The sequence below is a fragment of the Glycomyces mayteni genome, assembly GCF_042428885.1.
Classification (GTDB): Bacteria; Actinomycetota; Actinomycetes; order Mycobacteriales; family Micromonosporaceae; genus Glycomyces; species Glycomyces mayteni.
Genome location: NZ_JBHMBP010000004.1, coordinates 332635 through 389848 on the forward strand (window position 1 = coordinate 332635; position 57214 = coordinate 389848).

General features: G+C 71.9%; 50 protein-coding genes and 1 pseudogene (2 of these 51 running past the window's edge). 10 read left to right on the plus strand and 41 right to left on the minus strand.

Annotated features, from left to right (window positions below):
* From ACFFXY_RS16825 to ACFFXY_RS16845, 5 genes are all read right to left on the minus strand, one after another.
* Positions 1-88: the beginning of an ATP-binding cassette domain-containing protein gene (locus ACFFXY_RS16825; protein WP_382352928.1), read on the minus strand. Its footprint begins 845 nt before the window's first position; the window shows 88 of its 933 coding nt (coding positions 1-88); it begins with the start codon at positions 86-88; its stop codon lies beyond the left edge, outside the window.
* A complete protein-coding gene (locus ACFFXY_RS16830) occupies positions 85-450 on the minus strand; it encodes a GntR family transcriptional regulator (protein WP_382352931.1) in 366 nt (121 codons plus the stop codon). Before ACFFXY_RS16830 ends, ACFFXY_RS16825 begins: the two co-directional genes overlap by 4 nt.
* Positions 451-552: 102 nt before the next feature.
* Positions 553-1194, minus strand: a complete 642-nt coding sequence (locus ACFFXY_RS16835; RefSeq protein ID WP_382352933.1) for a response regulator — start codon at positions 1192-1194, stop codon at positions 553-555.
* Positions 1191-2495 (minus strand): sensor histidine kinase, encoded by a 1305-nt coding sequence (locus ACFFXY_RS16840; RefSeq protein WP_382352936.1) that lies wholly within the window; start codon positions 2493-2495, stop codon positions 1191-1193. The genes ACFFXY_RS16835 and ACFFXY_RS16840 overlap by 4 nt, the downstream gene beginning before the upstream one ends.
* Before the next feature lie 93 nt (positions 2496-2588).
* The gene (locus ACFFXY_RS16845) at positions 2589-3068 is read right to left on the minus strand and encodes a VOC family protein (protein ID WP_382352939.1); all 480 of its coding nucleotides are present in this window, start codon (positions 3066-3068) and stop codon (positions 2589-2591) included.
* 108 nt (positions 3069-3176) lie between these two features.
* On the opposite strand from ACFFXY_RS16845, the gene ACFFXY_RS16850 reads away from it, so the two are divergent.
* Entirely contained in the window at positions 3177-3542 is a 366-nt protein-coding gene (locus tag ACFFXY_RS16850; protein ID WP_382352942.1) for an iron chaperone, read from the plus strand.
* A gap of 4 nt (positions 3543-3546) precedes the next feature.
* Here the strand turns inward: ACFFXY_RS16850 and ACFFXY_RS16855 are convergent, their stop codons facing one another.
* Positions 3547-5202 carry a hypothetical protein gene (locus tag ACFFXY_RS16855; protein WP_382352945.1) on the minus strand — a complete coding sequence of 552 codons (1656 nt, stop codon included), beginning with the start codon at positions 5200-5202 and terminating at the stop codon, positions 3547-3549.
* Between the two features lie 136 nt (positions 5203-5338).
* Between ACFFXY_RS16855 and ACFFXY_RS16860 the strand changes: the two genes are divergently transcribed.
* Complete coding sequence (locus ACFFXY_RS16860; RefSeq protein ID WP_382352948.1) at positions 5339-7846, plus strand: ATP-binding protein; 2508 nt, start codon at positions 5339-5341, stop codon at positions 7844-7846.
* Here ACFFXY_RS16860 and ACFFXY_RS16865 read toward each other — a convergent pair.
* A complete protein-coding gene (locus ACFFXY_RS16865; RefSeq protein WP_382352951.1) occupies positions 7843-9054 on the minus strand; it encodes an MFS transporter in 1212 nt (403 codons plus the stop codon). The two genes, ACFFXY_RS16860 and ACFFXY_RS16865, sit on opposite strands and share 4 nt — an antisense overlap.
* A gap of 60 nt (positions 9055-9114) precedes the next feature.
* On the opposite strand from ACFFXY_RS16865, the gene ACFFXY_RS16870 reads away from it, so the two are divergent.
* Complete coding sequence (locus ACFFXY_RS16870; protein WP_382352954.1) at positions 9115-9483, plus strand: MerR family transcriptional regulator; 369 nt, start codon at positions 9115-9117, stop codon at positions 9481-9483.
* Positions 9480-9722: a hypothetical protein gene (locus ACFFXY_RS16875; RefSeq protein WP_382352957.1), complete on the plus strand. Its 243-nt coding sequence runs from the start codon at positions 9480-9482 to the stop codon at positions 9720-9722. The genes ACFFXY_RS16870 and ACFFXY_RS16875 overlap by 4 nt, the downstream gene beginning before the upstream one ends.
* A 3-nt stretch (positions 9723-9725) precedes the next feature.
* Here ACFFXY_RS16875 and ACFFXY_RS16880 read toward each other — a convergent pair whose 3' ends face one another.
* The 13 genes from ACFFXY_RS16880 to pyrR all read right to left on the minus strand — a co-directional run bounded on the left by ACFFXY_RS16880 (position 9726) and on the right by pyrR (position 24918).
* A complete protein-coding gene (locus ACFFXY_RS16880) occupies positions 9726-11615 on the minus strand; it encodes a primosomal protein N' family DNA-binding protein (protein ID WP_382355468.1) in 1890 nt (629 codons plus the stop codon).
* Positions 11616-11712: 97 nt separating this feature from the next.
* Positions 11713-12906 carry a methionine adenosyltransferase gene (gene metK, locus ACFFXY_RS16885; protein ID WP_382352960.1) on the minus strand — a complete coding sequence of 398 codons (1194 nt, stop codon included), beginning with the start codon at positions 12904-12906 and terminating at the stop codon, positions 11713-11715.
* 116 nt (positions 12907-13022) lie between these two features.
* Positions 13023-14195, minus strand: coding sequence for a bifunctional phosphopantothenoylcysteine decarboxylase/phosphopantothenate--cysteine ligase CoaBC (coaBC, locus tag ACFFXY_RS16890; protein WP_382352963.1), 1173 nt, complete (start codon positions 14193-14195; stop codon positions 13023-13025).
* A 57-nt stretch (positions 14196-14252) separates the two neighbouring features.
* Positions 14253-14525: a DNA-directed RNA polymerase subunit omega gene (gene rpoZ, locus ACFFXY_RS16895; RefSeq protein ID WP_106364636.1), complete on the minus strand. Its 273-nt coding sequence runs from the start codon at positions 14523-14525 to the stop codon at positions 14253-14255.
* A 29-nt stretch (positions 14526-14554) separates the two neighbouring features.
* Positions 14555-15157, minus strand: coding sequence for a guanylate kinase (gmk, locus tag ACFFXY_RS16900; RefSeq protein ID WP_382352966.1), 603 nt, complete (start codon positions 15155-15157; stop codon positions 14555-14557).
* 20 nt (positions 15158-15177) lie between these two features.
* The gene (mihF, locus tag ACFFXY_RS16905) at positions 15178-15501 is read right to left on the minus strand and encodes an integration host factor, actinobacterial type (RefSeq protein WP_030156658.1); all 324 of its coding nucleotides are present in this window, start codon (positions 15499-15501) and stop codon (positions 15178-15180) included.
* A gap of 149 nt (positions 15502-15650) precedes the next feature.
* Positions 15651-16565, minus strand: coding sequence for an orotidine-5'-phosphate decarboxylase (gene pyrF, locus ACFFXY_RS16910; RefSeq protein WP_382352968.1), 915 nt, complete (start codon positions 16563-16565; stop codon positions 15651-15653).
* Positions 16566-16576: 11 nt separating this feature from the next.
* The gene (locus ACFFXY_RS16915) at positions 16577-17653 is read right to left on the minus strand and encodes a quinone-dependent dihydroorotate dehydrogenase (protein WP_382352970.1); all 1077 of its coding nucleotides are present in this window, start codon (positions 17651-17653) and stop codon (positions 16577-16579) included.
* A 76-nt stretch (positions 17654-17729) separates the two neighbouring features.
* Positions 17730-21053 (minus strand): carbamoyl-phosphate synthase large subunit, encoded by a 3324-nt coding sequence (carB, locus tag ACFFXY_RS16920; protein WP_382352972.1) that lies wholly within the window; start codon positions 21051-21053, stop codon positions 17730-17732.
* The gene (gene carA, locus ACFFXY_RS16925) at positions 21046-22182 is read right to left on the minus strand and encodes a glutamine-hydrolyzing carbamoyl-phosphate synthase small subunit (RefSeq protein WP_382352975.1); all 1137 of its coding nucleotides are present in this window, start codon (positions 22180-22182) and stop codon (positions 21046-21048) included. The genes carB and carA overlap by 8 nt, the downstream gene beginning before the upstream one ends.
* The gene (locus ACFFXY_RS16930; RefSeq protein WP_382352977.1) at positions 22179-23477 is read right to left on the minus strand and encodes a dihydroorotase; all 1299 of its coding nucleotides are present in this window, start codon (positions 23475-23477) and stop codon (positions 22179-22181) included. Before ACFFXY_RS16930 ends, carA begins: the two co-directional genes overlap by 4 nt.
* Positions 23474-24394 carry an aspartate carbamoyltransferase catalytic subunit gene (locus ACFFXY_RS16935; RefSeq protein WP_382352979.1) on the minus strand — a complete coding sequence of 307 codons (921 nt, stop codon included), beginning with the start codon at positions 24392-24394 and terminating at the stop codon, positions 23474-23476. Before ACFFXY_RS16935 ends, ACFFXY_RS16930 begins: the two co-directional genes overlap by 4 nt.
* A complete protein-coding gene (pyrR, locus tag ACFFXY_RS16940) occupies positions 24391-24918 on the minus strand; it encodes a bifunctional pyr operon transcriptional regulator/uracil phosphoribosyltransferase PyrR (protein WP_245888991.1) in 528 nt (175 codons plus the stop codon). Before pyrR ends, ACFFXY_RS16935 begins: the two co-directional genes overlap by 4 nt.
* Positions 24919-25259: 341 nt before the next feature.
* On the opposite strand from pyrR, the gene ACFFXY_RS16945 reads away from it, so the two are divergent.
* On the plus strand, positions 25260-25760 hold the full coding sequence (locus tag ACFFXY_RS16945) for a transcriptional regulator (protein ID WP_091034397.1): 501 nt from the start codon (positions 25260-25262) through the stop codon (positions 25758-25760).
* Between the two features lie 69 nt (positions 25761-25829).
* Here the strand turns inward: ACFFXY_RS16945 and nusB are convergent, their stop codons facing one another.
* The 5 genes from nusB to aroC all read right to left on the minus strand — a co-directional run bounded on the left by nusB (position 25830) and on the right by aroC (position 30106).
* On the minus strand, positions 25830-26273 hold the full coding sequence (nusB, locus tag ACFFXY_RS16950) for a transcription antitermination factor NusB (RefSeq protein ID WP_359951451.1): 444 nt from the start codon (positions 26271-26273) through the stop codon (positions 25830-25832).
* A 2-nt stretch (positions 26274-26275) separates the two neighbouring features.
* On the minus strand, positions 26276-26833 hold the full coding sequence (efp, locus tag ACFFXY_RS16955; RefSeq protein ID WP_359951453.1) for an elongation factor P: 558 nt from the start codon (positions 26831-26833) through the stop codon (positions 26276-26278).
* Between the two features lie 107 nt (positions 26834-26940).
* The gene (aroQ, locus tag ACFFXY_RS16960) at positions 26941-27372 is read right to left on the minus strand and encodes a type II 3-dehydroquinate dehydratase (RefSeq protein ID WP_382352982.1); all 432 of its coding nucleotides are present in this window, start codon (positions 27370-27372) and stop codon (positions 26941-26943) included.
* Positions 27369-28931, minus strand: coding sequence for a 3-dehydroquinate synthase (gene aroB / locus ACFFXY_RS16965; protein ID WP_382352985.1), 1563 nt, complete (start codon positions 28929-28931; stop codon positions 27369-27371). Before aroB ends, aroQ begins: the two co-directional genes overlap by 4 nt.
* Positions 28928-30106 (minus strand): chorismate synthase, encoded by a 1179-nt coding sequence (aroC, locus tag ACFFXY_RS16970; protein WP_382352988.1) that lies wholly within the window; start codon positions 30104-30106, stop codon positions 28928-28930. Before aroC ends, aroB begins: the two co-directional genes overlap by 4 nt.
* A 222-nt stretch (positions 30107-30328) precedes the next feature.
* Between aroC and ACFFXY_RS16975 the strand changes: the two genes are divergently transcribed.
* On the plus strand, positions 30329-31606 hold the full coding sequence (locus tag ACFFXY_RS16975) for an ABC transporter substrate-binding protein (RefSeq protein ID WP_382352991.1): 1278 nt from the start codon (positions 30329-30331) through the stop codon (positions 31604-31606).
* 65 nt (positions 31607-31671) lie between these two features.
* Here the strand turns inward: ACFFXY_RS16975 and ACFFXY_RS16980 are convergent, their stop codons facing one another.
* Genes ACFFXY_RS16980 through iolC form a run of 7 tightly spaced genes read right to left on the minus strand, consistent with a single transcriptional unit; the run spans position 31672 to position 39650 of the window.
* Entirely contained in the window at positions 31672-32670 is a 999-nt protein-coding gene (locus ACFFXY_RS16980) for a Gfo/Idh/MocA family protein (RefSeq protein WP_382352994.1), read from the minus strand.
* Positions 32671-32698: 28 nt separating this feature from the next.
* Complete coding sequence (locus tag ACFFXY_RS16985) at positions 32699-33622, minus strand: TIM barrel protein (RefSeq protein ID WP_382352997.1); 924 nt, start codon at positions 33620-33622, stop codon at positions 32699-32701.
* A 41-nt stretch (positions 33623-33663) separates the two neighbouring features.
* Positions 33664-35160: a CoA-acylating methylmalonate-semialdehyde dehydrogenase gene (locus tag ACFFXY_RS16990; protein WP_382353000.1), complete on the minus strand. Its 1497-nt coding sequence runs from the start codon at positions 35158-35160 to the stop codon at positions 33664-33666.
* Between the two features lie 9 nt (positions 35161-35169).
* On the minus strand, positions 35170-37041 hold the full coding sequence (gene iolD, locus ACFFXY_RS16995) for a 3D-(3,5/4)-trihydroxycyclohexane-1,2-dione acylhydrolase (decyclizing) (protein ID WP_382353003.1): 1872 nt from the start codon (positions 37039-37041) through the stop codon (positions 35170-35172).
* A complete protein-coding gene (gene iolB, locus ACFFXY_RS17000; protein ID WP_382353005.1) occupies positions 37038-37862 on the minus strand; it encodes a 5-deoxy-glucuronate isomerase in 825 nt (274 codons plus the stop codon). The genes iolD and iolB overlap by 4 nt, the downstream gene beginning before the upstream one ends.
* Positions 37859-38731, minus strand: a complete 873-nt coding sequence (locus ACFFXY_RS17005) for a Cgl0159 family (beta/alpha)8-fold protein (protein ID WP_382353008.1) — start codon at positions 38729-38731, stop codon at positions 37859-37861. The genes iolB and ACFFXY_RS17005 overlap by 4 nt, the downstream gene beginning before the upstream one ends.
* Positions 38721-39650, minus strand: a complete 930-nt coding sequence (iolC, locus tag ACFFXY_RS17010) for a 5-dehydro-2-deoxygluconokinase (RefSeq protein WP_382355472.1) — start codon at positions 39648-39650, stop codon at positions 38721-38723. The genes ACFFXY_RS17005 and iolC overlap by 11 nt, the downstream gene beginning before the upstream one ends.
* A gap of 236 nt (positions 39651-39886) precedes the next feature.
* Between iolC and ACFFXY_RS17015 the strand changes: the two genes are divergently transcribed.
* Positions 39887-40939 carry a LacI family DNA-binding transcriptional regulator gene (locus ACFFXY_RS17015; RefSeq protein ID WP_382353011.1) on the plus strand — a complete coding sequence of 351 codons (1053 nt, stop codon included), beginning with the start codon at positions 39887-39889 and terminating at the stop codon, positions 40937-40939.
* Positions 40940-41020: 81 nt separating this feature from the next.
* Positions 41021-43615 carry a glycoside hydrolase family 9 protein gene (locus ACFFXY_RS17020; protein ID WP_382353014.1) on the plus strand — a complete coding sequence of 865 codons (2595 nt, stop codon included), beginning with the start codon at positions 41021-41023 and terminating at the stop codon, positions 43613-43615.
* Between the two features lie 154 nt (positions 43616-43769).
* On the opposite strand, the gene ACFFXY_RS17025 is transcribed toward ACFFXY_RS17020, so the two are convergent.
* The 4 genes and pseudogenes from ACFFXY_RS17025 to gsmA all read right to left on the minus strand — a co-directional run bounded on the left by ACFFXY_RS17025 (position 43770) and on the right by gsmA (position 49249).
* A complete protein-coding gene (locus ACFFXY_RS17025) occupies positions 43770-44162 on the minus strand; it encodes a hypothetical protein (protein ID WP_382353017.1) in 393 nt (130 codons plus the stop codon).
* 219 nt (positions 44163-44381) lie between these two features.
* Complete coding sequence (locus ACFFXY_RS17030) at positions 44382-44927, minus strand: prepilin peptidase (protein WP_382353020.1); 546 nt, start codon at positions 44925-44927, stop codon at positions 44382-44384.
* Between the two features lie 183 nt (positions 44928-45110).
* Positions 45111-47995, minus strand: a pseudogene (gene uvrA, locus ACFFXY_RS17035) (excinuclease ABC subunit UvrA).
* Between the two features lie 192 nt (positions 47996-48187).
* Positions 48188-49249: a sporangiospore maturation cell wall hydrolase GsmA gene (gene gsmA, locus ACFFXY_RS17040; RefSeq protein ID WP_382353023.1), complete on the minus strand. Its 1062-nt coding sequence runs from the start codon at positions 49247-49249 to the stop codon at positions 48188-48190.
* A gap of 177 nt (positions 49250-49426) precedes the next feature.
* Between gsmA and typA the strand changes: the two genes are divergently transcribed.
* Complete coding sequence (typA, locus tag ACFFXY_RS17045; RefSeq protein WP_360056195.1) at positions 49427-51295, plus strand: translational GTPase TypA; 1869 nt, start codon at positions 49427-49429, stop codon at positions 51293-51295.
* 61 nt (positions 51296-51356) lie between these two features.
* Here the strand turns inward: typA and ACFFXY_RS17050 are convergent, their stop codons facing one another.
* From ACFFXY_RS17050 to mraZ, 5 genes are all read right to left on the minus strand, one after another.
* Entirely contained in the window at positions 51357-52271 is a 915-nt protein-coding gene (locus ACFFXY_RS17050) for a proteasome assembly chaperone family protein (RefSeq protein WP_382353027.1), read from the minus strand.
* Between the two features lie 100 nt (positions 52272-52371).
* A complete protein-coding gene (locus tag ACFFXY_RS17055; protein ID WP_382353030.1) occupies positions 52372-54579 on the minus strand; it encodes a peptidoglycan D,D-transpeptidase FtsI family protein in 2208 nt (735 codons plus the stop codon).
* Positions 54580-54587: 8 nt separating this feature from the next.
* On the minus strand, positions 54588-55178 hold the full coding sequence (gene ftsL / locus ACFFXY_RS17060) for a cell division protein FtsL (protein WP_382353033.1): 591 nt from the start codon (positions 55176-55178) through the stop codon (positions 54588-54590).
* A complete protein-coding gene (rsmH, locus tag ACFFXY_RS17065) occupies positions 55175-56119 on the minus strand; it encodes a 16S rRNA (cytosine(1402)-N(4))-methyltransferase RsmH (RefSeq protein WP_382355474.1) in 945 nt (314 codons plus the stop codon). Before rsmH ends, ftsL begins: the two co-directional genes overlap by 4 nt.
* Before the next feature lie 43 nt (positions 56120-56162).
* Positions 56163-56594 carry a division/cell wall cluster transcriptional repressor MraZ gene (gene mraZ / locus ACFFXY_RS17070; RefSeq protein WP_106364785.1) on the minus strand — a complete coding sequence of 144 codons (432 nt, stop codon included), beginning with the start codon at positions 56592-56594 and terminating at the stop codon, positions 56163-56165.
* Positions 56595-57062: 468 nt separating this feature from the next.
* Between mraZ and ACFFXY_RS17075 the strand changes: the two genes are divergently transcribed.
* A protein-coding gene (locus ACFFXY_RS17075; RefSeq protein ID WP_359951497.1) for a Mur ligase family protein crosses the window boundary here: on the plus strand, positions 57063-57214 show its 5' portion. Its footprint extends 1093 nt past the window's final position; the window shows 152 of its 1245 coding nt (coding positions 1-152); the start codon lies at positions 57063-57065; its stop codon lies beyond the right edge, outside the window.

The following is a 57214-nucleotide window of genomic DNA, read 5'->3' on the forward strand; positions in this document are numbered from 1 at the left end:
CGGCTTCGAGGTCGAGGTCGATGCCGGTGAGGGCGGCTTCGGAACCGTACTTGAGGGCGACGTCGCGGAGGGTGACGGACAGGCTCATTTCAGGGCGCCTTCCTGGGTGCGGAGGTAGTCGATGATGTCGGTCAGGGGGATGCCGGCCTGGCGGGCCTCGCGGACCAGGGGGGCCAGGACGCGCTCGAAGAAGCGCTCGCGGAAGTCGGCGGACAGCTTGTCGCGGGCGTCCTCGGCGACGAACATGCCGACGCCGCGCTGCTTGTAGAGGACGCCCTCGTCGACCAGCTCCCGGAACGCCTTCTGCGCCGTGGCCGGGTTGATCTGGTAGAACGCGGCGTACTGGTTGGTCGACATGACCTTGCCTCCGGGTTCGAGCGATCCGTTCATGATCTCGGCCTTGATCTGGTCGGCGATCTGCCGGTAGATCGGTGAGCCGTCATCGAACATCTCGCCTCCTTAGGGTTCGTTGGTTCTTAGGTTCATTACTTGACTAATGAACCATAGCACGAATGAACCCGGGGCGCGCGGCCCCGGGTTCGCGGGAGTCCTCTAGACGAGGCCGCCTTCGTAGGCGGCGATGACGGCCTGGGTGCGGTCGCGCACCCCGAGCTTGGTGTAGACGCTGCTCAGGTGGGTCTTGACGGTCTCGCGGCCGAGGAACAGCTCGGCGGCGATCTCGGCGTTGGACAGGCCGCGGGCGGCGAGGGTGAGCACTTCGCGCTCGCGTTCGCTGAGGTCGCCGATGCCCTTGGGGGCCTTGCGGTCGGGGACGGCGGCGGCGAGGCGGCGGACCGCCTCGGGGAACAGGAGCGCGTCGGTGCGGGCGACCAGGCGCACGGCCGCGAGGAGGTCTTCGAGGCGGGTGCGCTTGAGCAGGAACCCGTCGGCGCCCGCGCGCAGGGCCTGCCACACGTAGTCGTCGTTGTCGAAGGTGGTGACGACGAGGATCTTCGGCGGGTCCGCGAGCTCGGCGGTGATCCGGGCGGTGGCCTCGATGCCGTCCACTTTCGGCATCCGCACGTCCATGAGCATGACGTCGGCCCTGCCGGAGCGGGCGATGGCGAGCGCGTCGATCCCGTCGGCGCCTTGGGCGACGACGTCGAGGTCGGGTTCGGCGCCGATGACGGCGGCGAACCCGGAGCGGATGAGGGCCTCGTCGTCGACGAGCGCGATGCGCAGCGGCGCGGTCATGCGGTCCCCTCCGGGGCGGTGTCGTCGTTCGGAGCCGTGTCGTTCAGGGCGGTGTCGTTCAAGGTCGTGTCGTTCGGGGTGCGGTCGGGCAGTGCGGCGCGGACGGTCCAGGTCCCGGCGTCCCATCCGGCCTCGGCGGTGCCGCCGAGGACGGCGGCGCGCTCGGCCATGCCGATGAGGCCGCGCCCGCCGGGGCGGGGCCGGGGCCGCCGCGCGGCGGGGCTCGCGACGGCGACGGCCACGCCCGAGGCGGCGACGTCGAGGTCCACGGCGGCGCGGGGCTCGTCGGCGTGGCGCAGGACGTTCGTGAGGGCCTCCTGGACGATCCGGTACGTCTCGCGGGAGGTCAAGCGGCCCACCGCATCCGGGTCGCCCGTGATCCGCAGCTCGGTGCGCACGCCGCACTCGGCGGCGAGCGCGTCGAGGTCGGCGAGGTCCTTCTGGGGGCCGCGGGTCTCCTCGCGGTCCTCGCGGAGCGCCCCGATGACGGCGTCGAGCTCGGCGAGGGCTTCGCGCGCGGTCTCGCCGACCGCGGCCATGGCGGTCGCGGCGAACGCGGGGTCGGCGGTGATGAGCCGGGAGGCGGCCTCGGACTGGACCACGACCACCGACAGGGCGTGCCCGACCGAGTCGTGGAGTTCGCGGGCGATCCGGTTGCGGGCGGCGAGGCGCGCGGTCTCGGCGCGGGAGGCGGCGAGCCGGTCGGCCGCGCCCTGTCCGAGCAGGTGCGGCGCGAGGGCCCGCACGCCCGCGGCGACCGCGGCCACGAGGAGGATCAGGGCGATGAGGAACAGCGGGCCGGTGAGCAGGCCCCAGTCGGTCAGCAGGCCCCCGTACGGGCCGGAGGTGCCGAGGCCGAAAAGGCGGCGGACGCCGTTGATCACGAGGTAGGCGGCGAACGGGACGAGCGCGAGCGTCATGCCCGACAGGAGGCCCCCGACGACCGCGTGGAGGGTGAACCAGCAGCCGGTGCGCCAGCGCGTGTTCCAGGAGTCGTCGTCGGCGGGCGAGGCGAACTCGGCGCCGAGGAGGCGTCGGGCGGCGGTGCGCTCCACTTCGCGGTCGGGCAGGAGAAGCGAGACGGCGGCGACGAGGGGCACGACCGCGGCGAACACGTACGGGTCGAGGACGCCCCCGAACCCGGCGTCGGGGTGGAGCCAGTTGTAGCCGAGGGCGCCGACCACCATGAACGGCATCATGAGGGCGCCGCCGAGGATGAGCCAGACCCACCCGCGGTAGGTGGCCCCGGACCGGAGCGGGGCGAGGAGGCGCATGGGGCCATTGTGCCAGCGGACGTTCACGGTTCCAGCGTGCATCGCTTCCCCGCCCGCCGCCTCCCTCGCGGGTGCGGGCCCGGTCCCCCGCGCGGGGGACCGGGTCGCCCGCCGTTCCGGCTACTTGCCCTCGTAGGCGTCCTTGAGGCCCTGGAGGTCGATCTTCTTCATGCCGTACATGGCCTTGACGGCGCGCTCGGCGCCGGCCTTGTCGGGCCCGCCGACGTACTTCTCGGCCTCGGTGGACCACACCTGCCAGTTGACGCCCCACTTGTCGGCGACCCAGCCGCACTCGATCTCCTTGCCGCCGTTGGACAGGAACGCGTCCCAGAGGCGGTCGATCTCGGCCTGGTCGTCGCAGTTGACCAGCAGGGACATGGCGTGGTCGTGCTTGGCGGAGGCGTCGCCGTTGATGCCGGTGAACTGCTGCCCGGCGAGCTCCCAGTTGACGACCATGGCGGTCCCGGCCTTGCCGTGGGCGTCCTCGACGAACGGGATGCTCCCAGTGATCTTGGCGTCCTCGAACAGGGAGGTGTAGAACTCGGCGGCCTCCTGGGCGGCGCCGTCGGTGTACCAGATGTTGGTGACGATCTTCTGCATTGCTCGCGTCCTCCGAACGGGTCCTGGGCTGTACGCCTACAGCCGATTGCATCAGTTGAGACGAGCCGGCGGGGCCGGATTCATCGTTCCGGCGGCTACATTGGGCCCATGGTGAGCAGCAGCGCCGCGACCGTGGACGAGTACCTCGCGGCCCTCCCCGACGACCGCCGCCCCGTCATGACCGCGATCCGGGACGTCTGCCGCGCCGAGCTCCCCGGTTTCACCGAGGCCATGGCCCACGGCATGCCCTGCTACCTGCGCGAGGGCGAAGCGGAGATCGCCATCGCCTCCCAGAAGCGCCACATCGCCTTCTACCTCATGCGCACCGACGTCAAGGACGCCTTCGCCTCCCGCCTCGCCGCCCACGACATGGGCAAAGGCTGCCTGCGCTTCCCCACCCCCGCGAAGGTCGACCTCGACCTCGTCCGCGACTTGGCGAGAGCCACGGCCAAGGCCCCGGGCCCGGTCTGCTGAGGGTTCAGCCGCCGAGGGCGGTCGCGTAGTCGTCCGCGCCGGGGTCGTTGTGGCCGGGCCGCTTCTGGCCCTCCATCACGGAGCTGCCCTCGTACGGGTCCCAGCCCGAGCGGTCGGTGGCCTCGGCCCAGGCCTTCGCCTTCTCCGGCGCCTCGCCCTCCTCCCACTCGATGCTCGCGAAGACCGCGGCCTGCTCCTCGTCGGTCTTCGCGTACAGCCTGGCCGCCTCCTTGATCTGGGTCCCGGTCTCGTAGAGGCGGCCGCACGCGGTGCTCAGGAACCCCCGGAACTCTTCGCGCAGCCCCTTGAGCTTCGCGTCGCCCCCGGCCTCGGCGCCGTCCTTGTCGGAGAGGGAGGGCTCGGCGCCGTCGAGTCCGTCCAGGAGCCGGACCAGCCCCTCGTACGTCTTCGCGGCCTCGAAGCAGGTGCCGGCGATCTTCATGATCTCGTCGACGTCCGCATGGGCGCCCTTCCCGGCGTTGCCCTTCGCGTTGTTCTGCGTGATGTCGTAGAACTCCAGGTTGAAACTGTGGATGCCGTAGACGACGTCGCGGACCGCGGCCGCGCCGGAGCTGAAGTCGGACTCGGCGCTCGCGACCTCGGTGTTGTGGTCGTCGATGTCGTCCCACACCGCTTTCATGGCCTCTTCCACGGTCGTCGCGTACGAGACGCTCTTGACCTTCGGGAGGAAGATCTCCCCCGCGATGCCCGCCAGGCTGACGACCGTGCCGACCGCCGTGGCGGGCGGGAACGCCGCCACGCCGGTCCCGATGGCCCCGAACACCTTCCACACCACGTCGAGGTCCGTCTCGGTCGTCTTCGTCTCGCCGAGCGCCTTGGTCGCCTCGGTGAGGATCTTCAGGTCCCCGCTGCGCCCCTGGTACACGACGGTGCCTCGGGCGGCGTACAGGTTCGACAGGCTCCCCGCGATCCCGGCCTGGTTCTTGAACGTGGGCTCCACGGAGTCGAAGAACCCGTCCTTGAGGGCCTTCGCCGCCGCGCCGGTCCAGGCGGCGTACCAGCCCGCGTCGTCATTGTTGTTCTCGGCGAGTTTCCCGAGGTCGGAGAGCAGGTCGGCATTGCTGGCCGGCTTGAACGGGAGCGTCTGGTCCGAGCCCTTCGCGGCCTCCAGGCCGAGCTGCCCGCCCAGGTTGAGCAGCGCCGCCTGGGCTTGCTCGATCTCGCCGAGGTCGTGGACGCCGAACTCCGGCAGGGCGGCGCGCACGACGGCGGCCTCCTGGTGGGACCAGGCCTCGATCTGCGCCATGATCTGCGGCATCCCGCACTCGATGCGGTCGGGGATCGCCCGCTGGACGCCCTTGGCGTCGATGTAGCTCGGCCGCTCCATCGAGACCGGGCCGAGGTCCATGCTGCCCTCGCACTTCGGCACCGGCCCGTTCTGGCCGCTCTCCGCCCAGTGCACGACCCTGCACCGGTAATGGCGGTAGTCGACGTGGAGCCGGGCCAGCGCCTCCCAGTACGGCCACATCGGCTCGGCCCCGCCGCTGCGGCGCCACCCCTGGGGGAACCGGCCCTTGCCCTCGGCGACCACCTCCGCGGCGCGCTCGCGCCAGCGTTTGAGGAGGGCCTTGCGGAAGTCCGCGACGGCCCGGTCGAGCACGGTGCCGAAATCGGGTTCTCTGATGGGGTCCGCGGCCACGGCGCACCGCCTTTCACTGCACAAGGCATCTGCGTCGAGTGCACCACCGGACCCGGTGCGCCGCAAGGGTCCCGGGTGTCCCGGTCCGTCCGGGACGGGGGCGGACAGGGGGGCGGGGCGCCGGTAGGATCGTGACGTGCGTCAATCCCTCGACGGCCTCGACCCCTCCTCGGCCGGTTCGGCGCCGCAGCTCGTGGCGCTGCTGCGCGAGCTGCGGGCGGCTTCCGGGCTGAGCATCCGGGAGGTGAGCCGGCGCGCCCGCGACCGCGGCGACTGGCTCCCCACGAGCACGCTCGCGGCGGTCCTCAACCGCGACGCCGTCCCCCGCGCCGAGGTCGTGGCCGCGCTCGTGCGCGCCTGCGGCGGCGACGAGGCGGCCGTGGAGACCTGGCTGGCGCAGTGCGCGCGCATCAGCGCCGCCGACGTCGCCGACACCGGGCAGGTCCCCCGCCAGCTCCCGGGCCCGCCGCACGCGTTCACCGGCCGCGAGCGGGAGCTGCACCTCGTCGACGAGCACCTCCAGTCCCCGCGAGCGGTCGTCCTCGCGGGCCCGGCCGGGATCGGGAAGACCGCCCTGGCGCTGCACTGGGCGCACCGGTCGCTCGACGCGTTCCCCGACGGGCAGCTGTACGTGGACCTGCGCGGGTTCTCCGGGACCGACCCGCTCGCGCCCGGCCCGGTCCTGCACCGGTTCCTGACCGCGCTCGGCACCGGCCCCGAGGAGATCCCCGCCGACGGGGACGAGCGGGCCGCGATGTTCCGCTCGCTGCTGGGGCACCGGCGGGTCCTCGTCGTCCTCGACAACGCCCGCAGCCCCGAGCAGCTGCGCGACCTCCTCCCCGGCGCGGGCGGGTCCGCGGCGCTCATCACCGCCCGCACGGACCTGTTCGGGCTCACCGCGACGCACGGCGTCCCGCACCTGCGCCTGGCGCCGCTGACCCGCGAGGAGTCCATGGACCTCCTCGACGCGATGATCGGCCGCGACCGCGTCGCCACCGACCCCGAGGCCGCGCGGGGCCTCGCCGCCGCCTGCGGGGACCTGCCGCTGGCGCTGCGCCTGGCCGCGTGCCAGACCCTCGCCCACCCCGAGCAGACCATCGGCGAACTGCGCGACCGGATCGCCGCCGCGCCCCTGGCGAACCTCGACCTCCCCGGCGACGAGGCCGCGGGCCTGCGCGCCTGCCTCGACCTCACCCGGGCCCGCCTCGACGCCGCCGACCGGGACGTCCTGGACGCGATCGGCCTGCACCCCGCGACCGAGTTCGAGGCCGCCGGGATCGCGGCCCTCACCGGGACCCCCGTCGGCGACGCCGACGCAGCCCTGCACCGCCTCGCCGGGGTCCACCTGGCCGCGGCCGCCGGGGACGGCCGCTGGGGCGTCCACGACCTCGTCCGCGCCTACGCCCGCGAGCACGCCGAGCGCCGCCCCCGCGACGAGCGCGAGGCCGCCCTGGACCGCCTCTACGACTGGCACCTCGCCGCGGTCGCCGGGACCTGGGAGGCGGTCTTCGGCCTCGAACCCGAGGTCGTCCCCGCGACCGACGTGCCCGTGCCCGCCTTCGACGGCCCCGAAGCCGCCCTCGCCTGGCTCGACCCGCGCCACAGCGCCCTCAGCGAGATGATCCGCCACGCCGCCGCCGCGCGCCGCGACTGGCACGCCGCCCGCCTCGCCCACGCCCTCTGGCGCTACCAGTACATCCGCGGCGTCCGCGGCGAGGCCGAGGCGTGCCTGCGCGTCGCCCTCGACGCCGACCGCCGCACCGGCGACCGCGCCCACCAGGTCAAGCTCCTGCGCCAGCTCGGCAACACCCTCAAAGCCCTCGGCCGCCTCGACGAGGCCGAGGACGCGCACGGCCGGTCGCTGCGCCTCGCCACCGACCTCGACGACACCGAGGCCGCCGCGATCACCCTCGTCGCCATGGCGCAGCTGCACATCCAGCAGTGGCGCCTCGACGAGGCCCGCACCTGCGCCACCGCGGCCGCCCGGGTCTTCCGCGACCTCGGGGACGCCGACCGGGAGGTCAACGCCCTCGACGACGTCGCCCACGTCGACATGCTCGTGGGCAACGACGACGAGGCCCGCGCCGGGTTCGACCGCGCCGTCAAGACCTTCACCGACCGCGGCTGGACCCAGAACCTCGCCTCCGCGCTCGCGGGCCTCGCGCGCCTGCGCCTGCGCGAGGGCGACGCCGACGGCGCGGCGGCCCTCCTCGCCGACGCCCTCGACGCGTACCGCCAGAGCGGCGACCCCCTCGGGGAGGTCTACGTGCAGTCCCTCCAGGCCCTCGCGCACGCCCGGCTCGGCGACCGCGAGGCCGCGGCCCGCCTCGCGGGCGCCGCCGCCGAGGCGGCCGTCGCCACCTCCAGTCCCGAACTGGCCCTGGAGGTCCTCAACAACGCCGGGTTCGCGTACGGGGCCGTCGGCGACGTCACCGCCGCCGAACGGGCGCACCGCGACGCCCTCGACCTCGCCGAGGCCGTCCCCGACCTGTACGAGCAGGCCCGCGCCCGCCACGGCATCGGCGACGCGCTCGCCGCCCGCGGCGAGGACGACGCCGCCCGGGCCGAGTGGACCCGGGCGCTGCGCCTCCACGAGAAGCTCGGCACCTACGGCAGGGCCGAGCTCGCCGAACGCCTCGCCTAAGACGCGTCCGGCACCTCGCGGCGGGCCGGGAACGCGTGCCTGCGCGCGAACACCGCCACCAGCAGCACCGGCACGCCGAGCACCACCACGGCCCACGCCAGCGACAGCGGCCCGAACCGCACCAGCAGCAGCCCGCCGAGCGCCCCGCCCGCGGCCGTCGCCGCGTTCCACAACGTCACCACCAGCGCCTGCACCGCGTCGGCGGCCTTCGCGCCCGCCTGCCCGGCCGCGGTCTGGAGCAGCGTCGGCACCCCGCCGTGCCCCAGCCCCCACAGCGCGACCGCGACGTAGACGAGCGCCGGGACCTCCGCGAACACCGCCAGCGCGGCCGCCGCCCCGCCGGTGAGGACCGCCGCCGCGATCGTCAGGTGCCGCAGCCGCCGGTCGATGTGCGCGCCGGTGATCCAGATGCTCGCGATCGACGCGACGCCGAACACGAGCAGCACCCGGTCGACCGAGCCGCCCATCCCGAACCGCTCCAGGAACGCCGCGATGTACGTGTACAGCACGTTGTAGGCGATCACGTAGACCGCGATGACGGCCATGACCGCCGGGACCCCGGGGATCACCGCCGCCCGCAGCACCGGCGTCCGCGCCCCGGCGCGCTGCCCCGGGAAGTCCGGGACCACCAGGGTGATCCACGCGATCGACAGCACCGCCAGGCCCGACATGACCCCGAACGACTCCCGCCACCCCAGCGCCCCGCCGATGAACGTCCCGGCCGGGACCCCGAGCGCCAGCGCCAGCGGGATGCCCGCCATGACGATCGCGATCGCCTTGCCCTCCATGCCCTTCGGCGCGAGCCGCCGCGCGTACCCGACCATGAGCGCCCACGACAGGCCCGCGGCCATGCCCGCCACGAACCGGGCGCCCATCGTCAGCGCGTAGTCCTGCGACACGGCCGTGACGGTGTTGGCGGCGACGAACCCGCCCATCGCCAGCAGCAGCACCGGCTTGCGCCCCCACCCGGCCGTCAGCGACGACAGCGGGATCACGGTCAGGGCCGTCCCGATCGCGTACACCGTGACGGCCTGCCCCATCGCGGCCTCGCCGACGCCCAGGCTCGCGCGCATGCCCGGCAGCAGGCCCGCGGGCAGCGACTCGGTGATGACGGTGATGAACACGGCCGTCGACAGGGCCAGGAGCCCCGACAGGGGCAGCCGCTCCCGACGCGGTGCCGCGGACCGGGACAGGATGGTTTCACTCATGTGAAAGAGCGTCTAACCTTGACACTAATGTCAGAGTCCAGCATGAGTGAGGCGGCCCACATGAGGATCGGCGAACTGGCGGAGCGCACCGGCGCCCCCGCCCGGATGCTCCGCTACTACGAGCAGCACGGCCTCATCGCCGCCGACCGCTCCCCCAACGGCTACCGCGACTTCCCCGAGCCCACCGTCGAACGCGTCGGCCAGATCCGCGGCCTCCTCGACGCCGGCGTCCCCGTCAAGATCATCAAGCAGATCCTCCCCTGCCTCGACGGCCCCGGCCAGATCTACTTCCCGGTCCCCGACCCCGAGATGCTCGCCCAACTCGCCGAGCAGCGCGACCGCATGACCCGCAAGGCCGAATGCGTCCTCAAGAACCGCGACGCCATCGCCGCCTACCTCGACCGCGTCAGCGGCGCCCCCGCCCCGTGAACCGCCTCCGCACCGCCCTCGTCACCCTCGTCGTCAAAATTCAGACCGTCACGGTCTTCGGGTACATGGGCGTCATCTCCTTCATCGGCGTCGAAGCCCTCGTCGTCGTCCTCGGCTTCACCACGGTCCTCCCGATCGCGATCCCCTTCGTCCTCATCGCCATCGCCGCCGCCTACTTCTTCCGCGAACGCCTCAAGACCCTCTGGACCCTCCTCAAGGCCAAGCTCAAGCGCGCCTAGAGGTCAGGCGATCTCCCGCGGATCGATCTGAATCCGGACCTGCTCCGCCTTCGCACTCGACCGCTCCGCCGTCGCCTTCGCGAGCGTCGCGGCCAGCGCCGCCCCGTCCCTGCGGCGCACGCGAAGCAGCAGCCGCTCAGTGTGCTCGTCCACCGGAATCGGCCCGATCGCCTCCGCGCCCAGGTCCCCGGGCAGGTCGGCGGCGAGCTTCTCGGCCTCGCCGATCGGGCCCGTCAGCGCCGCGAACCTCATCACGGGCGGGAAGCCGAGCTCGCGGCGGTCCTCCAGCTCCTGGCCCGCGAACCACGCCGCGTCCCACCGGATCAGCGCCTGCACCACCGGCAGCCCGCCGTCGGCGGTGACCACCGCCGTGCCGGTCGGGGCGCACAGGGCCACCGCGTTCATCCAGATGCGCAGGGCCTCCTCGGAGGCGGTGAGCTCGGCCCGGGTCAACTGCGCCCACGTGTCCACCAGCAGCACCGCGCCGTAGCCCTGCGGCGCAACGGGTTCCACACCAGGCGTGGAGACGACGACCCGCGCCCCCGCCGGGATCGCGTCGAGGCGCTCGGACGCGTTCGACTCCACGACCTCGACCCCGGGGAACGCGCTGGCGATCTCCTCCGCGGTGCGCGCCGCCCCGATGACCACGGCCCGGATGCGGTTCGAGCCGCACTCGGCGCAGCGGTGCGGGTCGTCGACCCGCCCGCACCAGGTGCACACGGGCGGTCGGCGCGGGCCGGTCAGGCGCAGCGGGCCCGTGCACTCGGGGCACATCGCGCGGGAGCGGCAGCGCTGGCACGAGACGGCGGGGACGTAGCCGCGGCGCGGGACCTGGAGCAGCACCGGCAGGTCGGCGGCGAGGGCCTTGCGGGCGGCCTCCCAGGCGACCGAGGGCAGCCGCGCGGTGGAGCTGGACGGGTCGGCGGCGAGGTCGGCGTCGTCGCCGATCGGGACGACGCGCGGGGAGGCGGCGCGCAGCGCCTCGCGGCGGCCCGGGGCCGAGACGGCCCAGCCGGTCTCGACGAGGAGCTGCGCCTGCGCGGTCCGCGCGAAGCCGCCGACGATGCACGCGGCCCCGGCGAGTTCGGCGCGGGTGAGGAGGACCTCGCGGGCGTGCGGGTAGGGGGCGTGGAGGCTGACGAGGTTCTTGTCGCCGTCGTCCCAGACGGCGACGAGCCCGAGGTCGGCCACGGGCGCGAACATCGCGACCTGCGTCCCGGCGACGATGCGGACCTCGCCGCGCAGCGCCTTGAGGAACGACCGGTACCGGGGGGTCGGGCCCGTCGAGTTCGCGATCGTCACGTGCCGGTCGGGTCCGAGCACCGCGGTGAGCGCCCTGTCGAGCCGCTCCAGGTCGTACTGGTCGGGGACCACCAGCAGTGCACCGCGGCCCGCCGCGGCGGCGGCAGCGGCGGCCTCGGCGAGCCGCGCGGCCCAGTCCTCGCCGGGCACGGCGCTCCAGGCGATCCGCGGGGCCTTCCCGGCGCGCAGCGCACGGAGGAACGCCTCGCCCGCGTTATATCTATCCCAGTGATCGAGCGGCGGCGCGGCCACCGGCAGCCGCTCGCCGGGCGGCTCCTTCTCGACGCGCACCTTCCGCTCGGGCAGCGCCAGGCGCAGGACGTCGGCGAGGTTGCCCGCATACCGGTCGGCGATCCGCTGCGCGAGCGCGGCGACCTCGGGCGTGAGCACCGGGCCGGGCGGGACGACGTCGAGGATCGGGAGGATCTTCCCGGCGAACTCCGCGCGGTCGCGGACGGCGAGGACGGTGCCCTTGAGCTTCCGGTTGCTGAACCGGACCGTGACCCGGCACCCGGGCACCACGTCGTCGAGCAGTTCCACCGGAATGCGGTAGTCGAACAGCTGGTTGAGCTGCGGCAGCGGGTGGTCCACGCACACTGCCGCATAACTCACCGAGTACTGCTCCATCCGATAAAAGTACCGGGCGCCCCCGACGTCGGAAGGCGCCCGGCGCGAAACCGTTGGGCCGCTAGCTGACGGCTTCCTTCAGGGCTGCGGCGCGGTCGGTGGCCTCCCAGGTGAACTCGGGGAGTTCGCGGCCGAAGTGGCCGTAGGCGGCGGTCTTGGAGTAGATGGGGCGGATGAGGTTGAGGTCGCGGATGATCGCGGCGGGGCGGAGGTCGAAGACGTCGAGGACGGCCTTCTCGATGAGGGCCGGGTCGACGGTCTCGGTGCCCTGGGCGTCGACGGCGACGCTGACGGGCTTGGCCTTGCCGATCGCGTAGGCGACCTGGACCTCGCAGCGCTCGGCGAGGCCGGCGGCCACGACGTTCTTGGCGACCCAGCGGGCCGCGTACGCGGCGGAGCGGTCGACCTTCGACGGGTCCTTGCCGGAGAACGCGCCGCCGCCGTGGCGGGCGTAGCCGCCGTACGTGTCGACGATGATCTTGCGGCCGGTGAGCCCGGCGTCGCCCATGGGGCCGCCGATCTCGAAGCGGCCGGTCGGGTTCACCAGGAGCTTGTAGTCGTCGATGTCGAGGTCGAGCCCGGAGACGACCGGGGCGATCACGTGCTCGGCGACGTCGGGCGAGAGCAGCGAGTCCAGCGAGATGTCGGGCGCGTGCTGGCTGGAGACGACCACCGTGTCGAGGCGGACGGGCCGGTTGCCCTGGTACTCGATGGTGACCTGGGTCTTGCCGTCGGGGCGCAGGTACGGGACGGTGCCGTCCTTGCGGACCTCGGTGAGGCGCTGGGACAGCCGGTGCGCCAGGGCGATCGGCAGCGGCATCAGCTCGGGGGTCTCGCGGCACGCGAAGCCGAACATGAGGCCCTGGTCGCCCGCGCCCTGGAGGTCGAGCTCGTCGTGGCCGTCGGCGTCCACACGGGACTCCCACGCCTTGTCGACGCCCTGCGCGATGTCGGGGCTCTGGCCGCCGATCGAGACGTTCACGCCGCACGAGGCGCCGTCGAAGCCCTTCTTGGACGAGTCGTAGCCGATCCGCAGGATCGTGTCGCGCACGATCCGCGGGATGTCGGCCCACGCGTTGGTGGTCACCTCGCCCGCGACGTGCACCTGCCCGGTGGTGATGAGCGTTTCGACCGCGACGCGGCTCCCGGGGTCCTGGGACAGCAGGGCGTCCAGGATCCCGTCGGAGATCTGGTCCGCGATCTTGTCCGGGTGGCCTTCGGTGACCGACTCGGAGGTGAACAGGCGACGTGCCACGGCACTCCTAAAAACCATCCACGCCGCCCAGCGGCGCTCCTCGACTGACTTCGCAGCTCACAAGTCTATGCGCTCAAGATCATGCCACCAAGCCGCCTCGCTGCGCGGCGGAGGTGTCAGTCGCGTCCAACCAGCGGGAGCCGGGCGGCCACCGCGTCCCAGACCGCGTCCGCCACCAGTTCTTTCGATGCCTCGGCGAGCGCGGCGACGGGCCCGGAGGCGTCGAACACCGTGACGGAGTTCTCCAGTTTCCCGAACACGGCCCCGCCCGAGACGTCGTTGAGCACCACCAGGTCGGCGCCCTTCGCCTCGCGCTTGGCCTTCGCGTGCTCGGGGCCGTCGTGGGTCTCCGCGGCGAACACGACCAGGACCTGGCCGGGGCGCTTGGCGCGGCCCACGGCCGCGGCGATGTCCGCGGTGGACGTCAGCGCGAGGTCCAGGTCGCCCTTGCGCTTGAGCTTGCGGTCCGAGGTCTCCTTGGGCGTGAAGTCCGCGGGCGCGGCGGCGAGGACCATCGCGTCGGCCTCGGCCGCGGCCTTGACGGTGGCCTCGTGGAGCTCGCCGGTGGTGCCGACGCGCTCGACGCGGACGCCCGCGGGCAGCGGCGCGTCGATGTGCGCGGCGATGAGGGTGACGTCGGCGCCGCGCGCGGCGGCCGCGGCGGCGATGGCGATGCCCTGGCGGCCCGAGGAGTGGTTGCCGATGAAGCGGACCGGGTCGATCGGCTCGCGGGTGCCCCCGGCGGTGACGAGGACCTTGCGGCCCTCCAGGTCGCGGGCGGGGGAAGTCAGGAAGCCCTTGAGGAGGGCGAACAGCGACTCGGGCTCGGGCAGGCGCCCGGGGCCGGTGTCGGCGCCGGTGAGGCGGCCCGAGTCGGGCTCGACGACGTGGACGCCGCGCTCGCGCAGCGTCGCGACGTTGGCGCGGGTCGCCGGGTGCAGCCACATCTCGGTGTGCATCGCCGGGGCGAACACCACCGGGCAGGTCGCGGTGAGCAGCGTGGAGGTGAGCAGGTCGTCGGCGCGGCCGTGCGCGGCCCGCGCGAGCAGGTCGGCGGTGGCCGGGACGACGACGACGAGGTCGGCCTCGCGGCCGAGCCTGACGTGCTTGACCTCGGAGACCTCGGAGAACACGCCGGAAGCCACCGGGCGGCCCGACAGGGCCTCCCAGGTGGCTTCACCGACGAACTTGAGCGCCGCCTCGGTGGGGATCACGGTCACGTCGTGGCCGGACTCCTTGAGGAGGCGGAGCAGGATGCACGCCTTGAAGGCGGCGATGCCGCCAGACACGCCCAGGACGATCGAGCTACCCCCGCGCGGGCGGGGACCACTGCTCAACGTCGCCGCCTAATTCTCGGTGTCGTCGAACGCCTTCGTCTCAAGGAGGCCCTTGTCGAGCTCGCGCATGGCGATCGACAGCGGCTTCTCCTCGGGCGTGGTCTCGACGAGCGGACCGACGTACTCCAGCAGGCCCTCGCCGAGCTGCGAGTAGTAGGCGTTGATCTGACGGGCCCGCTTGGCGGAGTAGATGACCAGCTGGTACTTCGACTGGCTCTTCTTCAGCAGGTCGTCGATCGGCGGGTTGGTGATGCCGACGGGGTCGGCGACAGTCCCTGACACGTGTTGTCCTTCGTGTACGACTTGGATGCTCAGAAGCTTCCGGACTTTACGATGGCCGGAGAACTGAGCAACTCTACCAGCTCGGAGGCCGCCTGCTCGATCGACACGTTCGTGACTGTGTGATCGAACTCGGATTCGGCGTCGAGCTCTTCGCGCGCGGCCTCCAGGCGGCGCGCGATGGTCGCGGCGTCCTCGGTCCCGCGCCCGGTGAGGCGGCGGACGAGTTCGTCCCACGACGGCGGGGCCAGGAACACCAGCTGCGCGTCGGGCATGGCCCGGCGGACCTGGCGGGCCCCTTGCAGTTCGATCTCCAGCAGCGCCGGGAGTCCGGCGCGCAGGCGCTCCTCGACCGGGCCGCGGGGGGTTCCGTAGAGGTTCCCCGCGTAGGAGGCCCATTCAAGGAACTCCCCCGCGGCGATCATCGACTCGAACTGCTCGGTCGACACGAAGTGGTAGTCGGCGCCGTCGACCTCACCAGGACGCGGCTTGCGGGTCGTGCAGCTCACGGAGAGCCAGACCCACGGGTAGTACTCCTGGATGAGTGCCTTGACGCTGCCCTTGCCAACGCCGGACGGGCCGGAGAGGACCGTCAGTCGCTGGGCGAGGGCGGCGTGGTGGTGATCGATGCTCACGCGACTACTACTACCCGAACTTAGGCCTGGTCGCCCTTGAATTCATCCAGAAGCGCGGCGCGCTGGTGCTCGCCCAGGCCGCGCAGCCGACGCGAGTCGGCGATCTTGAGCTTCTCCATGATCTGGGTGGCGCGCTTGTCGCCGATGCCCGGGAGGGCCTTGAGCACGGCCGAGACCTTCATCTTCCCGGAGATGTCGTCGGTGGCAGCGGACTTGAGGACCGCTTCCAGGGTGGTCTCGCCCGACTTCAGCTTCTCCTTGAGCTCGGCGCGGGCCTTGCGGGCCGCCGCCGCCTTCTCAAGGGCGGCTGCGCGCTGTTCCGGAGTCAGTTTAGGGAGCGGCACGGGGTCTCCTTGCAGTCGATGGTTTCGTCCCTGTGGACCTTGACGTGCGGGTATCGCCAAAGCATACCCAGCTCGGAGACGGTAACCCCACCTACCGACACGCCTGCGACCGGGGGTCGGGCAAATTCCGGGGCCGGAAACCGGCGGTTTTATTCCCCCATGGCGGCGCGGCATTCCTCCTGCAACGCCTCGACGGCGGTGCGAATGCTCGCCGCGGCAGGGCCCGGCTGCGCGATTTGTCGGGAATAGGATGGTATTGCGAACTTCGTTGCGGCCCCGAGGACGCGCGGAAGATCACTGGGACGCCCGCCCTGGGCGCCCATCCCGGGCACGAGGATGGGCCCGTTGAACTGGGAGAGGTCGTGAGCGGAGTCACGTTGGCTCACCGTGGTGTGGGTGATTCCGTAAGTCGACTCACGCAGGCGGGCCTCGCCCTCGGCCGCGCACGCGCCGATCGTCGCGCCCATGACGATCCCGAAGGAGCCCATGGGGTCGGCCTCGCCGTTGTGCCCGTTCACCTCGTCGATGACGCTCTGCGCGACCGAGCGGCCGTCGCGGCGCTTCGCCATCTGGAGGTACTTGCCCTCGGGGTTGGAGGTGCGGGCGAGGACGAACACGCCCTTGCCGTGCGCGGCGGCCGTGTCGAACGCGGGCTGGAGCGAGCCGACGCCCAGGTACGGGCTGACGGTGATCGCGTCGGCCGCGAGCGGCGAGGCCGGGTCGAGGTACGCCTGCGCGTACGCGGCCATCGTGGAGCCGATGTCGCCGCGCTTGACGTCGAGGATGACGAGGGCCCCGGCGCGGCGGGACGCGGCGATGACCCGTTCGAGGAGGGCCACGCCGCCCGAGCCGAACCGCTCGAAGAACGCCGACTGCGGCTTGACGAACGCGCACCGCTCGGCGACGGCCTCGGTGAGCGTCATCGCGAACCGCTCGGCCCCGGCCAGGTCGTCGTCGAGGCCCCACTGGAGGAGCTGCGACCCGTGCGGGTCGATCCCGGCGCACAGCGGGCCCCGCTCCTGGGCGAGACGGAAGGCGCGGGCGCCGAATTCCTTGCTAGACATGGTTCCTCGCATCAGGCGTAGGTTGCGGGCCGGTGGTGGCTGCGGGCGGTCTTCAGGTAGCGGCGCGCGCTGCCGCGCACCACGCCGGGGCCGTTGTAGATGAGCCCCGAGTAGATCTGGACGAGGCTCGCGCCCGCGTCGAACATGGCCTGGGCGTCGTCGGGGGTCATGATCCCGCCGGAGCCGATGATGGGCAGGCGCCCGTTCGTCTCGCGGTGCACGAACCTGACGATCTCGCGCGAGACCTGGGTGAGCGGCTTCCCCGACATGCCGCCGGGCTCGGCGGCGACGGCGTCCTCCGCGGGGATGATCCCGTCGCGCCCGAGCGTGGTGTTCGTGGCGATGACCCCGGCGACCCCGGAGTCGAGGCAGACCTCCAGGAGCTGCGCGAGCGCGGGCTCGGTGAGGTCGGGGGCGATCTTCACCAGGATCGGCCGGGTGGGGCGTCCGGCCGCCAGGCGCGTCCCCTCGGCGCGCAGGGCCCCGAGGAGGGCGCGGAGCGCGCCCGCGTCCTGGAGCTGGCGCAGGCCCGGCGTGTTCGGGGAGGACACGTTGATCGCGATGTAGTCGGCGAACGGGTAGAGGAACCGCAGCGACGTCAGGTAGTCGTCGATCGCGCCTTCGAGGGGCACGGCCTTGGACTTGCCGATGCTGATCCCCAGTGGGCAGTCGACGGCGGGCACGGCGGCGAGGCGGGCCGCGAGGGCCTGCGCGCCGTCGTTGTTGAAGCCCATGCGGTTGACGATGGCCTGGGACTGCTTCGCCCGGAACATCCGCGGCTGCGGGTTCCCGGGCTGGGCCTGCGCGGTCACGGTGCCGATCTCGGCGAACCCGAACCCGAGGGCGGGCCAGGCGCCGACGGCGATCCCGTTCTTGTCGAGGCCCGCGGCCAGGCCGACGGGGTTGGGGAAGGGGATGCCGCAGACGGTGACGGGCGCGCTCGCCCGGTTGAGCTTGATGAGGGCGTTGCGCACCTGCCGCTGCTCGGACAGGCGGGTGAGCCAGCGCAGCGTGACGTCGTGCGCGCGTTCGGCGTCCCCGCGGCCGATCCGGAACAGGACGGGGCGGGCGAGATTCTGGTACAGCATGTCTTTTCCTGTATACGTCAATTCACCGGGTGAGCGGAACGGCTACAGGCCGTTCACGCTCACCCGGTGACCGAAATCAGACGGCGGCGGCCTGCTCGGCGCCGCGCAGGCGCTTGTGGAGCTCCTGGAGGGAGGCGACGCGGATCTCGCCGCGCGAGGCCGACTCGATGGCCTGGGTGGCGGCGGCGGCGCCCTGGATGGTGGTCACGCAGCTCACGTCGGCGACGACGGCGGCGGAGCGGATCTCCCAGCCGTCGGTGCGCGGGCCCGGGGAGGCCGAGGGCGTGGTGATGACCAGGTCCACCTCGCCGGAGGCGATGAGGCTGACGGCGTCGACGGCCTCGCCGGAGGAGTGGCGGGCGACGGGCGTGAAGTCGATGCCGTGGCGCTTGAGGACCAGGCCGGTGCCTTCGGTGGCGTAGACGGTGAAGCCGAGGTCCACGAGGCGGCGCACCGGGAAGACGATGGCGCGCTTGTCGCGGTCGGCGACGGACACGAAGACGTTCCCGGAGGTGGGGAGCTTCCCGTAGACGGCGAGCGTGGCCTTGGCGAACGCGAGCCCGAAGGACGAGTCGATGCCCATGACCTCGCCGGTGGACTTCATCTCCGGGCCGAGGACGGCGTCGATGCCGGAGCCCTCGACGGTGCGGAAGCGCTTGAAGGGCAGGAGCACCTCCTTGACGGAGATGGGGACCTCGGGTCCGGCGTCGGAGCCGTCGCCCTCGGGCAGGAGCATCCCTTCGGCGCGCAGTTCGCCGATCTTGGCGCCGAGCGCGATGCGGGCGGCGGCCTTGGCGAGCGGGACGGCGGTGGCCTTGGAGACGAACGGGACCGTGCGGGAGGCGCGGGGGTTCGCTTCGAGGACGTAGAGCTGCTCGTCCTTGAGGGCGTACTGGACGTTCATGAGGCCGCGCACGCCGATGCCGAAGGCGAGCTTCGCGGTGTAGTCGCGGATCTGCTCGATGACGCGGGCGCCGAGGGTGATCGGCGGGAGCGCGCAGGAGGAGTCGCCGGAGTGGACGCCGGCCTCCTCGATGTGCTCCATGATGCCGCCGAGGTAGAAGTCCTCGCCGTCGCAGAGGCAGTCCACATCGATCTCGATGGCGTCGTCGAGGAACCGGTCGATCAGGACCGGGTGCTCGGGGCTGGCCTCGGTGGCGCGGGAGATGTACCCGGCGAGGGTGTCCTCGTCGTAGACGATCTCCATGCCGCGGCCGCCGAGGACGTACGAGGGGCGCACGAGCACGGGGTAGCCGATGCGCTCGGCGACCTCGCGGGCCTCCTCGTAGGAGGTGGCGGTGCCGCCGTCGGGGGCGACGAGGCCGAGGTCGCCGAGGAGCCGCCCGAAGACGCCGCGGTCCTCGGCGTTGTCGATGGCCTTGGGCGAGGTGCCGACGATGGGCAGTCCGGCGTCCTGGAGGCGCTCGGCGAGGCCGAGGGGGGTCTGGCCGCCGAGCTGGACGACGACGCCGATGACGCCGGGGCCTCCGGCGGCGCGGCCGGACTCGTGCTCGGCGTGGAAGACCTCGGTGACGTCCTCGAAGGTGAGCGGCTCGAAGTAGAGCCGGTCGGCGGTGTCGTAGTCGGTGGAGACGGTCTCGGGGTTGCAGTTGACCATGATGGTCTCGTAGCCGACGGCGCGCAGGGCCTGGACGGCGTGGACGCACGAGTAGTCGAACTCGATGCCCTGGCCGATGCGGTTGGGCCCGGAGCCGAGGATCATGACCTTCGGGCGGTTCGAGGGCGCGACCTCGGTCTCCTCCTCGTAGGTCGAGTAGTGGTAGGGCGTGTGGGCCTCGAACTCGGCGGCGCAGGTGTCGACGGTCTTGTAGACCGGGCGCATGCCGAGCCGGTGGCGCAGGCGGCGGACGCCGTCCTCTCCGGCGAGCTCGGGGCGCAGGGCCGCGATCTGGGCGTCGGAGAACCCGGCGCGCTTGGCGCGGCGCAGGAGCGCGGCGTCGGCGACGGCGGCGGCCTCGATCTCGTCGCGCAGCTCGATGAGCTGGGCGACCTGGTCGAGGAACCACGGGTCGATCTTGCAGGCGTCGTGGACCTCGGCGACCGTGGCGCCGAGGCGGAGGGCGCGCTCGGCGGTGTAGAGGGTGCCGTCGTGGGCGGTGCGCAGCGCTTCGAGCGTGTTCTCCAGGGTGGCGCCCGCGGGGTCGGGGCGGGTCCAGAACCCGGCGGCCTTGGTCTCGGTGGAGCGCAGGGCCTTCTGGAGGGCCTGCTGGAAGGTGCGGCCGAGGCTCATGGCCTCGCCGACGGACTTCATGGTGGTGGTGAGCGTGGGGTCGGCGCCGGGGAACTTCTCGAACGTGAAGCGCGGGACCTTGACGACGACGTAGTCGAGGGTCGGCTCGAACGCGGCCGGGGTGGCCTTGGTGATGTCGTTCGGGATCTCGTCGAGCGTGTAGCCGATGGCGAGCTTCGCGGCGATCTTCGCGATCGGGAAGCCGGTGGCCTTGGACGCCAGCGCGGAGGAGCGGGAGACGCGCGGGTTCATCTCGATGACGATCATGCGCCCGGTGGCGGGGTCGATGGCGAACTGGATGTTGCAGCCGCCGGTGTCGACGCCGACTTCGCGGAGGATGGCGATGCCGACGTCGCGCATGTGCTGGTACTCGCGGTCGGTGAGGGTCATCGAGGGGGCGACGGTGACGGAGTCGCCGGTGTGGACGCCCATGGGGTCGACGTTCTCGATGGAGCAGACCACGACGACGTTGTCGTTGCGGTCGCGCATGAGTTCGAGCTCGTACTCCTTCCAGCCGAGCACGGACTCCTCGATGAGGACCTCGGTGGTGGGGGACTCGGCGAGGCCGTTCCCGGCGATGCGGTCGACGTCCTCCCAGGTGTGGGCCATGCCGGAGCCGAGGCCGCCCATGGTGAAGGAGGGGCGGATGACGACGGGGAGGCCGAGGTCCTTGACGGTGTCGCGGACCTCGTCCATGGTGTGGCAGACGGCGGAGCGGGGGACTTCGCCGCCGACGTCGAGGACGACCTGCTTGAACTGCTGGCGGTCCTCGCCGCGCTGGATGGCGTCCATGTCGGCGCCGATGAGCTCGACGCCGTGCTTGTCGAGGATGCCGGCCTCGTGGAGGCCGACGGCGGCGTTGAGGGCGGTCTGGCCGCCGAGGGTCGCCAGGATCGCGTCGGGCTTCTCCTTGGCGATGATCTGCTCGATGACCTCGGTGGTGATCGGCTCGACGTAGGTGGCGTCGGCGAACTCGGGGTCGGTCATGATCGTGGCGGGGTTGGAGTTGACGAGGGTGACGCGCAGGCCCTCTTCGCGCAGGACGCGGCAGGCCTGGGTGCCGGAGTAGTCGAACTCGCAGGCCTGGCCGATCTGGATGGGACCCGATCCGATGACCAGGATGTGCTTGAGGTCGTCGCGCTTAGGCATCTGCCTTGGCCCCCTTCGTGCTTTCGATCAGTTCGACGAGCCGGTCGAACAGGTAGTCGGCGTCGTGCGGCCCGCCGGCGGCCTCGGGGTGGTACTGGACGGAGTAGGCGGGGGCGTCGAGGCAGGTGAGCCCTTCGACGACGTCGTCGTTGAGGCAGACGTGGCTGACCTGGACGCGCCCGAACTCGGTCTCGAAGAACTCGCCGGTCTCGGGGGCCTTGAGGGCGAACCCGTGGTTGTGGGCGGTGATCTCGATCTTGTTCGTGTGCCGGTCGAGGACGGGCTGGTTGATGCCGCGGTGGCCGAACTTCAGCTTGTAGGTCTCCAGGCCGAGGGCGCGGCCGAGGATCTGGTTGCCGAAGCAGATGCCGAAGACGGGGACGCGGCGGCGCAGGAGTTCGCGCGTGAGGGCGACCTGGTGGTCGGCGGTGGCGGGGTCGCCGGGGCCGTTGGAGAGGAACACGGCGTCGGGGGCGTCGGCGAGGACGGCGTCGGCGTCGGCGTAGGCGGGGAACACGGTGGTGGTGATGCCGCGCTCGGCGAGGCGGCGGGGGGTGTTCCGCTTGATGCCGAGGTCGATCGCGGCGACGGTGTACTTCTGCGCGCCCTTGGCCTGGTAGGTGTAGGGCTCGGAGGCGGTGACGGCGCCGACGTGGTTGGCGCCGGCCATCTGCGGCGTGTTGCGGACCTTCGCGAGGAGCTCCTCGGCGTCGGTGGTGCGCGAGGAGATGCCGACGCGCATGGCGCCCTTGTCGCGCAGGTGGCGGGTGAGGGCGCGGGTGTCGACCTCGCAGATGCCGACGACGCCCTGGGAGGCGAGCTCGTCTTCGAGGCCGCGCTTGGCGCGCCAGTTGGAGGAGACGCGGGAGGCGTCGCGGACGACGTACCCGGCGACCCAGATGCGGCGGGACTCGTCGTCCTCGTCGTTCCAGCCGGTGTTGCCGATCTGCGGCGCGGTCTGGGCGACGACCTGGCCGTAGTAGGACGGGTCGGTGAGGGTCTCCTGGTAGCCGGTCATGCCGGTGCTGAACACGGCCTCGCCGAAGGTCTCGCCGACGGAGCCGAAGGCCTCGCCACGGAAGACGCGGCCGTCCTCAAGCACGAGGATCGCTGGTGCCCTGCTGCTCATTCGGTCGTCTCCTCTTCGATCTTGCCGTTGAGTACGGTGGCGCGTCCTCTGAGGAACGTCGCCTGGACGGTGACCGGGAGTTCCATCCCGGCGTAGGGGGTGTTGCGCGAGAGGGACGCGAGGTCGGCGGGGACCACGGTCCAGGTCGCGGCGGGGTCGACGAGCGTGAAGTTCGCTTCGGTGCCCGGCTGCGGGTCGCGGCCGTGGGCTTCGAGCCCGGCGATGCGCGCGGGGGTGCGGGAGGTGCGCTCGGCGACGGTGTCCCAGTCGGCGCCGGTGGGCCCGCCGAGGGCGAGGACGGTGATCGACAGGGCGGTCTCCAGGCCGAGCATCCCGGGGCGGGCGGCCGCCCACTCGCAGTCCTTGTCCTGCGGGGGGTGCGGGGCGTGGTCGGTGGCGACGGCGTCGATGACGCCCTCGGCGAGCGCGCCGCGCAGGACCGCGACGTCGGACTCGCGGCGCAGCGGCGGGTTGACCTTGTAGACCGGGTCGTAGGTGCGCGCGGCCTCGTCGGTGAGGAGGAGGTGGTGCGGGCAGACCTCGGCGGTCACTTTGGCGCCGCGGGCCTTGGCCTCGCGGATGATGTCGACCGAGCGGGCGGTGGAGACGTGGCAGAAGTGGACGCGCGCGCCGGTGTACTCGGCGAGGAGCACGTCGCGGGCGATGATCGCCTCCTCGGCGACCGCGGGCCAGCCGGGCAGGCCGAGCTCGGCGGAGACGGCGCCCTCGTTCATCTGGGCGCCTTCGGTGAGGCGCGGCTCCTCGGCGTGCTGGGCGATGAGCCCGCCGAAGGTCTTCACGTATTCGAGGGCGCGGCGCATGAGGATCGGGTCCGAGACGCAGTGGCCGTCGTCGGAGAACATGCGCACCGCGGCCGCGGAGTGGGCCATCGCGCCGATCTCGGCGAGCTGCTTGCCTTCGAGGCCGATGGACACGGCGCCGATGGGCTGCACGTCGGCGTACCCGGCGGCCTTGCCGAGCGCGGCGACCTGCTCCACGACCCCGGCGGTGTCGGCGACGGGGTAGGAGTTCGCCATGGCGCACACCGCGGTGTAGCCGCCCTTGGCGGCGGCGCGGGTGCCCGAGTAGACGGTCTCGGCGTCCTCGCGGCCGGGTTCGCGCAGGTGGGTGTGGAGGTCCACGAGGCCGGGCAGGAGCACGAGGCCGTCGGCGTCGACGGTCTGCGCGTCCTTGGCGGTGAGGGAGCCGATCTCGGCGACGCGGCCGTCGCGGACGAGGACGTCCTGCCGTCCCTTCCCGACGATGTCGGCGGACTTGATCAGGAGGTCGGTCACCGGGTTTCTCCGTTCGTCAGCAGCAGGTAGAGGACGGCCATGCGGACCCACACGCCGTTGGTCACCTGCTCGGTGATGGTGGCGCGGGGCGAGTCGGCGACGGTGGCGGCGATCTCCATGCCGCGGTTCATCGGGCCGGGGTGCATGACGATCGCGTGGTCGGGCAGGAGCCGCATGCGGCGCTCGTCGAGGCCGTAGAGGCGCGAGTACTCGTTGGCGGTCGGGAAGAACGCGGCGTGCATGCGCTCGCGCTGGACGCGCAGCATCATGACCGCGTCGACGCCTTTGAGGGACGCGTCGAGGTCGTACCCGATCTCGACCGGCCACTCGTCGATGTCCTTGGGCAGCAGGGTGGGCGGGCCGACGAGGCGCACGTTCGCGCCGAGCTTCGACAGCAGCCACACGTTCGAGCGGGCGACGCGCGAGTGGAGGATGTCCCCCACGATCGCGACGGTGCGGCCTTCGACGGCGCCGAGGCGGCGCTTCATGGTGTACGCGTCGAGCAGGGCCTGCGTCGGGTGCGCGTGGGTGCCGTCCCCGGCGTTGAGGACCGCGCCGTCGAGCCATTCGGTGAGCCGCTGCGGGGCGCCCGCGGCGGGGTGGCGGATGACGACCGCGTCGGCGCCCATGGCCTGCAACGTGAGCGCGGTGTCGCGCAGGCTCTCGCCCTTGTTGACGCTGGAGGTCTTCGCCGCGAAGTTCACGACGTCGGCGGAGAGGCGCTTGGCGGCGGTCTCGAAGGAGGTGCGGGTGCGCGTGGAGTCCTCGTAGAAGAGGTTCACGACGGTGCGCCCGCGCAGCGCCGGGAGCTTGGGGACCTCGCGGCCGGTGACGGCCTCGGCCATCTGCTCGGTGACGTCGAGGATCAGTTCGGCCTCGTCGCGGGTGAGTTCCTTGGTGGTGAGCAGGTGCTTCATCGCTCCCGGCCTCCGGTCAGGACCACCGCGTCGAAACCGTCGTACTCGGTCAGGCGCACGGCCACGTTCTCGTCGCGGGCGGTCGGGATGTTCTTGCCGACGTAGTCGGCGCGGATGGGCAGCTCGCGGTGGCCGCGGTCGACGAGGATCGCGAGCTGGACGCTGGCGGGGCGGCCGAGGTCGTAGAGCGCGTTGAGCGCGGCGCGGACCGTCCGTCCGGAGTAGAGCACGTCGTCGACGAGGATGACCCGCTGGTCGTCCACGCCGCCGGGCGGCAGCTCGGTGGGGCCGAGGGCCCGGAGTGCGTTGCGGCGCAGGTCGTCGCGGTAGAGCGTGATGTCGAGGGTCCCGGCGGGGACGTCGAGGTCGGCGAAGCGGCGGATGCGGTCGGCGAGCCGTCCGGCGAGCGCGACGCCGCGGGTGGGGATGCCCAGGAGCATGGTGTCGGGGGCGCCCTTGGTCTTCTCCAGGATCTGGTGGGCGATGCGGTCGAGGATGCGGCCGATGTCGTCGCCGGAGATGATCTGCTTCTCCGAGCGGCCGTGCTTGCCCGACGGGTCTTCCTCGTTCTGCCTGAGGGCAGGGGAAACCACGCGAACCTCCTTCTCCGCCTCACTGGACGGTCTGTTAAAGAACGGTTTCGTCGCGGGCCATGCTACGCCGCCGGTGACGGAGCGTAAACCCGAGTCCCAAAACTACGGCGCCATTAGCTGCATATTTGACTTGTATGCCATGATTTGCCCGTCAGTCTTTCGGGCCCCACGCGACGAAGAACACTGTTTGGGGGCACCCCAACGGCCGATGGTCACCGACCGTAGTCAACAATAGGATTCCTCTCGTACCGAAAATTGGAGTTGATCCCAGCATGGCGACATCTGACTACGCCAAGGCGCTCGGCAACCGGCTGCGCGACATCCGGATGCAGCAGGGTCTGTCCCTGCAAGGCGTCGAGGACAAGTCCGGCGGCAAGTGGAAGGCCGTCGTCATCGGTTCCTACGAGCGGGGCGACCGGTCCATCACGGTCAGCCGCCTCGCCGAGTTGGCCGACTTCTACCGGATCCCCGTCTCGGAGCTGCTTCCGGAGGGCGTCCCGCTCCCGGTCGAGCAGGCCGAGAAGATCGTCCTCAACCTTGAGGCGCTCTACGACCACCCGGACCCCGAGCTGGAGCACGTCGCGAAGCTCGCGCGCTCCATCCAGCAGCGCCGCGGCGACTACAACGGACGGATCCTCTCGATCCGCGCCGACGACCTGTACACCCTCGCGGTGGTGTACTCGACCACGCCGTCGGGCCTGATCGAGAAGCTGGAGGACTTCGGCGTCCTCGTCCACGACCTCCAGGCGTTCTTCGCCTCGGACGGCGAGTAAGCAAGCAGGACAACGGAAAACGGCCGGGCCCAGGATCGGAGGGCTCGGCCGTTTCTCGTTGTCCTGAAGCTACTCCTCGGCCTTCGCGGCCGAGTCGAGGACGGCGTTCACGAACTTGGTGTCGTCCGTGGAGCCGATCTGCTCCCACACGCGCATGGCCTCCTTGATGGCCACGGGCGTGTCGACGTCCTCGACGTAGATGATCTCGTACAGGGCCACGCGCAGCACGTTCCGGTCGACCGCGGGCATGCGCTCGACCGACCAGCCGTCGGCGGCGCGGCCGATGGCCTCGTCCAGCTCGTACCGGTACTCGTCGACGCCGCGCGCCAGCTCCTCGGAGTACTTCGGGAGCCGGGGCGCCTCGGGGTCGGTGAACGCGCGGTCGGCCCGCTCGGCCAGGACGCGCTTGACGCCCTCGCCGCGGGACTCGGCCTCGTACAGGATCTCCACGGCCCGCATCCGCCACTTGGTGCGGGCGGTGAGCCGCTCAGGTCCGCTCTGCTGGTTCGCCACTCCTATGCCCGGCTGAGGTACTTGCCGTCGCGGGTGTCGACCTTGATCTTCTCGCCGTTGTCGATGAACAGCGGCACGAGGACCTGGGCGCCCGTCTCGACGGTGGCGGGCTTGGTGCCGCCGGAGGAGCGGTCGCCCTGGAGGCCCGGCTCGGTGTAGGTGACGACGAGCTCGACCGCGGCGGGCAGCTCGATGTAGAGGACCTTGCCCTCGTGCATGGCGACGGTGGCCTCGGAGTTCTCCAGGAGGAACTTCGCCGCGTCGCCGACCACGCCGGGGGTGAGCGGGATCTGGTCGTACGTGTCCGAGTCCATGAACACGAAGTCCTCGCCCTCCTTGTAGAGGTAGGTCATCGTGCGGCGGTCGACGTTCGCGGTGTCGACCTTGGTGCCGGCGTTGAACGTCTTGTCGACGATCTTGCCCGAAGGGATCTGCTTGAGGGTGGTGCGCACGAACGCCGGGCCCTTACCGGGCTTGACGTGCTGGAATTCCTGCACCTGCCAGAGCTGGCCCTCCAGGTTGAGCACCAAGCCGTTCTTGAGGTCGTTCGTGGATGCCACGGGCGTTCGTCTCTTTCGGTTGAGGTCTGACTGGGCCGACCGTCAATGGTAGCGGGCGGTCGGACCGCTCACTGGGCAGGCCGCGTCGGCTGTGACCAGCGGCGCGGCTAGGCGGCGAGCGCGGCCACGTGGCGCAGGGCCGCCGTGTAGCCGTCGAAGCCGAGTCCGGCGATGACGCCCTTGGCGTGCGCGGACACGAACGAGTGGTGCCGGAACTCCTCGCGCTGGTGCACGTTGGAGAGGTGGACCTCGATGAGCGGGGCCGTGAGCTGGGCGCACGCGTCGCCGACGGCGATCGAGTAATGGGTCCAAGCGGCGGCGTTGAGGACCACCGGGAAGGCGTGGTCGGCGGCCTCGTGCAGCCACTCCAGCATCTCGCCCTCGTGGTTGGTCTGCCGGAACGACACGTCCAGGCCCAGCTCCTCCCCCGTCTTCACGCAGAGCGCTTCGAGGTCGGCGAGGGTCTGGGAGCCGTAGATCGCCGGTTCGCGCTTGCCGAGCCGGTTGAGGTTGGGGCCGTTGAGCACCAGTGTCGTCATCCCACGAGCCTCTCATAGGCTTCGCGCTGCTGCTCGGCGGTCACGTCGTCCACCACCACGGGGGCGGCGAGGGCATCGAGGAGCACGAAGCGCTGGGTGGCGCCGGTGTTCTTCTTGTCGATCAGCATGGCCTGGAGGAGGTCGTCCCAGCGCCCGGCCTCGTAGGCCACGGGCAGGCCCAGGGATTCGAGGACGGCCTTGGTGCGGTCCACGAGGTCGACGCGGCCGGTGAGCGCGTTCAGGTGCGCGGCGTAGACCATGCCGACGGCGACGGCGTCGCCGTGGCGCCAGCGGTATTTCTCCAGCTTCTCGATGGCGTGCGCGAAGGTGTGGCCGTAGTTGAGGATCGCGCGCAGGCCGCCTTCCTTCAGGTCGGAGGCGACGACCTCGGCCTTGACGGCGATGGCGCGCTCGACGAGTTCGGCGACCACGGGGTCCGCGGCGTCGAGCGCGGCCTCGGGGTCGCGCTCGACGAGGTCGAGGATGACCGGGTCGGCGATGAACCCGGCCTTGACGACCTCGGCGAGGCCCGCGGCGAGGTCGCGGCGCGGGAGGGTCGCGAAGTTGTCGAGGTCCACGAGGACGGCGCGCGGCGGGTGGAAGGCGCCGACGAGGTTCTTCCCGGCGGCGGTGTTCACGCCGGTCTTGCCGCCCACGGCCGCGTCGACCGCGCCGAGCAGCGAGGTCGGGACGTGGACGACGGCGACGCCGCGGAGCCAGCAGGCGGCGACGAACCCGGCGAGGTCGGTGACCGCGCCCCCGCCGACGCCGACGACGAGGTCGGTGCGGGTGAAGCCCTCGGCGCCGAGCGCGTCCCAGCACTGCTCGGCGACGGCGACGGTCTTGCCGTCCTCGGCGTCGGGCAGCTCCATGAGCGTGGCCTCGACGCCTTCGGGCAGCAGCGAGCCCACCCGCTCCGCGAGGAGAGCGGTGCTCTCGGTGTGGAGCACGGCGACGCGCGCGGCCTTGCCGAGGAACTCGGGGAGCCGCTCGACGGTGCCGCGGCCGATGAGGACCGGGTAGGGGGCCTCGGCGTCGCCCACGACGACGGTGCGGACGCCGAGCTTCGCGGCGATCTCGGCGGTCAGGTCGGCCACGTCCCTTCCGGTGGTGTCCACCTCGATGTCGGCGACCTCGCGGTAGAGCGGCAGCCGCTCTTCGAGCAGGCGCCGCAGCGTGGCGCGGGGGTTGACCTGGAGGAGCGGCCGGCCCTTGTCGATCTCGTTGCGGCGCACGGCTTCGGCGAGGTCCACGCGGAGGTGCACGACCGGCACGTCGGCGAGGAGCTTGCGGGTGTCCGCGGCGAGGACGGCGCCGCCGCCGAGGGCGAGGACCCCGTCGTGCTCGGCCACGGCCCGGCGGACCGCTTCGCGTTCGAGCGCGCGGAAGTGCTCCTCGCCGTCGTCCACGAAGATGTCGGCGATCGGCTTCCCGGCGGTGGCGACGATGTCGGCGTCGGCGTCGCGGAATGCCGCGCCGAGCGCCTCGGCCAGCGCGCGGCCGACGGTGGTCTTGCCGGAGCCGGGCGGCCCGACGATCACGACGAGGCCCATGCTCACTTCACCCGCAGGTTGTCGAGGTAGTTCTCGTAGTTGCGGCGGGATTCGCCGACGGAGTCGCCGCCGAACTTCTCCAGGGCGGCCTCGGCGAGGACGTAGGCGACCATGTGCTCGGCGACGACGGCCCCGGCGGGGACCGCGCAGACGTCGGAGCGCTGGTTGATGGCCTCGGCGGCCTCGCCGGTGGTGGTGTCGATGGTGCGCAGGGGGCGCGTCAGGGACGAGATGGGCTTGAGCATCGCGGAGACGCGGAGCGGCTGGCCGGTGGTGATGCCGCCTTCGAGGCCCCCGGCGCGGTCGGTGAGGCGCTCGACGCCGTCGGGGCCGGGGACGATCTCGTCGTGGGCGGAGGAGCCGCGGACGGCGGCCTGCATGAGGCCGTCGCCGATCTCGACGGCCTTGACCGACTGGATCGACATGAGGGCGGTGGCCAGGCGCGCGTCGAGCTTGCGGTCCCACTGGACGTGGGAGCCGAGCCCGGGCGGGAGGCCGTAGGCGAGGACCTCGACGACGCCGCCGAGGGTGTCGGCGTCCTTCTTGGCGGCGTCGACCTCGGCGACCATGCGGGCGGACGCGTCGGGGTCCATGCAGCGCAGCGGGTCGGCGTCGACGGCGGCGGCGTCGGCGGGGGTCGGCACGAGGCCGTCCTTGGCGCGGACGGGGCCGAGGGCCTTGACGTGGGAGACGATGTCGATGCCGAAGGCCTGCTTGAGGAAGGCCTTGGCGGCGGTGCCGCCGGCGACGCGGGCGGCGGTCTCGCGGGCGGAGGCGCGCTCCAGGATCGGGCGGGCGTCGCCGTGGTCGTACTTCTGCATGCCGGCGAGGTCGGCGTGGCCGGGCCGGGGCCGGGTGAGGGGGGCGTTGCGGGCGACGCCGTCGAGCGCGGCGGGGTCGACCGGGTCGGGGGACATGACGGTCTCCCACTTGGGCCACTCGGAGTTGCCGACGCGGATGGCGAGGGGCGAGCCGAGGGTGCGGCCGTGGCGGAGGCCGCCGATGAAGTTGACGACGTCGGCCTCGAACTTCATGCGGGCGCCGCGGCCGTAGCCGAGGCGGCGCCGGGCCAGTTCGGCGGCGACCGCCTCACTGGTCAGTTCGACACCGGCGGGCAGGCCGTCGATCGTGACCACGAGTTCGGGGCCGTGGGACTCTCCAGCTGTCATCCATCGCAACACGCGTCAAGTCTGCCACCCGGGCCGGTGTGACCCCGCCCCTGGTGGGACGCGCCTCCCAGGAATTGGAACGGGAGGGGTCCTGACCGGACGGCTGAGGCCGTTCTGGCCGGTCGGCGCGGTTTCGGGGGCTGCGGCAACGCAAGTTACCGCCTAGTATCCCTGGGTACGGGCCCCGCTCCCCCATCGTGCGGCGCCCGCGACGACCACGAAGAGGTGATCGACATGCGGACCCCCGCGAAGACGTCGAGGACTGCGGCGGCCCTGGCGGTCGCGGCGGCCCTCGGCCTGGCAGGATGCACGGCCCCCGAGGGCGAGGAGGAGGCCGCCGCGACCCCCGGCGTCACGGACGACACGGTGACCATCGGGACGCACCAGCCGCTGACGGGCCCGGCGGCGGCCGGGTACTCGGCGGTCTCGGCGGCGACCTCGGCGTACTTCGCGTACGTCAACGACCACGGCGGGGTCAACGGCCGCGCCATCGAGTACCTGGTGAAGGACGACGGGTACGAGCCGCAGCGGACCAACGAGGTGGTGACCGAGCTGGTCGAGGACGACCAGGTGCTGGCGGTCGTCAACGGCCTGGGCACCCCCACGCACTCGGTGGTCCTGGACTACCTCGCCGAGGAGGGCGTCCCGGACCTGTTCATCGCGTCGGGCTCGCGGGTGTGGAACCAGCCGGCGCTCTACCCGAACGCGTTCGGGTACAACGCGGAGTACACGACGGAGGGCGCGGCGCTCGCGCAGTACGCGATGGAGCGGGAGCCGGGCGCGACGGTGTGCGTCCTGGGCCAGAACGACGACTACGGCGAGGGCCTCCTCGAAGGCGTCGAGGCGGTCATGGGCAGCAACGAGATCACCGAGATCCAGACGTACACGACGGCCTCGCAGGACCTCACCGACCAGATCGGGACCCTCAAGGCCGCCGGGTGCGAGGTGAACATCCTCGCCACGATCAACGGGTACACGGCGCTCGCGGTCGGCACGGCCGCGCAGATGGACTGGGCGCCGAAGTGGTACGTGTCGTCCTCGGGCGCCGACTACCCGACGCTCGTCGGGCACCTCGGCGAGGAGGCCGCCGCGCAGCTCCTGGAGGGCATGGTGTGCGTGAACTTCCTGCCGTTCGGGTCCGGCAGCGAGTGGACGGCGCTGTTCGAGCAGATCAACGACGAGTACAACGAGGGCGCGCCGTTCACGGCGAACACGGTCCTCGGCATGAGCGTCGGGTACCTGTTCGCGGAGGCGCTCGCGAAGGCCGGGGACGAGCCGACCCGGGAGTCGCTGATCGCGGCGGTCGAGTCGGGCGCGGTGCTGGGCAACGGGATCGTGCCGCTGGCGTTCAGCGAGACGAACCACGGCGGGTACGGCACCGTGGGGATCATGACCGTGGAGGACGGCGTCCAGGACTACTCGGGGACGACGTACGAGGTGGAGGTCGGGCACGTGAGCGCGGTCGAGGCCGCGCCGGTGCCGCTCGCGAACGGCGGCATCCCCACCGGGTGAGCGGTGGACGGGCCCGGCTGCGAGGCCGGGCCCGTCCTTCTTAACCCCAGAGCAAAGTCGTTGTCCTACTTGTAGAAAGCGGGCTTCTCGGGGAGGTCGACCGGGACGACGGCCCCGGTGCGGCGGGCCTCGACGGCGGCGTTGGTGACGACGGTGGCGGCGTACCCGTCCCACGCGCTGGGCCCGGCGGGCTCGCCGGAGCGCAGCGAGTCGACCCACTCCTGGAGCTCGACGTCGAAGGCGTCGGCGAAGCGGCTCGGGAAGTCCTGCACGACCGCGGTCGAGGCGCGCGCGGCCGAGCGGACCAGGGGCGCGGCCGGGTCGGGGAGGCGCACGGTCCCGGTCTCGCCGACGATCTCGCACTGGATGTCGTAGCCGTACTGGCAGTTGACGAACACCTCGACGTCCACGCGCGCGCCCGACTCGGTCTCCAGCAGCAGGATCTGCGGGTCCACCAGGTGCGGGAACCGCTTGGAGGTGGAGCGGGGCACCACGACCTGGACGCTCGCGAACTCCTCGCCGAGGAGCCAGCGGAGCACGTCGATCTCGTGGACGGCGGTGTCGACCATCGGCTTGTCGGAGTGGTACGACTCGGGCTGCGTGGGGTTGCGGTGGGCGCAGTGGGCAATGAGCGGGGCGCCGATCCCGCCTTCGTCGAGGACGGCCTTGATGGCGCGGTACCCGGCGTCGTAGCGGCGCATGAACCCGACCTGCACGAGGCGCTTCCCGCGGGCCTGCTCGGCTTCGAGGATGCGCAGGCCGTCGGCGGCCTCGGTGGTGAGCGGCTTCTCGCAGAACACGGGCTTGCCCGCTTCGATGCAGGCGAGGACCTGCCCGGCGTGCGCGGGCCCCCACGAGGTCACGACGACGGCCTGGACCTCGGGGTCCGCGATGAGCTCCTCGGCGGTGGCGACCACGCGGGCCCCGGCGGGGGCGGCCACGGCGGCGGCGCGCTCGGGGTCGATGTCGGACACGGCGACCACCTCAGCGCCGCTGACCCGCCCGGAGAGGCGCCTGACGTGCTCCTCGCCGATCCAGCCGGTGCCGATCAAGCCGATCTTCATGGGCCTCAGACCTTTCCTGTGTGGTGTGTCAGTCTCGCTGGTGCCGGGCGCCGAGCCCGCAGCCGTTCAGGTACTCGCGGGTGCGGCGCGCGATCGGCAGGGGCACGTCGGGCTCGCACGGGTAGAGGTCCTGCTCCACGATGACGAACAGCTCGGCGTCGAGGCCGGACAGGGCGGCCACGATGTCGGCGGGGTTCGGGACCCCGGCCGGGGGCTCGACGCAGACGCCGCGCTTGACGGCCTCCCCGAAGCCCAGCTGCTCGTCGCGGACCTGGCGGAGGATCTCGGGGTCCATCTGCTTGATGTGGACGTAGCCGATGCGCGTCGAGTAGCGGGCGATGAGGTCGAGGTTGTCGCCGCCGCCGTAGGCGACGTGGCCGGTGTCCAGGCACAGCGAGACGTGGTCGGCGTCGGTGCCGTCGAGGAACGTCTCGATCTGCGCCTGCGTGCAGATCTGCGTGTCGGCGTGCGGATGGACGGCGATGGTGACGCCGTGCTCCTCGAACATCCTCTTGCCGATGCGGTTGGCCGTGGCGTGCACGGTCTTCCACTGCTCGGCGTCCCACTCGACCACGTCGTTGACGGCGTCGGTCTTCTCGTCGCGGAACAGCGGCGGGATGAACACGACGTGCTTCGCGCCCTGGGAGGCGGTGAGCGCCGCGACCTTCCCCACGAGGTCCACTGTGGCCTCGTACTGCTCGGGGCGGTGGAGGTTCCCGAAGACGGTGCCTCCGGAGACCTTCAGGTCCCGTTTCGCGAGCTCGTCGGCGAGGACGGCCGGGTCGGTCGGCAGGTAGCCGTAGGGGCCCAGTTCGAGCCACTCGTAGCCCGAGCCCGCGAGCTCGTCCAGGAACCGCCCGTACGGGAGCTGGCGGTCGTCCTCGGGGAACCAGACCCCCCACGAGTCGGGGGCCGAGCCGAGGCGCAGGTTCGGGGCGGTGGGTGTCGGCATTGACGTGCTCCGTTCAGCTCGCGTCGTTCAACTGGCGTCGTTCAATTGGCAGTGGGGAAGTGGAAAGCGGCCTCGACCGACTGGCGGACTTCGGGCCAGCGGCTCGTGACGGTCTTGGCGCGGGTGTAGAAGCGGACCCCTTCGGGGCCGTGGATCGGCGAGTCGCCGATGAGGGAGTCCTTCCAGCCTCCGAAGGAGTAGTAGGACATCGGGACGGGGATCGGCACGTTGACGCCGATCATCCCCACCTTCACCTCGCGCTGGAAGCGGCGTGCGGCCGCGCCCGAGGAGGTGAAGATCGCGGTGCCGTTGCCGTACGGGTTGGCGTTGATGAGCGCGATCGCCTCGTCCACGTCGGCGGCGCGGGCGACGGCGAGGACCGGCCCGAAGATCTCCTCGTCGTACGCGGCCATGCCGGGCGCGACCCTGTCGAGCACCGTGGGGCCCACGAAGAACCCGTCCTCGTGGCCCGGCACGGTCAGGCCGCGGCCGTCCACCACCGGGACCGCGCCCTGCTCGATCCCGGCGCCCACGAGCGCGGCGACCCGGTCGCGCGAGGCGGCGGTCACCACCGGGCCCATCTCCGAGGCCGGGTCGTCGCCGGGGCCGACCTTGACCGCTTCCGCCTTGCGGCGCAGCACCTCCACGAGCGCGTCGCCCGCCTCACCGACGGCGACGCCGACGGAGATCGCCATGCAGCGCTGGCCCGCGGAACCGAACGCGGCGGCCGTCAGGTGGTCGGCGGCGAACTCCAGGTCGGCGTCCGGGAGGACCACGGCGTGGTTCTTCGCGCCGCCGAGGGCCTGCACGCGCTTCCCCGAGGCGGTGGCCCGCTCGTGCACGTACTTCGCGATCGGCGTGGAGCCGACGAACGAGACCGCCGCGATCCCGGGGTGGTCGAGGATCGCGTCCACCGCGGCCTTGTCGCCGTGGACGACGTTGAACACGCCGTCGGGGAGCCCGGCCTCGGCGTACAGCTCCGCGATCCGGTTCGAGACGGACGGGTCGCGCTCGCTGGGCTTGAGGACGAACGTGTTCCCGGTGGCGATCGCCATGGGGTGCATCCACATCGGGACCATGATCGGGAAGTTGAACGGGGTGATGCCCGCGCACACCCCGAGCGGCTGGCGGAAGCTGAAGACGTCCACGCCGCCGGAGACCTGGTCGGAGTAGGAGCCCTTGAGCGCGTCGGCGATCCCGCACGCGTACTCCACGACCTCGCGGCCGCGCACGATCTCCCCGCGCGCGTCCTCCACGACCTTCCCGTGCTCGGCCGAGATGAGCCGCGCCAGCTCGTCCTCGTGGCGCACGAGGAGTTCCCGGAAGCGGAACATGACCTTCGTGCGCTGCGACAGCGACGAGTCGCCCCAGGAGTCGAACGCCGTCGCCGCGGCGGCCACGGCCGCGTCCACATCGGCCGGTTCGGCGAGGAGCACCTCCCCGGTGGCCGCGCCGGTGGCGGGGTTGCGGACCGTGCCGGTCCTCGTGGCGTCGCCGCGGGTGAAAGCCCCGCCGATCCAGTGCTCGATGGTCGTCATCGCCGGTCCTCAGAGGTAGTGGCGCTGGGCGCGCCGATTGTCGATGTACGCGTCGAGGGCCGCGCGCGTCGAGTCCAGTTCGGACACCTCGCTGACGGGCACGTCCCACCAGGCGCTCTGCGGCAGGCCCGGCGAGTGGAGGTCGGTCTCGACGTGGACCACGGTGGTTGTCTCGGCGGCCTTCGCGCTCGCCAAGGCGGCCTTGAACTCGGCGACCGTGCCCGCGGTGATCACGTTCGCGCCCAGGCTCGCGGCGTTGGCGGCCAGGTCGACCGGGAGCACGTCCCCGTCGAGGAGCCCCGACTCGGCGTCGCGGTACCGGTACTTCGTGCCGAAGCGCTGGGAGCCCAGGGACTCCGAGAGCGCGCCGATCGAGGCGAAGCCGTGGTTCTGGACGATCACGATGACGACCTTGAGGCCCTCGGCGACGAGCGTCGGGATCTCCGAGGCGAGCATGAGGTACGAGCCGTCGCCGACGAGCACGTACACGTCCCGGTCCGGGTCGGCGAGCTTGCAGCCGAGCCCGGCCGCGATCTCGTAGCCCATGCACGAGAAGCCGTACTCCACGTGGTACTGCTTCGGGTCCCTTGAGCGCCACATCATCTGGAGGTCGCCGGGCATCGACCCGGCGGCGTTGACGACGACGTCGCGCTCGCCCATCGCGTCGTTGAGCGCCCCGAGGACCTCAGTCTGCGCGGGCAGCGGCCCGTGCCCCAGATCCTTGGCGCGGTCGATGACGCCCTGCCACTCGGCCGCGAGGACCCGCGCGCGGGCCGTCCAGGCCGCGTCGGCCCGCCACTCCCGCAGGCCGCGCCCGAGCGCGCCGATCCCGGCGCGGGCGTCGGCCACGAGCATCGACGCGCCGTGCTTCGCGGCGTCGAGGGCCGCGACGTTCAGGTTCACGAACCGCGCGTCCCCGAACACCGTGTGGCTCGCGGTCGTGAAGTCCGAGTAGCGGGTCCCGATGCCGAGCACCACGTCCGCGTCGGCCGCGAGGAGGTTCGCGGCGCGCGAGCCGGTCGCGCCGAGCGCGCCCACCGCCTGCGGGTGGTCCCACTGGACCGACCCGCGCCCGGCGTGGGTCTCGGCGACCGGCACGCCGTGCGCGGCCGCGAAGGCCCGCAGCTCCTCGGTCGCCCGCGAGTAGACGACCCCGCCGCCCGCGACGATGAGCGGCCGCTGTGCTCGACGCAGGACCGCTAGGGCCGCTTCGAGTTCGGCGGCGTCGGGCTCGGGGCGGCGCACCGTCCACACGCGCTCGCGGAAGAACGCCACGGGCCAGTCGTGCGCCTCGGCCTGCACGTCCTGCGGGAGGCAGAGCGTGACCGCGCCGGTCTCCACCGGGTCGGTGAGGACCCGCATCGCGGCCAGCGCGGCGGGGATCAGCTGCTCGGGGCGCCAGACGCGGTCGAAGAACTTGGAGACGGGCCGGAACGCGTCGTTGACGGACACGTCGCCCGCGCGCGGGTCTTCGAGCTGCTGGAGCACGGGGTCGGGGGCGCGGGAGGCGAAGACGTCGGAGGGCAGGAGGAGCACCGGGAGCCGGTTGACCGTGGCGAGCGCGGCGCCGGTGACCATGTTGGTCGAGCCGGGGCCGATGGAGGCGGTGCAGGCGTAGGTGGAGAGGCGGTCGGCGGCCTTCGCGTACGCGGCGGCGGCGTGGACCATGGCCTGCTCGTTCCGTGCGAGCAGGTAGGGCATGTCGTCGTCGCCGGTGCGGGCGGCCTGGAGGAGGGCCTGCCCGAGTCCGGCGACGTTGCCGTGGCCGAAGATCCCGAACGCGCCGTTGACCAGTCGGCGGCGTTCACCGTCGCGCTCGGTCCACTGGTTCGCGAGGAAGCGGACGAGGGCCTGGGCGGTGGTGAGGCGGACGGTGCTCATCGGGCGGTCTCCCAGGTGGTGCGGACCCAGGCGTGGGCGGGGTCGTCGGTGATGCGCCAGGCGCGTTCGTCGCCGGGTCCGGCCATGACGTTGAGGTAGAACAGGTCGTAGCCGGGGGCGGCGGCGCTGGGGCCGTGCCAGCCGTGCGGGACCAGGACCACGTCACCGGAGCGGACCTCGGCGTTGACGTCGATGGGGCGCTCGGGGGTGCCGTAGACGCGGTGGAGCGCGAAGCCCTCGGGGCGGTCGATCTCGAAGTAGTAGACCTCTTCGAGCACGGATTCGCCCTCGCGGTCCTCGTCGTGCTTGTGCGGCGGGTAGGAGGACCAGTTCCCGCCGGGGGTGACGACCTCGCAGACCAGGAGCCGGTCGGCGTCGAAGGTGCCGGGGAGGCAGTAGTTCCGGACCCGGCGGGCGCAGGCGCCCGCGCCGCGGTCCTCGATCGGGACGTCGGCCGCGGGGCCGTACCGGGCGGGGAGGCCGTTGTCGCAGACGGCGGAGGCGAGCGCGAAGCGGCCGCCGCCGTCGCTGGCGATGGTGAGCGCGGTGTCCTTGGGGGCGTAGGCGAAGTCGGTGGGGCCGTCGAAGACCGCGGCGCGGCCGTGGAGGTGGAAGGTGAGGCCGTCGACGCGGACGTCGCAGGAGCCGGAGAGCGGGAGCACGAGGTGCTCGGCGTTCCCGGTGGCGAGGGTGTGGGCGCCGCCGGGTTCGAGTTCGAGGATCTTGAGGCCGGAGTAGGTCCAGCCGGCGGACTCGGGGGTGACGATGGTGTCGTAGAGGCCGTCCTCGGTGGAGCGGGCGGGCAGGTGGTATCGGTTCACAGCAGGTCCACCACTTTCCGGACGGCCGCGGCGACGTTCCCGTCGGCCGGGTAGAGGAGGGATCGTCCCACGGTCAGGCCGATCGCGTTCGGTGCTTCGAGGGCTTGGGCCCATCTGCCGCGCTGGGCGTCGAGGTCGGCGACCTCGCCGCCGAGGAGCACGACGGGGAGGGTGGTCGCGGCGGCGGCGCGGGCGGGGTCGGGGGCGGTGGGGAGTTTGAGCCAGGTGCGGGCGGTGGTGGTGCCGAGGCCGGAGGCGATGGCGGCGGACTTGACGACCGCTTCGGTGGAGAGGTCGTTGACGGCCCTGCCGTCCCGGCGGGTGGCGATGAAGGGCTCGACCATGGCGATGAGGCCGCGGTCGGCGAGGTCGTCGATGGCGTGCGCGGTGGCTTCGAGGACGGCGGGCGTGGCGGGGTCGGCGTAGTCGATGCGGGTGAGGGTCTTGCCGCCGTCGAAGCCGAGGCGCGCGATCCCGGCGGCGGTCATGCCGGTGAAGCGGTCGTCGATCTCCCAGGCGGCCCCGGCGAGGCCGCCGCGGTTCATGGACCCGAAGACGGTCTTGCCTTCCAGGGCGCCGAGGAGGAGCAGGTCTTCGAGGATGTCGGCGGTGCCGAGGACGCCGGTGCAGCCGGGGTCGGCGAGGGCGGTGCGGAGCCGGTCGAGGAGGTCGGCGCGGTCGGCCATGGCGAGGGGGTCGCCGCCGGTGCCGAGGGCGCCGCGGGCGGGGTGGTCGGCGGCGATGACGAAGCACTTGCCGGAGGGGCCGACGGGGCTCGCGGCGCGGGTGCGGGCGGCGGCGGCCTCGGCGACGGCTTCGGGCCGTTCGACGCGGGTGCGGGTGAGGCGTGCGAGTTCGTCAGCGCGCACGGGCGGCCTCCGCGAGCTTGGCGTCCACTTCGGCGGCGGTGGGCATCGCGGAGGAGCAGGCGAGGCGGCCCGCGACGATCGCTCCGGCGGCGTTGGCGCGGGCGATCACGGTCTCCAGCGGGAGGCCGGAGAGGAGCCCGTCCACGAGCGCGCCGCCGAACGCGTCCCCGGCGCCGAGGCCGTTGACGACTTCGACGGGGGCGGGCGGGAGCTCGACCTCGCCGGAGTCGTCCACGGCGAGCACGCCTTTGGGGCCCTGCTTGACGACGGCGAGCTTCACGCCCTTGTCGCGCAGGCGCTTCGCGGCCTCGCGGGGGTCGCGGGCGCCAACGGCGACCTCCACTTCGTCGAGGTTCCCGACCGCGACGTCGGCGAAGGCGAGCGCGCGTTCGACCCACTTGCGCCCCTCGCCGGGGCTGTCCCAGAACATGGGCCGCCAGTCGAGGTCGAGGACGGTGAAGCGGCAGGGGCGGCTCGCTTCGAGGGCCGCGAGGGTGGCGGTGCGGCTCGGCTCGGCGCACAGGCCGGTGACGGTGGCCCAGAAGACGTCGGCGGCGGCGACGGCCGCGAGGTCGAGGTCCGCTGCCGCGACGTTGAGGTCGGGGGCCTTGGGGAAGCGGTAGAAGTACAGCGGGAAGTCGTCGGGCGGGAAGACCTCGCAGAACGTGATCGGCGTGGGGTTGTCCGGGTCGGTGCCCACGAAGCGGTCGTCCACCCCGAACTCCCCCAGGGCCTTGCGCACGTACGCCCCGAACGGGTCGTCGCCGACCTTGGCGATGACGGCGGCGCGGCGCCCGTGCCTGGCGGCGGCGACGGCCACGTTCGTCGGGGAGCCGCCGAGGTACTTGTGGAACGACTCGACCTCGGGGATGGGGACGCCGGTCTGCGCCGGGTACAGGTCGACCCCGATGCGGCCCATGGTGACGACCGCGAAGGGGCTCGGACCGGTTCGCCGCTGCGGGGCCAACGGTGCCTCCTCTGGGGCATGGTGGGACGACCGCCGGGGAGGGCGGTCGCCGTTGGTACGGAAATGTCTGGTTAGCGCGCGCTACTAGAGCGCGCTAGTACGGATAGAATGGCATGCGCCACGTCACCCGGTCAAGGGGTCGCGTATGAAAAACTTCATTACGAGTAGATCGGAAGGACCACGACCCGATGACCCCCCCGAACCCGCGCAGAGGCGCCGACCGCTCCCCGGCACCGCGGTCGCGCAAGCCCACCATGGCGGACGTCGCCGCCGAGCTCGGCGTCTCCCGCGCCCTCGTGTCCCTGGTCTTCAGGGACCAGCCCGGCGCGAGCCCCGAGACGCGCGAGCGCGTCTTCGAGGCCGCCTCGCGCCTCGGCTACAAGCCCGACATGGCCGCGCGCCTCCTCGCGCGCGGCCGCAGCAAAGTGCTCGGCGTGCTGTTCACCGCCCGCAACCCCCACCACGTGGACCTCGTCGAGGCCATCTACCCCACCGCCGAGGAGCTCGGCTACGACCTGGTGCTCAGCGCCGCCGTCCCCAGCCGCGACGAGCACAAGGCCGTCGAGGCGCTCGTGGGCCACCGCAGCGAGGCGCTCCTGCTGTGCGGGCCCACGATCAGCGAGGAGGACATCGCCGACCTGGGGGCGCGGCTCCCGGTCGTCGTCCTCGGCCGCCACCTCAAGAGCGCGCCCGTGGACATCGTCACCTCGTACGACCGGCCCGGGGCCCGCGAGGTCGTCGACCACCTCGTGGGCCTGGGCCACCGCGACATCGCGCACGTGGACGGCGGCTCCAAGCCCGGCGCGCCCGAGCGGCGCCGCGCCTACCGGGACGCCATGCGCGCCCACGGCCTGGCCGACCGCATCCGGATCATCCCCGGCAACCACACCGAGGAGGGCGGCCAGGACGCCGCGCGCGGGATGCTCGCCGACGACGCGGAGCTGCCGACCGCGGTGTTCGCCTCGAACGACCAGTGCGCGATCGGCCTGCTCGACGTGTTCACGCGGGCCGGGGTGAAGATCCCCGAGCAGGTCTCGATCGTCGGCTACGACGACTCGCACATCGCCGGGCTCAGCCACATCGACCTGACCACGGTCCGCCAGGACGTGCCGCGGCTCGCGCGCCTCGCCGTCGAGGCCGCGGACGAGCAGCTCAGGGGCGTCCGGGAGCCGGGCGCGACCTTGAAGCTGGAGTCGAAGCTGGTCGTGCGCGGCACGAGCGGCCCGCCGACCCAGCGGTGACCCTTGCGCCTTGACATTCACGAATATCAATGACAGGATGTGCGTGGAATCGCTCCCAACCCCTGCGAGGAGAGCACCCCCATGCCGCGATCCGCACGACCGATCCGCTCCCGGCGCCGACACCTGGCACTCGCCGCCGCGACCGCCTTCGCGCTGGGGGCGGCCGCAGCCGCCCCCGCCGCCCAGGCGCAGGACGAACCGACCGACCTGATCACCAACGGCGACTTCGCGAACGGGACCACCGGGTGGTGGACGACCGCGAACCTCTCGGGCGCCGTCGACGCCGGCGAGTGGTGCATCGACGTCCCCGGCGGCACCGCCAACGCCTGGGACGCCATCGTCGGCCAGGACGGCCTCCCGCTCGCCGCGGGCGAGTCCTACGAGCTCCAGTTCACCGCGCGGGCCTCGACGGACGTGAGCGTCCGCGCCCTCGTCCAGCGCCCCGTCGACCCGTGGCCGACCGCCTTGGAGGAGTTCCCGGCGCTGGGGGCGGAGTCCCAGGACTTCAGCTACGCCTTCACCGCGGGTGCCGACTGGACCGACGCCCAGCTCGCGTTCCAGATCGGCCGCCACGCCGACCCGTGGCAGCTCTGCCTATCGGAGGTCAAGTTGCTCACCGGTGCCGAACCGCCCGTGTACGAACCGGACACGGGCCCGCGCGTGCGCGTCAACCAGGTCGCCTACCTCCAGGACGGCCCGAAGCGGGCCACGCTCGTGACCGACGCCGAGGACGCGCTCCCCTGGCAGCTCCACGACGCCGACGGGGCGCTCGTCGCCGAGGGCGACACGGCCCCGCACGGCGCCGAGTCCACTTCGGGCGAGTCGGTCCACGTCATCGACTTCTCGGGCGTGACCGCCGCAGGCGAGGGCTTCACGCTCACCGCCGACGGCGAGACGTCCTACCCGTTCGCGATCGGCGGCGACGCCTACCGCGACCTCGCCGTGGACGCGATCTCCTTCTACTACCCGCAGCGCTCGGGCATCGCGATCGACGACGCCATCGCGCCGGGGTACGGCCGCGAGGCGGGCCACACCGACACCGCGCCGAACCAGGGCGACGGCGCCGTCCCCTGCTACGCCGACGCGTGCGACTACACGCTGGACGTCACCGGCGGCTGGTACGACGCGGGCGACCACGGCAAGTACGTCGTCAACGGCGGCATCTCCGCCGCGCAGCTCATGTCGGTGTACGAGCGGGCGCTCCACGCGCCCACCGGCGACACCGGGCGGCTCGCCGACGGCTCCATGCGCATCCCCGAGCACGGCGACGGCGTCCCCGACGTCCTCGACGAGGCCCGCTGGGAGGTCGAGTTCCTCATGTCGATGCAGGTCCCGGCCGGTGAAGAGCTCGCGGGCATGGCGCACCACAAGATCCACGACGAGCACTGGACCGGCCTGCCGCTCCTGCCCGCCGACGACCCGCAGGCCCGCTTCCTCCAGCCGCCCTCGACGGCCGCGACCCTGAACCTGGCCGCCGCGGCGGCGCAGGCCGCGCGCCTGTTCGCGCCGTACGACGCCGACTTCTCGGCCCGGGCCCTGGAGGCCGCCGAGACCGCGTGGGGCGCGGCCCTGGCGCACCCCGACGTGTACGCGCCCGACACCAGCCCCGACGGCGGCGGCCCCTACGGGGACTCCAAGGTCGAGGACGAGTTCTACTGGGCCGCAGCGGAGCTGTTCCTGACCACGGGCGAGAAGGCCTACGAGGACTTCGTGCTCGACTCGAAGCTCCACGACGCCGACGTGTTCACCGCGGGCGGCTTCTGGTGGGGCGAGGTCGCGCAGCTCGCGAAGCTCGACCTGGCGCTCGTCCCGAACGCGCTGCCGGGCCGCGACGAGGTCGTGGCGCAGGTCGTGGCCGGAGCGGACCACTACCTGGTGGAGCAGGACGCGAGCCCGTGGGACCTCGGGTACGGGGCGAACGGGACCTTCGACTGGGGCTCGAACAGCGTGGTGCTCAACCGCCTCGTGGTCGTCGGCACCGCGTTCGACCTCACCGGCGAGTCGCAGTACCGCGACGGCGTCGTCTCCGGGCTCGACTACATCCTGGGCCGCAACGCCCTCGGCAACTCCTATGTGACCGGCTACGGCTCGCACTTCTCCCAGAACCAGCACAGCCGCTGGTACGCGAACCAGCTCGACCCGACGCTGCCGAACCCGCCCGCGGGGACGCTCTCGGGCGGCCCGAACTCGGCGGCGGGCACGTGGGACCCGGTGGCGCAGCGGTGGCTCCCCGGCTGCGCGCCGCAGCGGTGCTACATCGACGACATCGGGTCGTGGGCGACGAACGAACTCACGGTCAACTGGAACGCCTCGCTCGCGCAGGTCGCGAACTTCGCGGCCGACCAGTCCGGCGGGGTGCGGACCGCGCCGAGCTGCGAGGTCGAGTACCGGATCAACGGCCAGTGGCCGAGCGGGTTCAACGCGCAGATCCTGGTGACGAACACCGGGACGACGCCGCTGGAGGACATCACGCTGACGTGGACGCTGCCGACGGGCCAGTCGGTCGTCAACTCCTGGAGCGTGCAGCTCGACCAGGACGGCCAGGTCGTGACGGCCACCGACGTGGCGGGCGGCAAGGCCCTGAAGCCGGGCCGGACGTTCACGTTCGGGTTCATCGGCGCCAAGGACGGGCGGCCCGCGGTCGCGCCGTCGTGGGTCGGCTGCACCGCCGGGTAGCCGTGACTGCTTTACCGCGCCGCGACCGGGAAGGGTGAGCCCGGGGACGGCGAAAGGGGCGGCCATCGTTCGATGGCCGCCCCTCGACGTGCGACCGGGCCGGTCGGGCCGCGGCGGTGCGTCGGTTCACCGGGGCCGGTGGGCCCCGGACGGACTAGTTCGCGTGGGCCGCGAGCTCGTCGTCGGTCCAGTCGCAGACCGTGTCGATGTCGGAGACGCCGAGCAGGCCGAGGCTGGCGGCGTTGCTCCAGTCCCAGTTGAGCGCGCAGACGTTGGAGGCGACGTTGACGCCGTTCGGGTTCTGGTCCCACCCGTTGCACAGGCTGGTCACGTCGCTCTTGCCGACGTTGAGCAGGCTGAGGACGTCGCCGCTCCAGTTGCCGACGCAGAGGTTCGACAGGAAGTTCACGCCTCCCCAGTCGTCCGGGTCGTAGTGACCGCCTTCGGACGGGCCGGCCGCGAACGCCGGTGCGGCGGCTCCGGCGGCGAGGGCTGCGGCGGCGCCTGCCGCGATGGCGGATTTGGCGATGAAACGAATCACTGTCACCTCTCAGTACTCGGTGTCTCTTGTGACCCTTTGATGCCAGGTCGGCCATGAATATAACTACGGCACCGGGCTTGCAAAGCGGAATCGCGAAAACCGCGCAACGATCGGGTGACGGCCCGAGATTTCGGGAGCGTCTCCACAAATCGGACCCCTGGGGACCCCCCATTTTCAATCCTGCCCCACGGGTACGACAGTTTCCCGCCCGAACCTAACTCGCATTCAGGAACCGGCGAGCGGGCCCGCCGCGAGTGCGGTCGCGGCCCCGAGGAGGATCGCCGGTCCGTACGGGAAGTCCTTGCGGCCCATGGCGATCACCACCGCCGCCTGTCCCCCGCCGAGGCACGCCGTGGCCACGAGCGCGACCGCGGCGGTGCGCCAGTCCTCCCATGCGAGCACCAGCCCGAGCAGCCCGGCGAGCTTCACGTCCCCGAACCCGGCCTGTCCTGCGGCGCAGGCGATCCCGAACAGCCCCATCGCGACCGCCGCGACGGCGGCGGCCCGCAGCAGCCGGTCCCCGCCGTCCGCGGCGACGAGCAGAGCGGCGACCGCCGGGTACAGCGGCAGGATGAGCACATCGGGCAGTCGCCGCTCGTACGCGTCGATCCACCCGGCGGCGATCCCCGCGGCACCCACAAGGGACAGCGCCAACAGATGCAGCGGTCCCTCACCGCGCCAGGCGACCAGCACCGCGGTCCCGGCGGCGGCCACGGCGACCAGCCACCACGCGGGCCGCCGGTCGGTCGCCGCCGAAACGGCCCGCCGCAATCCGGGAACCACAAGCACCGCAACCAGAGCCGCTCCCGCGTACACCATCCCCCGATGCTCGCACCTCGCACGCCCGGCGACGCGCAACGACGCGCCCCCGAGCCCCAGATCGGGACCGATCTCCCGACGGCCCAATGCATGAGGGGCGCGGCCTGCGGCCGCGCCCCTCATGTCGAGCCGGTGCTACTTCCTGGTGCGGCCATTGCCGGTCTTGGCCCGGCGCGCGGCCGGGCCGGTGCCGTTGCCCTTGCCTTCGAGGCCCAGGAGCGGGCGGAGGTACTCGCCGGTGTGGCTCGCCGCGATCGCGGCGATCTCCTCCGGAGTGCCGGTGGCGACGAGGGTGCCACCCTTGTCGCCGCCCTCCGGGCCGAGGTCGATAACCCAGTCGGAGCACTTGATGACTTCGAGGTTGTGCTCGATGGTGATGACCGTGTTGCCCTTGTCCACCAGGCCGTCGAGGACCCCGAGGAGCTTGCGCACGTCCTCGAAGTGGAGGCCGGTGGTCGGCTCGTCGAGGATGTAGACGGTCTTGCCGGTCGAGCGCTTCTGGAGCTCGGAGGCGAGCTTCACGCGCTGGGCCTCGCCGCCCGACAGGGTCGGGGCGGGCTGGCCGAGGCGGACGTAGCCCAGGCCGACGTCGACGAGGGTCTTCAGGTGCCGGTGGATCGACTGGATCGGCTCGAAGAACTCGGCGGCCTCCTCGATCGGCATGTCGAGGACGTCGGAGATGGTCTTGCCGCGGTAGTGGACCTTGAGCGTGTCGCGGTTGTACCGCGCCCCCGAGCACTCCTCGCACGGCACGTACACGTCGGGCAGGAAGTTCATCTCGATCTTCAGGGTGCCGTCGCCGCCGCACGCCTCGCAGCGCCCGCCCTTGACGTTGAAGGAGAACCGGCCCGGACCCCAGCCGCGGACCTTCGCCTCCGGGGTGCCCGCGAAGAGCTTGCGGACCTTGTCGAACACGCCCGTGTAGGTCGCCGGGTTCGAGCGCGGCGTGCGCCCGATCGGCGACTGGTCGACGCCCACGACCTTGTCGACCCCGTCGAGGCCGGTGATGGTCCGGTGCTTGCCCGCGACCAGCTTGGCGCCGTTGATCTCCGAGGCGAGCGTGTTGTAGAGGATCTCGTTGACGAGCGTGGACTTGCCCGAGCCGGACACGCCGGTCACCGAGACCATGCAGCCCATCGGGAACGCCACGTCGATGCCCTTGAGGTTGTTCCCCGTGGCGCCCTTGACGACGAGCTCGCGGCTCGGGTCGAGCTTGCGGCGCTGCTCCGGGACCGGGATGGCGCGGCGGCCCGCCACGTAGTCGCCGGTGATCGAGCCCTCGGCGTCGGTGAGGCCCGCGACCGGGCCGGAGTAGATGACCGCGCCGCCGTGCTCGCCCGCGCCCGGGCCGATGTCGACGATGTGGTCGGCGATGCGGATCGTGTCCTCGTCGTGCTCCACGACGATGAGCGTGTTCCCCAGGTCGCGCAGGCGCTCCAGGGTCGCGATGAGCCGGTTGTTGTCGCGCTGGTGCAGGCCGATCGAGGGCTCGTCGAGGACGTACAGGACGCCCACGAGGCCCGCGCCGATCTGCGTGGCGAGGCGGATGCGCTGGGCCTCGCCGCCCGAGAGGCTCCCGGCGGCGCGGGCGAGGGTGAGGTAGTCGAGGCCGACGTCGAGCAGGAAGCGCAGGCGGGCCGTGACCTCCTTGACGATCGGCGCGGCGATCATCGTGTCGCGGTCGGAGAGCTTGAGCGCGTTGAAGAACGAGGAGCAGTCGTTGATCGAGAGGGTGCAGACCTCGTGGATCGACAGGCCCTCGACGGTGACCGCCAGGATCTCCGGCTTCAGGCGGGTGCCCTCGCAGGTCGAGCACGGGATCTCCCGCATGAACAGCTCGTACTTCTCGCGCGTCCACTCCGAGTCGGTCTCGTGGTGGCGCCGCTCGACCCACGGGACGACGCCCTCGAAGCGGGTCTCGTAGGAGCGGCGCTGCCCGCGCTTGTTGCGGTAGGCGACCTGGAGGGTCTCGTCGAACCCGTACAGGACGGCCTTCTGCGCACGGCTGGGCAGGTCGGCCCAGGGCGTGTCCACGTCGAAGCCGACGGCCTCGCTGAGGGACACGATCTGGTACAGGAAGTAGTCGCCCATGCCGACCGAGGACCACGGCGCCAGCGCGCCGTCGCGGATGGTGGCCTCCTGGTCGCGGATGACCAGCTCCGGGTCGACCTCCTTGCGGACGCCGAGGCCGTGGCAGACCGGGCACGCGCCGAACGGGGCGTTGAAGGAGAACGTGCGCGGCTCCAGCTCGTCGAGCTGGAGCGGGTGGTCGTTGGGGCAGGCGAGCTTCTCGGAGAAGCGGCGGGTGCGCGCCGGGTCGCCGTCGGGGACGTCGACGAAGTCGAGTTCGACGACGCCGTCGGCGAGGCCGAGCGCGGACTCGACGGAGTCGGTGACGCGCTGCACGGAGGAGGGTTTGACGGCGAGGCGGTCGATGACCACGTCGATGTCGTGCTTCTCCTGCTTCTTGAGCTTGGGCACGTCGGTGAGGGCGTAGACCTCGCCGTCGACGCGGGCGCGGGCGTAGCCCTGCTGCTGGAGGTCGGCGAAGAGGTCGACGAACTCGCCCTTGCGCTTGCGGACGACGGGGGCGAGGACCTGGAAGCGGGTGCCCTCCTCCATGGCCATGATCTGGTCGGTGATCTGCTGCGGCGACTGGCGGCCGATCTCCTCGCCGCACTGCGGGCAGTGGGGGACGCCGACGCGGGCGTAGAGGAGGCGCAGGTAGTCGTAGATCTCGGTGATGGTGCCGACGGTGGAGCGCGGGTTGCGCGAGGTGGATGGCGGGCGTAGGCCGAGAGCGATTCGACGTAGCGGCGCTGGCCCTCCGCGAAGATCGTGTCGAACGCGAGGGAGGACTTCCCGGAGCCGGAGAGGCCGGTGAAGACGATCAGGGAGTCGCGGGGCAGGTCGAGGTCGACGTCCTTGAGGTTGTGCTCGCGAGCGCCGCGGACGACGATCGTGCCTGCTGGGTGCTGCTTCGCTTCGGTCGGTGAGTGCTCGTTGGCCACGTTGGGAATCTAACCTTCGGGTCCGACAGTTCTGGGAGGCCCGCTGTTCGAAAAGGCGCCGGAGTCGCTCCGGCGGCGGGCCGCCTGTCGAGGTTACCTCGCGCGGAGCTGGGGTTCGAGTCATGACTGTGAGCTTTCACTCATCCTTCACGGAGTCGAAAAACGGGCCGGGGCGCGCCCCGGCCCGTTGGAGTCCACCCGTCAGTCGTACTGGTACAGGTCGTAGTCGTCCATGATGCCGATGAGCTTCTCGGCGTACTTCGGGTCGGTGGCGTAGCCGGCCTTGTGGATCTCGGTGGCGAAGCGCTTGGCGTCGTCGGCGTGGTCCATGGCGGTGGCGTAGCGGGACCAGTTGGAGAGCAGGTCGCCGTGGTCCTGGAACGAGTCCTCGACGGAGGCGTAGGCACGGAAGGTCGCGTCCATGTCGAAGCAGCCGCCGGTGGGGCTGCACTCGAAGGTGGCGTAGTCGCGGCAGCCGAGGGCGTGGTCGCCGGGCGAGCCGAAGCACTTCATGCCGAAGAGGTTGTGGTCCTCGCGGGCGAGCGCGCCCTTGCCCCAGCCGGTCTCCAGGATGGCCTGGGCGAGGGTGACGGAGGCGGGGACGCCGGTCTCGCGGTCGCTGGACTGGGCGGCGGCGGCGTGGGCGTTGATGAAGCCCTGGTTGCCGCCGCGCGGGACGGCGGGCGGGTCCTGGCCGCACCAGGGGAGCCAGGGGAGGCCGGCGCTCCATTTGATGTAGGCGGCGGCGACGTAGCGCTTGTCGCCGACCTTGTACCAGACGCCGGACTTCCCGGCGGTGCCGTCGACCTGCTGGCCCCAGACCTGGCATTGGACGAGGACGCCGGCGCCGTTGGCGAGGCCGCCTTGGCGTCCGGCGGTGGAGGAGGCGGCGGCGCGGACGTTGAGCTCGCCGCCGCCGGTGGTGACGGTGGAGGCGGTGGGGGCCTTGGTCTTGGCGGCGCACCAGGGGACGTCCTGCGAGGGCGACCAGGTGACGTAGCCGTTGGAGATCCACCGGTCGGCGCCGATGCGCAGCCAGGTGGAGGAGGTGCGCACGTGTCCGGCGATCTGCTCGCCGCGGGTCTTGCAGTAGACCTCGGGGTTGGCGCCCTTGGCGAGGGTGCCGACGGCCTTCTGGTCGGTGGCGGGTCCGGATCGCACGTTGATCGTGCCGGACGTGGTCGAGACGATCGCGCCGGTGATCTTGGCGTAGCCGGGGAGCGCGCCGACGAGGATCGCTCCGGCGGCGAGTGCGAGAACCATAACGAATCGGATGGATATATGGATTGCGCCCATAGCACGACAGTGTATGAATGGGCGGACGATCTGTCATGGAAAGCATCAATGTGAGCAGTACTCTCAGGCGCGGCGGGGGCGGGGTGTCCGCGATCACCTGGGTTGACGCCAGGTGGACGGGCTCACTGAGCGACAATTGTCGTCGTGTCTACACGCTCTGACTTGCGAAACATCGCCATCGTCGCCCACGTCGACCACGGCAAGACCACCCTCGTCGACGCCATGCTGAAGCAGGCCGGCGCCTTCCGCGAGGGCGCGGCCGTCGACGACCGCGTCATGGACTCCGGTGACCTTGAACGCGAGAAGGGCATCACGATCCTCGCGAAGAACACCGCGGTCCACTACGCCAATCCCGCCGACGGCTCCGAGATGATCATCAACATCATCGACACGCCCGGCCACGCCGACTTCGGCGGCGAGGTCGAGCGCGGCCTGTCCATGGTGGACGCGGTGGTCCTGCTGGTCGACGCCTCCGAGGGCCCGCTGCCCCAGACCCGCTTCGTGCTGCGCAAGGCCCTGACCGCCCGCCTGCCGGTCATCCTGTGCATCAACAAGACCGACCGTCCCGACGCCCGCATCGACGAGGTCGTCAACGAGACGTACGACCTGTTCCTGGACCTGGACGCGGACGAGGACCAGATCGAGTTCCCGATCGTCTACGCGTGCGCGCGCGACGGCGTGGCCTCGCTGAACAAGCCGAAGGACGGGACGGTCCCGGAGGACTCCGACAGCCTGAAGCCGTTCTTCGACACGATCATCGAGCACGTCCCGGCCCCGGAGTACACCGAGGGCGCGCCGCTCCAGGCGCACGTGACGAACCTCGACGCCGACAACTTCCTCGGCCGCATCGCGCTGTGCCGCGTGGAGGAGGGCGAGCTGCGCAAGGGCCAGACCGTCACGTGGATCAAGCGCGACGGCTCGATGTCGAACGTGCGCATCACCGAGCTGATGATGACCGAGGCGCTCACCCGCAAGCCCGCCGAGAAGGCCGGGCCCGGCGACATCTGCGCGATCGCGGGCATCCCCGACATCATGATCGGCGAGACCCTGGCCGACCCGGAGAACCCGGTGGCGCTGCCGCTCATCACCGTGGACGAGCCGGCGATCTCGATGACGATCGGCACGAACACCTCGCCGCTGGTCGGCAAGGGCGGCAAGGGCCACAAGGTCACCGCGCGCCTGGTGAAGGACCGCCTCGAACGCGAGCTGGTCGGCAACGTGTCGCTGCGGGTGCTCCCGACCGAGCGCCCCGACGCGTGGGAGGTGCAGGGCCGCGGCGAGCTGGCCCTGGCGATCCTGGTCGAGCAGATGCGCCGCGAGGGCTTCGAGCTCACCGTCGGCAAGCCCGAGGTGGTCACCAAGGAGGTCGACGGCAAGACCCACGAGCCGGTCGAGCGCCTGACGATCGACTCCCCCGAGGAGCACCTCGGCGCGATCACCCAGCTCATGGCGACCCGCAAGGGCCGCATGGAGACCATGACGAACCACGGTTCGGGCTGGATCCGCATGGAGTGGCTGGTGCCCTCGCGCGGCCTCATCGGCTTCCGCACGGAGTTCCTGACGCAGACCCGCGGCACCGGCATCGCGCACTCGATCTACGAGAAGCACGAGCCGTGGTTCGGCAAGCTCCAGACCCGCAACAACGGCTCGCTCGTGGCCGACCGGGCCGGGGCCGTCACCGCGTTCGCGATGATCAACCTCCAGGAGCGCGGCACGCTGTTCGTGGGCCCGACCACCGAGGTGTACGAGGGCATGATCGTCGGCGAGAACTCGCGCTCCGACGACATGGACGTCAACATCACCAAGGAGAAGAAGCTCACCAACATGCGCGCCGCCGCCGCGGACTCGACCGAGAACGTGGTCCCGCCGCGGGCGCTGTCGCTGGAGCAGTCCCTGGAGTTCTGCCGCGAGGACGAGTGCGTGGAGATCACGCCCGAGACCGTGCGCATCCGCAAGGTCGTCCTGGACCAGAAGGAGCGCGGCCGCACCGCCTCCAAGAACAAGCACAAGTAAGCGCCGCAAGGCGAAAGGACGGGGCCCGACCTTCCGGTCGGGCCCCGTTCCTCGTGTGCTCCTAGTCGTCGTCGCGCTTGTTGTCGCGCTGCGCCAAGAAGTGCTCGAACGCCGCGCCCAGCTCGTCGGCGGTGGGGATGCGGCCCTCCTGGAGCATCTCGTCGGCGTCGGCGGCCTCGGTGAACGAGTCGTACTGCTCCTCAAGGGTCTTCACGACGTCGGCGACCTCGTCGGACTCGGCGACCTGCTCGGCGATGTCCGTGTCCACCTGGGTGCGCTCGGTCTCCAGCTCCGCGTCGGCGGGCAGGTCGAGGCCGGTGGCCTCGCGGATGCCCTCCAGGAGCCGCATCGTCGCGGCCGGGTAGGTCATCTGCATGACGTAGTGGGGCACGTGCACCGACAGGCCGATCGCGTCGCGGCCGGACTCGCCGAGGCGGTACTCCAGCAGGCCCGCGGCGTTCCCGGGCACGGTGACCTCGTTGAACACGGGGCGGTTGTCGAAGACCAGTTCGGGGCGGGTCGCGTGGACGGTCATGCCGAGCGCGCGGGTGTGCGGGACGCCCATGGGGATGCCCTGGAACCCGAGGGTCAGCGGCACGTGCCAGTGCTCGACCAGGTCCTCCACGGAGTCCACGAACCGCTCCCAGGCGAAGTCCGGCTCGGGGCCGGTCATGAGCAGGAACGGGCGGTCCGAGGCGTCGCGCATGAGGTAGACGACCAGCTGCGGCGCCTCGAAGTCCGACCAGCGGTCGATCGAGAACGTCAGGTTGGGCCGCCGGGAGCGGTAGTCGATGAGCTGGTCGACGTCGAATGAGGCGATCGGCGTGTGCTCGCAGGTCTTGAACAGGTGGTCCACGACCCCGCGTCCCGCCTGGCCCGCGTCCATGAACCCGTCCAGGAAGTGCAGCAGCACCGCTCCCCGGGCCTCCGGCGGCTCGGCGAGGACTTCACACAGTGCCCAAGGGTCATCGTTCAAAACAATCGGCTCCTTCTTCCTTGACGCCTTCGATGCTAACGCCGGACGCCGACCCCCGATTCCCCCTCGGGGAGGTTTCCGACGAGCGTCACGCCGTGCGTCATCCCCAGACGTCGAACACCGGAGCCGGGGTCGTCGCGGGACGAACCCCGAAGTAGCCCAAGGCGAACTCGTTGATCTCCTTGAACGCCTCGCCCGTGGTCGAACCGCCGCCGCCCCCGCCGGGGACGTAGACGCTCACGGCCACCACGTACTGCGGGTCCTCGGCCGGCGCGAATCCCACGAACGAGGCCACGTTGCCCGGCGCGTACTCGCCGTCCACCACGAGCCCGCCCGTGCCGGTCTTCCCGGCCAGGTGGTAGTTCTCCAGCTGGGCGTTGCGTCCCGTCCCGGTCTCGGCCGCGATGGGCGCCTGGAGGAGGTACTGGAGCTCCTGCGCGGTCTCGGTCGAGATGACCCGCCGCGTCTCGGGCTCGTCCTGCTCCTGGACCGTCCCGTCGGCGTCCACGAGGTGGTCGACGACCGTGGGCTGCACGTACACGCCGTCGTTCGCGATGGCCGCGTACACCGCCGCCATCTGGATGATCGTCGCGGTGCCCTCGTGGCCGATCGGGACCGACCCGTACGAGGTGCCCGACCAGTTCTGCGGCTCCTGGAGGATGCCGGTGGCCTCGCCCGCGACGCCGACGCCGGTCGGCTCGCCGAGGCCGAACGCCCGCTGGTACTCGTACAGCTTGTCCTTGCCGATGCAGTCGGCCAGCTCGATCGTGCCCACGTTCGAGGACTGCGCGATGATCCCCGCCAGGCTGAGCACGGCGTCGCCGTGCTGGTAGGTGTCGTGGTACTCCTGGTCGCCCTTGGTGATCGTCTGGTTCACCGGCATCGTCCCGTCGGGCTCGATGCAGCCCTCTTCGAGCGCCGCGGCGAACACGATCGCCTTGTGGATCGAGCCGGGGTCCACAGTGGCCTGCGTTCCGTAGTCGCGGTACGCCTCGTCGCTGTCGACGTCGAACGGGGCGGCCGCGTCGTACGTCGGCGTCGAGGCCATCGCCAGCATCTCGCCGGAGCGGACGTCCATGACCATCGCCGAGCCGAACGTCGCGTCGTGGTCGGTCACGGTCCGCTCCAGGATGTTCTGCACCTGGAACTGGAGGTCCGCGTCGATCGTCAGCTGGAGGTCGTTGCCCGGCTCGGGCGACTCCTCCCGGTAGAACGCGCCGGGGATCGGCTGCCCGGACTGGCTGCGCTCGTACGAGACCTCGCCGTCGGTGCCCGAGAGCCACTCCTCGTACTGGGCCTCCATGCCGGTGAGGCCCTCGCCCTGGTCGCCGCCGGTGAAGCCGAGGATGTTCGCGGCCAGGTCGTGGCCGGGCACCACGCGGCGCTCGTCGTCGCCGACGATCAGCCCCGGGTTCTTCATCTCCTCGATCCGGTCGCCCACCGCGAGGTCCACGCCCCGCTGGAGGTACGCGAACCGGATCGGCTCGCCCTGCGCGGTCTCCTTCGTCGAGATGATCGGCTCGATCTCCGACGCCCTGCGGCCCAGCAGGGTCGCCAGCGCATTGGCCAGCTCGGCCGGGTCGCCCTCGACCATGCCCGGGTCGACGGCGATGTAGTTCGCCTCGATCGAGTAGGCGAGGCGGTTCCCGTTGCGGTCGAGGATCGCCCCGCGCTCGGCCGGGAGCGGCTCGGTCGTGAGGCGCTGGTTCATCGCCTCGGCGGCGTAGGCCGCGGAGTCGGTGACCTGGAGCTGGATCAGGCGCGTGCCCGAGAGGACCAGGAGGATCATGACGAACGCCGCGGCCATGCGCAGGCGCCGACGGGGGCTGCCGAGCTTCGGCAGGTGCGGGAGCGCCTTGACGGCGACGGGCCCGGTCTCGCGGGTCAGGGGGCGGCGCTGGGGGCCGACGGTCCCGGTGCGGCGGGTGGCGCCGGAGCGGGCGGTCCCGGTGCGGCGCACCGGCTCCGGCCTGGCGCCGCGGCGGGGGCCGGAGGTGCGGGCGGGGGCGGTGCGGGTCTCCGTGCGGGTCTCGGGGATCGCGCCGGTCTCGCGCTCGCGCCGCTCGCGGGAGCGGGCCGCGGCCTCGCGGCGGCGCTTAGCCGCGAGGTCCTCGGTCCCGTTCTCCTGCTGCGCGGCCCGGTTGCGCTCGCGGCGCGCGGCCTCGCGGTCGCGCGCCCCGTTCTCCCTGGCCCGGTTGTCCTCTCCCGCCTCCGCCGCCTCGCGGACGGTGCGTCCGCGAGGCGTGTACCGGCGCGCCCGGCTGATCGAGGAGGGGTCGCGCCGGCGCGGGGGATCGGCTTCGGTCATCGAACTCCCTACTCCTCGTTCCAGGGCATCTCGATGGTCTCCCCGCCGGGGAGGTACAGGAACGTCACCTTCTCGGGGTGCACCATGCCGAAGCGGGTCGCCTCGGCCTGGAGGTTGTTCGGCGAGTTCAGGTTCGTCAGCTCGTCGGCCAGCGCCTGCTCGGTCTGGTCGAGGTCGCCGCCCTGGCTCCGCAGGTCCTGGAGGTGGTAGGCGTCCTCGTTGATGACCGAGTTGAGCAGCAGCAGGCCGACGATGCCGGCGACGACGAGGCCGACGATGCCGCCGACGAACGCCGGGCGGGGCACCTCGACCGGCTCGGGGGCCGGCTTCGCGGAGGTGCGCTCGCTGGTCTTCGTCCGCGGGATGACGACGGTCTCGCGCTGCGGCGCGGCCGGGGCGCGGGTCGGCGCTTCGACCGGGTTCGCGGCCGGGGCTTCGACGGGCGCGGGCTGGACCGCGAGGTTCCCCTCGAACACGGGAGCGTCGGAGGGGTCGCCGACGAGGCCGCGGCGCCGCGAGGACGCGGCGCGGGCCCGGCGGCGGGCGGCCTTGATGATCTCCTCGGGGTCGGCCTGAGCGCGACGGTACTGGTCGCTCATGTTGCGCCTCCTGCTCCTGTGGACGGTGCGATGCGTTCGGCCGCGCGGAGCCGGGCGGGCGCCGATCGCGGGTTCCGGTCGAGTTCGGTCTGGGTCGGTTGCTGGGCCTTCTTCGTGAGGAGTCGAAAGCTGGGCTCGGTGCCGGGGAGGTCGACGGGCAGTCCGGCGGGGCTGTTGGATCTGGCGCGCTTGGCCAGTTCCTGCTTGGTGATGCGGTCTTCGAGGGAGTGGTAGGAGAGGACGACGACGCGGCCGCCCGGGTTCATGTGGTCGAGGGCGGCGGGCAGGGCCCGCTCCCAGGTGTCGAGTTCGCCGTTGACCTCGATGCGGAGCGCCTGGAAGGTGCGCTTCGCGGGGTTCCCGCCGGTGCGCTTGCCCGCTTGCGGGATGGCGTCCTTGACGAGTTCGGCGAGGACGCCGGTGGTGGTGATCGGGGCCTGGGCGCGGGCCTTGACGATGGCGGAGACGACGCGGGTGGCGAACTTCTCCTCGCCGTAGGTGCGCAGGATCCTGACGAGTTCGCCGGGCTCGTAGGTGTTGACGACGGTCGCGGCGGTGAGGTCGTCGTCGGGGTTCATGCGCATGTCGAGGGGCGCGTCCTGGCTGTAGGCGAAGCCGCGTTCGCGCTGGTCGAGCTGCATCGAGGAGACGCCGAGGTCGAACAGGACCGCGTCGAGGGCCTTGAAGCCGTTGTCGCGCAGCACGTCGGGGATCGCGTCGTAGACGGCGCGGGCCGGGAGGAAGCGGTCGCCGAAGCCGGCGAGGCGCTTGGACGCGAGGTCGAGGGCGCTGGGGTCGCGGTCGACGCCGATGACGGTGAGTCCGGGGTGCGCGGTGAGGAGGGCCTCGGTGTGGCCGCCGGCGCCGAGGGTGGCGTCGACTGCGAGCGCGCCGGGCCGGGACGCGGCGGGCGCGAGGTACTCCAGGACCTCGTCGAGCATGACGGGGACGTGCGGGGCGTCGGACACTGCGCTCACCTCCTTCTCACATTCCTTCGGGCAGGTCGCCCTCTTCGATGTCGGCGAAGGCCTCTTCGGAGGCCTCCAGGTACTCGTCCCAGGTCGGGGCGTTCCAGATCTCGACCCGGTTGGAGGCGCCGATGACGACCAGGTCGCGGTCGAGTCCGGCGTAGTCGCGGAGCCGCTGCGGGATGGTGACGCGGCCCTGCTTGTCGGGGATCTCGTCGTGGGCCGAGGCGAAGAACACGCGGCTGTAGGCGCGCGCGGTCTTGCTGGACATGGGGGCCTGCTGGAGGTTCTCGGCGATGCGGGTGAACTCCGCTTCGGGGAACACGTAGAGGCACCGCTCCTGGCCCTTGGTGATCACGACTCCTTCCGCCAGTCCTTCCCGGAATTTGGCGGGAAGGATGACGCGGCCCTTGTCGTCCAGGCGCGGGGTATGGGTGCCGAGGAACATCGGCGCCACCCCCCGTGACTCTCAGACTGCGCGGCCTCCCCGACCGCTCCGGCGGGTCACCTGCCCCGCCATTGCGCCCCACCTTACTCCACTCTCCCCCACCTTTGGGGGTTGTTTCCGCGTGGCATCCGTGTTGGGCGCGGCGTCGGGGCTGGTCAGGGGTGGTGGAGGGGAGTGGAGTGACGCTTGCGCAACAGGGGGCGCGAAAGGCGAGTTTCACTCACTGTTCACTCGTTCGAGTGGCCTGGGACGCAGGCGATCCGACGCTGCGCGACGCAGGGCGCACGCTGCGTCGCCGACCTCGCGCACGGGCCGTCCCCGATCGGTCACAGTGGAGGGCGGCGGCGGCCGGGCGCCCCTGGGGCGGGACGCCTCACGCTTCACCGCCGCTCGTCACGGGTTCGCCGAGTCGTGTGACAAACTCTTCTCAACAGTCGCCGAGTCCGTTCAAGCCGAAAGCGAGCCCGCATGAGCGCGAATCTGACCCCACGCGCGAAATTCGCCACCACGCTCCTCAGGACCGCGGCGGCGCTGTCGCGCGCCACGGGCCGGGGCGACGGTTCGGTGATCGGCGGCCGGGTCGGGTTGATCGTCGAACCCCGGCTGCTCGAACTCCTCGC

Bases quoted from the DNA above. Each gene is read 5' to 3' on its own strand.
- ACFFXY_RS16850 (WP_382352942.1), top strand. From the start codon at position 3,177: ATGGTGAGCAGCAGCGCCGCGACCGTGGACGAGTACCTCGCGGCCCTC.
- ACFFXY_RS17020 (WP_382353014.1), top strand. From the start codon at position 41,021: ATGCCGCGATCCGCACGACCGATCCGCTCCCGGCGCCGACACCTGGCA.
- iolC (WP_382355472.1), bottom strand. From the start codon at position 39,650: ATGGGCCGCATCGGGGTCGACCTGTACCCGGCGCAGACCGGCGTCCCC.
- aroQ (WP_382352982.1), bottom strand. From the start codon at position 27,372: ATGACGACACTGGTGCTCAACGGCCCCAACCTCAACCGGCTCGGCAAG.
- mraZ (WP_106364785.1), bottom strand. From the start codon at position 56,594: ATGTTCCTCGGCACCCATACCCCGCGCCTGGACGACAAGGGCCGCGTC.
- ACFFXY_RS17055 (WP_382353030.1), bottom strand. From the start codon at position 54,579: ATGACCGAAGCCGATCCCCCGCGCCGGCGCGACCCCTCCTCGATCAGC.
- carB (WP_382352972.1), bottom strand. From the start codon at position 21,053: ATGCCTAAGCGCGACGACCTCAAGCACATCCTGGTCATCGGATCGGGT.
- ACFFXY_RS16975 (WP_382352991.1), top strand. From the start codon at position 30,329: ATGCGGACCCCCGCGAAGACGTCGAGGACTGCGGCGGCCCTGGCGGTC.
- ftsL (WP_382353033.1), bottom strand. From the start codon at position 55,178: ATGAGCGACCAGTACCGTCGCGCTCAGGCCGACCCCGAGGAGATCATC.
- ACFFXY_RS16935 (WP_382352979.1), bottom strand. From the start codon at position 24,394: ATGAAGCACCTGCTCACCACCAAGGAACTCACCCGCGACGAGGCCGAA.
- iolD (WP_382353003.1), bottom strand. From the start codon at position 37,041: ATGAGCACCGTCCGCCTCACCACCGCCCAGGCCCTCGTCCGCTTCCTC.
- ACFFXY_RS16915 (WP_382352970.1), bottom strand. From the start codon at position 17,653: ATGCTGTACCAGAATCTCGCCCGCCCCGTCCTGTTCCGGATCGGCCGC.
- ACFFXY_RS16845 (WP_382352939.1), bottom strand. From the start codon at position 3,068: ATGCAGAAGATCGTCACCAACATCTGGTACACCGACGGCGCCGCCCAG.
- ACFFXY_RS16830 (WP_382352931.1), bottom strand. From the start codon at position 450: ATGTTCGATGACGGCTCACCGATCTACCGGCAGATCGCCGACCAGATC.
- ACFFXY_RS16870 (WP_382352954.1), top strand. From the start codon at position 9,115: ATGAGGATCGGCGAACTGGCGGAGCGCACCGGCGCCCCCGCCCGGATG.
- ACFFXY_RS16980 (WP_382352994.1), bottom strand. From the start codon at position 32,670: ATGAAGATCGGCTTGATCGGCACCGGCTGGATCGGCGAGGAGCACGTC.
- ACFFXY_RS16985 (WP_382352997.1), bottom strand. From the start codon at position 33,622: ATGCCGACACCCACCGCCCCGAACCTGCGCCTCGGCTCGGCCCCCGAC.
- gsmA (WP_382353023.1), bottom strand. From the start codon at position 49,249: ATGGTTCTCGCACTCGCCGCCGGAGCGATCCTCGTCGGCGCGCTCCCC.
- ACFFXY_RS16835 (WP_382352933.1), bottom strand. From the start codon at position 1,194: ATGACCGCGCCGCTGCGCATCGCGCTCGTCGACGACGAGGCCCTCATC.
- ACFFXY_RS16865 (WP_382352951.1), bottom strand. From the start codon at position 9,054: ATGAGTGAAACCATCCTGTCCCGGTCCGCGGCACCGCGTCGGGAGCGG.
- rsmH (WP_382355474.1), bottom strand. From the start codon at position 56,119: ATGCTCGACGAGGTCCTGGAGTACCTCGCGCCCGCCGCGTCCCGGCCC.
- carA (WP_382352975.1), bottom strand. From the start codon at position 22,182: ATGAGCAGCAGGGCACCAGCGATCCTCGTGCTTGAGGACGGCCGCGTC.
- ACFFXY_RS16990 (WP_382353000.1), bottom strand. From the start codon at position 35,160: ATGACGACCATCGAGCACTGGATCGGCGGGGCTTTCACCCGCGGCGAC.
- pyrF (WP_382352968.1), bottom strand. From the start codon at position 16,565: ATGTCTAGCAAGGAATTCGGCGCCCGCGCCTTCCGTCTCGCCCAGGAG.
- ACFFXY_RS16945 (WP_091034397.1), top strand. From the start codon at position 25,260: ATGGCGACATCTGACTACGCCAAGGCGCTCGGCAACCGGCTGCGCGAC.
- ACFFXY_RS17015 (WP_382353011.1), top strand. From the start codon at position 39,887: ATGACCCCCCCGAACCCGCGCAGAGGCGCCGACCGCTCCCCGGCACCG.